Raw genomic sequence first — 57,671 nt, forward strand, 5'->3', positions numbered from 1 at the left:
AGCCCGTGCGCATATTAAAAAGCAGATTAAAGACCCGGTTCTGCAGCAGAAAGTCACGCCGGATTTTACCATCGGCTGTAAGCGCGTCATTTTATCCGACACCCTGTACCCGGCTTATTGCCGCGACAACGTTACCCTGCACGATAAAACCGATGGCATTGGTGAAATTAATGAGAGCGGCATTAAAACCAGCCATGGCGATCAGGTGGATCTGGATCTGATTATTTATTCCACCGGTTATGACGCCACCGATGGCGTAATCTCTTATCCGGTTATCGGCCGTAACCAGCAGACGCTGGCGGATGTCTGGGCGGATTTTCCGCGCGCCTATTTAGGTACGTCGGCACCGGGTTTCCCTAACCTGTTTATTGTTACCGGCCCGAATACCGGTATTGGTCATACCTCGGCGATTTTTATTATCGAAGCGCAGATGAATTACATCATGAAGGCGATCGAGGAAGTCGGCCGCCGGCAGAAAAATCTGATCGAAGTAAAAGCCAGTGCCGAAGACAGCTACACCCGCCATATTCATGCCGAGATGGCCAAAACCGTCTGGCAGCAGGGCGGCTGTAACAGCTGGTATAAGAGCAAAAGCGGTAAGGTGATTGCGATGTTTCCGGGCTTCAGTTTTACCTTCCGTCGCTGGACTAAAAACTTCCGCGTCAAAGATCACGACTTTGCCTGATCGAACCTGTTAAGTGCAGGGCTGTGCGGGTATAAAAACGCGATAACAATAAAATAGACAAGGTAAGGTTATGAAAAAAATCAGTCTGTTAATTCTGCCGCTGGTGCTGGCTCTGGTGGTCGGTATGCTTAACGGTGCCTACGGCCGGGTCGGCCACTGGCTGTATGCTAACGTCACCGATCTCGAAGCCTCTGCTTATGGTTTTGAGCAAAGCGCGGTGGATATCGGCGATATGGAACTGGCACTGTACAGCAACAGCAATCCGGGCAAACCGGTGATCGTGATGCTGCACGGTTACAGTGCCGATAAAGACGTATGGCCACGTTTTGCCAAGCATTTTGTCGACGACTATCGGGTGATTATTCCGGATATGGCCGGTCATGGTGATACCGGTTTTGATGCCAGCTGGGATTACAGCATGCCGGCTCAGGCGAAACGTCTGGCGGCGTTGCTGGATAAACTGGATATCGCTCAGGCACATGTTATCGGTAATTCGATGGGGGGCTTTTTAACCGCCACCTTCGCCATTGCTTATCCGGAACGGACGCTGTCGGCCACTATGGTTGACCCGGCCGGGGTGATGTCGCCGGAGCCGAGCGATATGTTCAAAATGCTGAATCAGGGCCACAACCCTTTCCTGATTCATAACCGTGCGGAGTTCGACAGCTTCTATGCCATGACCATGGCGCAGCCGCCATTCCTGCCGGGAATGGTGCTGGAAGCCATGTCGGATAAATACATTGAGCGCCGCAGCGAGCTGGAAAAAATCTTCGCCGATTTCCATTCCAGCGATTACCTCGAAGAAAAACTGGCTGACCTGAAAGCACCGGCCATGCTCTGGTGGGGTGATAAAGACCGCTTACTGCATGTGAGCTCGGTATCGGTGTGGGAAGCGGGCGTTCCTCAGCTGAAGACACATATCTTTAATGGCATCGGTCATATGCCGATGGTGGAAGTCGCGTCTGAAGCCGCGGATCTGTACCGTGACTTCCTGCAGCAGGTGCCGGCTCAGATCGCTGCCGAATAAGGCTCCCGAATAAGCCCTGCTGTTCAAACACAAAGCGCCGCCCGGTTTCCGGACGGCGTTTTTTTTGCCTTGTTACAAGGCAGTGCTGTAGCTGCGTGCGCCCTGAATTGGTGCGTCAGGGGCCTAGCTCCCGCCTGTTCTGCAGCGTCGTTTCCCGCCAATTGGTCTTACCCTGAGACAATGCGCCCGTCCGACGGATTACATACCTGCAGCGTTGTTGTCACACGTTTTTGCACCAATTCGTGACTCAAAGTGGACTTTCCGGTCAGAAATTGGCGCTAAGCTTGCGTGAAGGTTGTCTTCATCCTGCCAATGTGTAATGTTCGCGCCCTTGTCCGTTTGTGCGCGCCAAGCCCTATATATGAAGAACTCCAACGCTGCTCTTGAGCTGATCAACATCCACAAATGCTACGGTAATCTTGAAGTGCTGAAAGGCGTCAGCCTGACCGCGCAGAAGGGTGACGTTATCTCGATTCTCGGCTCCAGTGGCTCCGGTAAAAGCACGCTGCTGCGCTGCATTAACCTGCTGGAACGCCCGAATCAGGGCGAGATCATTATCGGTAATGAACAGCTGGCACTGATTCCGGACAAAAACGGTGAACTGAAAGCGCAGGACAAGCGCCAGCTCGAACGCCTGCGTTCGCGCCTGGGCTTTGTTTTCCAGCAGTTCAACCTCTGGCCACATATGACCATCCTGCAGAACCTGATCGAAGCACCGGTGCACGTATTAAAGGTGCCCCGTGATGTTGCCGTTGCACGGGCACAGGAATTGCTGCGCAAGGTCGGTCTGGCTGACAAACAGGACGCCTATCCGGGACATCTTTCCGGTGGGCAGCAACAACGTGTGGCCATTGCCCGCACACTGGCAATGGATCCGCAGGTATTGCTGTTTGATGAGCCGACATCTGCCCTGGACCCTGAGCTGGTCAACGAGGTGCTGGCGGTGATGCGCGAACTGGCCGAAGAAGGCCGGACGATGCTGATCGTGACGCACGAAATGCGCTTTGCGCGTGAAGTGTCCAGCTCTGTGGTTTTCCTGCATCAGGGACAGATTGAAGAAACAGGCTCGCCGGAAAAGGTATTCGATAACCCCGAATCCCAGCGCGTACGCGATTTTATGGCGAGTCATCAGGCCTGATTGGTCTGCTTTATTATCTATTGCTGAGGATTAACACCATGCAAAAATTCGTTGCCACTCTGTGCCTGGCGGCCAGCGTTATGCTGTCGCCATTCGCCTCTGCCGAAAAAATCCGCATCGCTTCTGAAGGGGCTTACGCACCGTTCAATATGATCGATGCCAATGGCAATCTGGTCGGTTTTGATATCGATATCGCCAAAGCCCTGTGTGCCGAAATGAAAGCCGAGTGCGAAATCGTGGCGCAGGACTGGGATGGCATTATTCCGGGTCTGATGGCACGTAAATACGATGCCATTATTGCCTCTATGTCGATCACCAAAGAACGTCTGCGCGTGGTGAATTTTACCAATAAGTATTACACCAACAGCCTGGCGTTTGTGGCTGCCAAAGGCAAAGCTCTGGACACCAGCATGGACGGTCTGAAAGGCCTCAGCGTTGGAGCACAGCGCGCGACGATTTCCGGCCAGACGCTGGAAGATAAATACAGCGACGTGGTGAATGTAAAACTGTACGACACTCAGGATAACGCTTACCTCGATCTGGCTGCTGGCCGTATCGACGCCATCCTGTCGGATAAATTCCCGGCCTATGACTGGCTGCAAAGCAAAGACGGCGCGAATTTCGAATTTAAAGGTGCCGATCTGGATATCGATGACAAAATCGGTATCGCGGTGCGTAAAGGCGACAAACTGCAGGAACGTCTGAATAAAGCGCTGGATGCCATTGTTGCCAACGGCACCTACAAAGAAATTAACGCTAAATATTTCCCGTTTGATATTTACTGAGCGAACGCTGCTCAGAGGTAAGCCGATGAATTATATGACACACCAGGACGACGCTGCATGCTGATGGATTTACAGGGCTTTGGCCATCTGTTACTCAGCGGAGCGCTGATGACCATTCAGCTGGCGCTGGCCAGCTTAGCCATCGGACTGGTGATCGGCTTACTGGGGGCGGCAGCCAAGCTGTCGCCTTCACCGTTTCTGCGTATTCCGGCCACGCTGTACACCACACTGGTGCGCGGCGTGCCGGAATTATTGCTGGTATTAACCCTGTATTACGGCGGCGCTCAGCTGCTGATGTGGGGCGCCAGCTTTTTTGGTTATGACGAATACATCGAAGTAGGCGCTTTTGCCGCCGGTGTTGCAGCTCTGGCCATTGCCTTTGGTGCTTACGCCACGGAAGTATTCCGTATGGCGATGCTGGAAGTACCCAAGGGGCAGTGGGAGTCGGCACAGTCGATGGGCATGAGCCGCGGGCAAACCTTCTTCCGCATTATTTTTCCGCAGGTGTGGCGTCTGGCCATTCCCGGACTGGGCAATTTATTTCAGGTACTGCTGAAAGATACCGCACTGGTATCGGTGATTGGTCTGAATGAATTAATGCGTCAGGCCAGTGTGGGTTCTGCGGCAACCAAACATCCTTTTGATTTTTATCTGGCAGCCGCCATTCTGTATCTGGCGCTGACCCTGTTGGCGACGCTGGTGACCGAAATTCTTGAGCGTCTGAGTAAACCTGAATTACGTGGACGACGGGCATGAACTGGGACTGGTCTGTAATCTGGGATTATTTCCCACGCCTGCTGGAAGGCGCCTGGCTGACATTAGAGCTGGTCGGTTTATCCGGCCTGTTCGGTATTCTGATGGCGGTGCCTCTGGCATTAATGCGCGCTTCAACGCAGCCGCTGCTTAAAGGTCTGGCCTATGGCTATATCTTTTTCTTCCGTGGCACGCCACTGCTGGTACAGATATTTCTGATTTATTACGGTGCTTCGCAGTTTGATGCGGTGAAAGACTCGTTCCTCTGGCCGATTCTGAAAGAACCTTACTGGTGCGCCATTATTGCTTTCACCATGAATACTTCGGCTTACAGCGCAGAATTAATCCGTGGTGCCATTCAGGCAATTCCCCATGGCGAAATTGAAGTCGCCGACGCGCTGGGCATGAACCGGCTGACCAAAATCCGCCGTATTATTCTGCCAAGAGCGCTGGGTATTGTACTGCCGGCCTACAGCAACGAATTTCTGTTAATGCTGAAAAGCAGTGCGCTTGCCTCGACCATTACCCTGCTGGATATTACCGGTATGGCGCGCACGATTATTGCCCGTACTTATACGCCGCTGGAGATTTTCTTCGCCGCCGGCATGATGTACCTGGTGATGTCGGCCGTGCTGATCGGCTTATTCCGGTTGATGGAGTTAAGGGTTAACCGGCATAAATACATCAGCCGGGAAGGCTGATAAATACCCATAAAAAAACCTGCTTTGTCACACTACTGTCCCACAGTTTTTAATCAGCACCGCAGCTGACAAAAACAGCATTTTTTAACTTCAAGGCCTGCTGCCTCCCAAGGGAACTTATCCTCTTGCCGGCGGGCTTTATACCTGACCGCCATGGATGGCGGAAATGCATGTTTTGCAGGAGCAAAAACAGGCCCAGCTTCGCGCTTTTTGAAACCTTGATATTTACTGGCCGCGTGCCTCATCGGCCATCCATGGCCGGAGCCACTTGTCCGCATCCCTGCGGACAGACCAGACATATCAGCAGTTTCTGCGGCGGCCCCAGAGGCGCAGAAAACCGTCACCGCAATGCCGCGTTTCAGATCAAACGTTTTCTTTTAAATATCATGTCTCAAGCACGGTTTCTGTTGAAATACGGCTGAGCGGATTACTGTAACCGGCGATCGTGCGGCGCCAGTCAACCAGATGATTCTGCGGCCTTCAGAGCAAAACCCTGCCCCGGAACGATACAAATTTTTGCTGTTTTAAAGCGTCGTTCCGGGGCGGGCTAAATGGCAGGAGCCATTTCAACAGCCGCAGGCTGGCCCGAAGGGTGGAGGGCATGGATGCCCGTAATCATTGTTTTGCGTGCCGCATAATCATTGCAGTTGGCTGGATGAAGTCGGACGCGCCGAAAAGAGAGGATCGTAAGGAGATACCTCTCCTTACAGGGGGGCCAGGGGCTTGCCCCGGAAAGGCGTTTCAGATTGGAAAACAGTAGTCGATGAATGCTGCCGTTTGGAGTGACACAATGTCACTCCAAACTGTGGGACAGCAGTGGCTTTGGCAGTTTTTTTTATCTTCGCTATCCGGGAGCGATTAATTCTTAGCCTCCATCATCGCGATTCTGACTCCGGTCGCAATCAGGGTTAAACCTGCGGTTTTATTAATCGCATTAACCACCCGTGCTTTCAGTTGTTTGCGTGCCAGATGATTCCCCATATAGCTGAATGTGCTGTACACCAGCAGGTCGGCGAGCAGGCAGGAAGCCCCCATAATCAATAGCTGCAGCAGCACAGGTTCCGCCGGATCAATAAACTGCGGCAGCAGAGCAGAAAAATAGAGCAGTGCCTTGGGGTTGGCGAGCTGTACGATTAATCCCTGATAAAACAGCTTGCCGGGTTTGCTCACCTTTTGCTTACGGCTGAGATTAATGGGCCCGGCGTCGCTGAATATGGCACTCAGTCCCAGATAGAACAGGTAGGCAACGCCAACCCATTTAATCAGGGCGAACAGTGTGGCCGAGGCAATAATTAACGAGGCAATACCGGTGGCAGACAGCGAAAAATACAACACATCAGCGCAGGCGATGCCCAGCACGCCAAAAAAGGCTTTGCCTTGCGGGTGGCTGGCACCCTGACTGGCTGCGGTGATGGCAGAAGGGCCGGGCACCATGATTAACATAACCGTGGTTGCCAGAAAAATCAGGTAGAGTCCGCTGTCCAAAATTGTATTCCTGCCGGTTACTGTGTTGTCAGAGTTTTGTGGCTTTTGGCTGCAGGCTGTGACAGTCACGCCAGTTCAGCCCAGCCTGTTGCTGCAGGGTCTGCAGTGCGGCTAAATTGGCCAGCGCCCGCGGGTGGATATCGTGGTAAAGAATAATACCGCGACGCCATAACAGCATCAGGGTAATCACCCGGTCTTCAACGTCTTTATCGCTTAATTTTCGGTTCCAGTCCTGACTGTCGATATTCCACAGCATAACGCCTTCACCAGTCTGTTGCAGTGCGGTGGTCAGGACTTCGCTGCGCTGACCGTAAGGCGGGCGGAACCAGTATGGGCCCGGCTGGTAATCATTCAGACGGGTACGCGTGGTGTTAATGGAATCGGCCCAGCCGTCCCATTTCTGGTGGCTTTTGTGTACCTCGCCGTGGGAACCCAGACACTGACTGGCGTAAAAATCTTCAGGTGCTTTCTGCTGTTTAATGCGTTCGCCCAGTGCGAAAAACTGTGCACGCATACCGGCACTTTCCAGTGCTTTAACCAGCTGCTCAGTGCCGTTTACTTTTACACCCTCTTTTAAGCGGTCGGGTGCCGGGCCGTCATCATAGCTCAGCAGAAACTGACGGTCGGGTAATTCAAAACCATCCACCTCGTGCTGATTAAAGGTGTGAATTTCACTGGTAATGTGCGGGAATAATGCCGCCAGACGCACCTGTTCATACAGGTAACGTAAGTGAAATGCTTCACTGGCTTTGGCCCAATTCTGATAACCGTCGGCAGCGGGCTGTTGGCTGGCGGTTATTAATGCCGCCCAGCTGGCGGACGCGGCACACTGACCACAGGCTTGTGCGTAGTTAGCCTGCAGCCGCTGCCGGGTTTTCTCCAGCCAGCGCTGCACGCTGGCTGCATCGGGTTTATCGACGGCGGTGAAGGCTTTGATGTCGGCTTCGTTGCTCAGCGGCGTGGCTTCCAGCAGACGAGCAAAGGTCAGAATTTCGGCGGCGGAAGCGCGGTCAAACGCTGCGGCACTGGTTAACGGTTGTGGCCACAGGTTGCGCTCCAGCGTGGCGACTTTAGCGGGGCCGGCGGCCTGAGTGAGCGGGCTGATGATCAGGCCCAGTAGCAGTGGGAAAATAAAACGCATGGAATATCCTTTGACGATGCGGAGTAACGTTGGATAAAGGGAATAAAAAACCCCGCAGGCGCGGGGTTTTAAGTGCTCAGCATTACTGCTGATTCAGTTTTTCCTCCATCCGTGTGATGCCACTGTCGTAAGCGCTGTGCTCGCGCAGAGATTTGGCTTTGCGGAAGTTATCCAGCGCATCCTGCCAGCGGCCACTGGCTTCATAAATACGGGCAATGTTGTAGTAGCTGCTGGCCTGAACCCGCGCCTTGCTGTTACCGGACGCCAGTTCGATCGCTTTGCGGTTAGCCCACAGCGCTTCGGCGGTACGGTTCAGTTTCTGATAAGTCAGACCCAGGTTGCTGTAGGCCTGACCAAAGCTTGGGTAAAGGTTAATGGCGTCCTGGAAGGCGTACATAGCTTCTTCCAGTTTCTTCTCGCCATAGAGTTTTTCACCACGGGTATTAATCCGCTTGGCTTCTTTCTTGATGGCGTCGGTGATCAGTGAGTGGCTCTCGAAGGATTCCGCGCTGATCAGGCTGTTCAGGTGCGAGGCCAGGCCTTCACGGTTCAGGCTCAGGTACTGATCAATATCGTGGAAGGCGCCGTTTTCATCGATGCCGAACACCACCCAGCTGGAGGCGGTCTGCTGCGGTTTTACGTTATAGGTACGGATCAGCGTTTGGCCAACATAAACCTGCACGCGGGCGCTGCTGTTACCCAGAGCTTTGGAGGTTTTGCTGCTGTGGTTGCTGTAATCGTGCACGGCGTAAACGTAGCGTTCGCCGTCGTGCTTCTGTTCGATGGTGATGGTTTCCGGGCCATAGCTGTTGGTGTCATCCACATCCAGATTGGCATCACGGCCCTGTTTTTTCACGTAGAACACGTGGTTCGCCGGGTAGGTCAGGTGAGAGTCCAGATCGGATGGTGTGCTACCCCAGGTCAGTACCACGCGCAGACCATCGAGGTTTTGCATTACCGGTGACAGGGCGTAGGTAAAGCCATCACACGGGCACTTCACAACCAGGGTGGAGTAACCGGCTTTGTCGATAATCATGGTGGTATCGTTATCGTCGGCCAGGGTGCTGCTGGCGCTGGCGACACCGTTGGCAGTCGATGTGGCGCTTACAGAGCTTTCACCGTTGCGCTGCCAGGTGATTTTGGCATCGGCGATTTTTTCGTCTTTAACCACGGCGCTCAGCACTTTGACTTCCAGTGCAGCAGCAGGCAAAGCCAGTGAGGTTGCCAGCAGCAGGCTGCTGAGGCGTAAGCAGGATTTGAACATGGGGTCTTCCTTTATTAACAGTCCTGGAATTGTCACTTCGGCTCGCTCCGGGTTGAGCCGAATGAAGACCGCAGATTCTAGCTGCAACCTCTATCAATAACTACCTTGACGATAAGGACCCGTTCACACTATCTGAATCCGGCTTGCTGAAAGTCTGTTTTTCAGGACTGGCCCCGGAAGCTTCATGCTCCTGTCTCAGAGGACTTTGCACCCATCAGCTCCCTCTGTGGGCATAACCAGATGCCGCGCGTGCAGGACTAGGGCCGGCGGGCGCTTGCTGCTATAATCGCGCCCCAAATTTTTTTATCGCCAGCAGAGCCGGTTCAGCGCGTAAGCCTTACACGCTGAACCGGCACCGCGGGCGCATCAGCTACTGGATATTGTGAGTGGGGTTATCATGACTGTATTGAAAATGGCCGATCTGGATCTGAGCGGTAAGCGCGTTCTGATCCGTGAAGACCTGAACGTTCCGGTAAAGAACGGCAAGGTCACATCCGATGCGCGTATCCGTGCGTCGCTGCCAACCATTCAGCTGGCTCTGGATGCCGGTGCCAAGGTGATTGTTATGTCCCACCTGGGTCGTCCGGAAGAAGGCGTGTACGACGAAGAATCGTCCATCAAGCCGGTTGCTGCCCACCTGGCCGGCCTGCTCGGCCGTGACGTTAAGGTTATCAAAGATTTTCGCGAAGGCGTTGAAGTCGCCGCTGGCGAAGTGGTGCTGCTGGAAAACGTGCGCTTTAACAAAGGCGAGAAAAAAGACGCCGATGAACTGGCGCAGGCGTATGCCGCACTGTGCGACGTATTCGTGATGGATGCCTTTGGTACCGCTCACCGCGCTCAGGCGTCTACCCATGGTGTGGCCAAGTTTGCCCCGGTTGCCTGTGCCGGCCCATTGCTGGCGGCTGAACTGGACGCACTGGGCAAAGCCCTGGCGACTCCGGCCCGTCCGCTGGTGGCCATCGTTGGTGGTTCAAAAGTGTCGACCAAACTGGAAGTGTTGGAAAGCCTGTCCGATATCTGTGATCAGATCATCGTCGGTGGCGGTATTGCCAATACTTTCCTCGCTGCAGCTGGCAAGCCGGTGGGCAAATCCCTGTGTGAAGAAGACCTGATCCCGGCAGCGAAAAAGCTGATGGAAAAAGTCTCTATCCCGCTGCCAACCGACGTTGTATGCGGTAAAGAATTCTCCGAATCAGCAGCAGCGACACTGAAAAGCGCCGATGCGGTAGAAGCCGACGATATGATCTTCGATATCGGCCCGGATTCCGCCAAAGCACTGGCCGAACAGCTGAAGAGCGCCAAAACCATTATCTGGAACGGCCCGGTGGGCGTGTTCGAATTCGACCAGTTCGGTGAAGGCACCAAAGCCCTGTCACTGGCGATTGCCGAATCCGACGCTTTCTCTATTGCCGGCGGTGGCGATACTCTGGCCGCTGTTGATAAATATGAAATTGCCGATAAAGTGTCGTACATCTCGACCGGTGGCGGCGCTTTCCTGGAGTTCGTAGAAGGCAAAGTACTGCCTGCGGTTGCGATTCTGGAAGAACGCGCCAAGTAAGTCAGATCAGGGCTGCCATAGGCAGCCCTGTTTCATTTTCACATTCATATATTCAGGGAAGAGTATGCGCAGCATTCTTTTATGCCTCTTATTGGTTATGGGCGCTGGTGTTGTGGCCGGCTGTGCCCAGCAACCTGCCAAAAAAGTAACCAGCGAGGCTGGTAACAACCTTCATCAGGCGGTTTTGTCTGATTCAAAAGCCATTTTCTCAGCCTTAATCGATGGTGCTGATGAAACCCGTCTCAGCCGTCGGCCGATTGCCTGTCCTAATGGCCGGGATCGCGCGGCCGCTGGTGTTACCGCCCGCGATCTGGCAAAAATCTGTGCACTTAATTATGCCCTGGAAGCCTTCGCGGTTTACGACCTGGACGTACTGAGCTGGCAGGCTGTACGCAGCATCAATGAGGTGGATAATTACCAGACCTTTCTCCGCGCAGAGCCGGAAAATATTTTCCGCAATAAAGCACAGCAGGCTCTGGCAGAACGCCTGCAGCAGATACGGGCAGAGTTACAGGCCAGCAGTCAGTGTGCACTGCAGGAGCCGGACTGGTTCTGGATGAGCGGTGAGTGTCCGCAGGGCGTGGCACAGGGTGAGGGTATTGCCCGGCACACTGAAGGTCATGAATTTCGCGGACGTGTAACGGATGGTCGTTTTGTACAGGGAAAATGGCTGGAAAATAACCGCATTGTTTACGATGGCAGCTTTGCTGAAGGTCTGCGTCATGGTGACGGTATCTGCTTACATGAAGGTGCTTATGAACCCTGTCGTTATTACCGCAATGACCGGGTGGATGACGTATTTGTGCAGCGCCGCCTGATGGCCCGCCATCTGGAATATCTGCGCACTGTGCGTGGCAGCGGTGGTCAGCCGGGTTCCTGGTCGCAGCAAATATCGGCCGAAGAAAAAAATATGCTGCGTAATCTGGATCGCAGCAGTGGTTATCACAGCGCCGATACCGGCGAGTAACGGCAACGTCACTAATTAACGGAGTCCAGGGATGAACCCGCTTGAGCAGATTGCTGAATTATTCAGCACGGTAGCGCCGGAACATTTTGCTAATTTATCGCTGGATGAACTGATGTCCGGTGAGTACCAGGTGGGCTTTGCCAGTCTGGACTTCTTTTCCTTAGAGCCCTTTGTGCAGTATCTGCAGCAGTTGCCGCCTGCGCGCTGTACGATTTATCCGTCGGTCGATGAGATGGATACCACGGCTGACGGCATTATTGTTGTCGCGCTGCAGGGCCGGCAACTGCATGCGACCAAATATCTGATTGGCGACGACGTCAGTTATGACACGGCGTTTTATTCGTTCGGCGACTGGTCCTGCCGCCAGCAGATTTACCGCAATGGCGCCGAAGTAAAACCCATTGTTATCGAGTTTCTGAGAAAAGATGCCGAAGGCTACCCTGTCACTTTTATCACTGCCCGTGAATACGGTTTAAAGGTTGGTGATTATGAGTGGAGTGAGGCCGGTGTACGCATTATTGAGCGTTCTGCCCGTATGCCAGAGGTCGGTGTTGCACCAGAGCTGACGCCCTATATGGAAAGCCTGGTTGAGTTCAGCAGCACGGGCGAGGTTGAGATCATCCGCAACCTGACGCAGAACAGCATTGTCTATGACCGCTCGCACGAAGCGCTGTCACTGGCGAACATGCTGGAGCAGGCCAGTTCAGTCCTGCACGATAAAATTCTGGCGGATCTGCAGGCGGCGCCGGTTGCCAATACCGTTGGCTGTTTCCTGTTTGAATACTCAGACCAGGGGCCGTTACCGCCCACCATCGCGCTGATTCAGCCGCATGAAATCACGCAGGAAGAGGATGACTATCCGCTGTTATGGCTGAATGCTCCGGATTGCGAACTCTTTACCGAAGATGATTTTGACGGCATCCGCCTGCATGGTGAGCATGATGCGTTGTTTGACCGCATCAATGCCCAAATCGAGGAGCTGGATTACGAACAGGCCGATCAGCTTATCGTCGCTTTCTATCTGACCCTGTGCCGCCGTCTGCAGGATTCTCTTCTCTCTTCTTCGCTGCTGCAGACCACGGAGGATTTCTTTGTCACCGCGCGGGAGTTTTCCGCCTGTAACGAAGCTGTTTTTCTGCAGCAACTCTGGCCAGAAGAGCGCTGGCAACCACTGGCGGCGGCGCTGGAGCAGTTTGCCGCAGCTCAGGCTGAGCGTGAACTGGCGATGATCCGCAGGCTGGAGGCGGGAGATTGGCAGGATGACGAGGCCTGATCCGCGCGACACTGCAGACAGCAGCCAATAGCCGTTTCTATCCATAACATAAGCCGTTAGAATAGCGGCCAGCCAATTTTCACAGTTAAGGTATTTTGACATGGCATTAATCAGCATGCGTCAGATGCTGGATCACGCCGCCGAATTCGGCTACGGCGTACCGGCATTTAATGTGAACAACCTGGAACAGATGCGCGCCATTATGGAAGCCGCCGACAAGACCGACTCTCCGGTGATTGTTCAGGCGTCTGCCGGTGCCCGCAAATACGCAGGCGCTCCTTTCCTGCGTCACCTGATTCTGGCCGCGATTGAAGAGTTTCCGCACATTCCTGTGTGTATGCATCAGGATCACGGTACCTCTCCGGACGTGTGTCAGCGTTCTATCCAGCTGGGCTTCAGCTCAGTGATGATGGACGGTTCTCTGGGTGAAGACGGTAAAACCCCGACTTCTTACGAATACAACGTTGACGTGACCAAGCGCACCGTCGATATGGCGCACGCCTGTGGTGTATCGGTAGAAGGCGAGCTGGGTTGTCTGGGTTCTCTGGAAACCGGTATGGCCGGTGAAGAAGACGGCATCGGTGCCGAAGGCGTACTGGATCACAGCCAGATGCTGACCGATCCGGAAGAAGCCGCTGACTTTGTGAAGCGTACCCAGGTCGATGCTCTGGCAATTGCCATCGGTACCAGCCACGGCGCCTACAAGTTCACCAAGCCACCAACAGGGGATATCCTGGCGATTGACCGCATCAAGGAAATCCACAAGCGTATTCCGAATACTCACCTGGTTATGCACGGTTCTTCTTCTGTGCCGCAGGAGTGGCTGGCGATCATCAACCAGTACGGTGGCGACATTAAAGAAACCTACGGTGTACCGGTTGAAGAAATCGTGGAAGGCATCAAGTACGGTGTGCGTAAAGTAAACATCGATACCGATCTGCGTCTGGCCTCTACCGGTGCTATGCGCCGCATGATGGCTGAGCATCCGAGTGAGTTCGATCCGCGTAAATTCTTCGCTCAGACTGTGACCGCAATGCGCGATATCTGTATCGCCCGTTACGAAGCCTTCGGTACTGCTGGTAATGCTTCCAAGATCAAACCGATCTCTCTGGACAACATGTTCCAGCGTTACGCCAGTGGCGAGCTGAACGCCAAGGTAAACTAAGCGTTTAACGCGTTTAGTTACCGGCTTAATAAAAAAACCCGCGCAAGCGGGTTTTTTTATGTCCGCCGTCCGTGGCGGCCACCCTTCGGGCCGCGCGGCAGCGCGTTAAGCGTCGTTCCCGACTAGCGCTTTGCTAGGCTGAATATTTACATTCGTAGTCCAGATCACATCCACTGGTTCACGTCATTGCATTTAGCGGTATTTTTAAACTGCTTGCTCAGCGTTGTCTGATAGGCCTCACCAGCACACTGGCCAACCTGTGTTCCCCAGTAAGAGCCATCGGCCGGTTGCTGAAATACCTGTGGGAACTGCGCTGAAAACTGCTGCAGACACTGACGGGTGGTTTGTGTCGCCGTTTCCATACACTGCGCTTCGCTGATATCAAAACACTGACGGAAGAACTGTTGCGGCTGGCAAAACGCATTGGGCAGTGCTGTGGTCATGGCGTTGGTCCATTCATCGCGGCCAACCTCAAAGGCACTGCTGAACGAGCTCAGCGCGGTCAGAAAGATAAAACTTAGGGGTAATTTCATAGTGGCATCCTGCAGGTAATTGGCTGGCGTTCTGTCTTTGGGGCTGTGAATTCGGGGCGGTAAAGCAACAGGCACATCGTACCGGGAATACTATCAGCATGAGGAAACTATAGAAATTCCATCGCTGGGTATTGATTCACTTGTCATTTTACATCGGTAGCGGTTGTTTATTGGTGGTGGGGAGGAATCTGTACGACCGTTTTAAAAGTGGTAAATCAGGAAAAACTGAGCACCGATTAAGACAAAAGTACAAAAAAACTGTCTCCATTTGTGCCAAAAACTACTTGGTATATTGCTTGGTAGGAAATTGCTTGTTTATGGTTCGGCCGCTGTTCAGGCGAAGCCTGTTTGTCATCTGCTGCGCTCATCCTGAGTCAGGAGACAGATATGCCTGAGCGGCTTAACAATAATCATCATAAATGAGGAAGAATCATGAAACCGGTTTTACTGACCACCCTGGGGGTGGCTCTGTTGGGTTCGTCGCTGAATGCTGCGGCCTTCTCCCAGCCAACCCATAAGCGCATTGTGCAGGACGCCGTCAGCTATATGGCAGCTCATGCGGATACTACGGAATACAACAAGCTGGCGGCGGCGGCTCAGGCTGCGGGTTACACCATGGCGCAGTTTGCGGAAGTGCTGGGTCAGGGCGCCTACGATGTCGATGACTTTGCCGATACGTTTATCTGTGGCGCCGTGAGTGGTGACTGTGTTGAGGCGCCGGTCTGGGGGGCGGGTTCATCCATCGCCAAGTACACCTCCTACTGGCACTTTCAGAACCACACCCGTGGTGCAGATGCCCATGGCAACGATCTGGGTGGCTATAACTACGATCTGCTGACCGTATGGGGCGATGTCGACAATATGGCCGCAACCTGGCTGAAAGGCGATCATCTGGATGATGGTCCGGGCGGCATGACCGGCTGGTGCTACTGGTGGAGCTGTAACGAAGATTCTGAATACAACACCTATGGTGTAACCGAAGCGAATTACCGTCAGGGCAGCAGCTCCAGCAAGAGCATGTACGAAGATTTCGAAACCATGCCATTCCAGCCGATCGATAACCTGGGTCAGCACTGGTACAACGAATTCTGGAATCAGCCAACGGTGCAGACGCTGGGTTTTGTGCTGCACACTACCGATCTGCTGCAGCCACATCATACCTGGACAACCTCCAGCCTGAATCATGCCGGCTGGGAAACCTGGGTGGAAGATAATTACAGTGCTCTGCAACTGAATAATGATGCACTTGTCAGTGCCGCGCTGAACAGCTTCACACCGGTTGCTGCCGGACAGCATGATATTCGTGCCTTACTCACTCAGGGTGGAGCTGTTTCTTATGGTCAGGGTGGTATTGTGCTGAGCAGTACAGCCGATGCTGACCGTGAGCAAATTGCAGAAATTGTTATCCCGCATGCGATTGCGATGACAGTGCATATTCTGAATCACGCAGCTAACCGTTTCTGAGGCGTTAATTATTTCCGCAAGCCGGGTAATCCTGTGATTATCCGGTTTTTTTTGCCTTTAAATAAGGTCAGACCAATCACCATAATATCGCTCTAATTAATATTTTAATTATTAGTGATGGTCCAAAAAAGTCGCCGTATTCACCGTTTGGGACAGTTTAAAATTAATCTGTGCTTATTCAGGCCAAGTGCCTGCCGGCGTATTGTCGGCGACCATTCTCAGTTATTAGTCTTAGCTGCATCACGGTCGTCGTGACGGTTTTAAAAAAATAAAAACACACTCGTTATTCATTGTTCTGACTCAGAGTCGTCACCGCAGCGCAACGCGGTATTCACAATGCTGTGCGAGTTTAGTAAGACCAAAAACACACAGGCGAATCCACTATGAAACACACTCTGGCCCTTTCTGTCAGCGCAGCCCTGACCATCGGCGCAATGAATGCTGAAGCATTTACCCAGCCGACCCATAAACGCATTGTTAAAGATGCTATCAGTTACATGGCGGCGCATCCGGATACCACCGAATACAACAAGCTGGCTGCCGCAGCACAGGCTGCCGGTTACAGCATGGAACAGTTTGCTGAAGTTCTGGGGCAGGGTGCCTACGATGTGGATGATTTTGCTGACACCTTTATCTGTGGTGCGGTAACCGGTGATTGTGTTGAAGCTCCGGTATGGGGCGCAGGTGCCTCTATCGTGAAATACACCTCTTACTGGCACTTCCAGAACCACACCCGCGGTGGTGATGCTCATGGTAATGACCTGGGTGGTTATAACTACGATCTGCTGACCGTCTGGGGTGCTGTGGATAATCTGGCCGCGACCTGGCTGGTGGGCGATCACCTGGATGACGGCAAAGGCGGTATGACCGGCTGGTGCTTCTTCTGGTCCTGCTCTGAAGATTCTGAATACAACAGCTACGGTATTACCGAAGCCAACTACCGTCAGGGCAGCAGTTCCAATAAAGGCATGTATGCCGACTTCGAAAAAATCCCGTTCCAGCCGATCGATAACCTCGGCCAGCACTGGTACAACGAATTCTGGAAAAACCCAACGGCACAGATGCTGGGCTTTACCCTGCACACAACTGACCTGCTGCAGCCGCACCACACCTGGACCACATCTGACCTGAACCACTCCGGTTGGGAAGGCTGGGTAGAAGACAACTACACAGCACTGGATCTGAATAATGATGCGCTGGTGACCTCAGCGATGAATGATTTCACTCCGGTTCCGGCTAACCAGAAAGATATTCGTCCTCTGCTGACTCAGGGTGGTGCGATCTCTTACAGCCAGGGCGGTATTGTACTGAGCAGCACCTCTTCGGCAGACCGCACTCAGGTTGCCAAGGTTGTGATTCCACATGCCATCGCCATGACCGTGCATGTACTGAACCACGCTGCGAATCGTTTTTAAAGGATAGCGGCAGCGACGCCTGATCAGGGTGTTGCTGTCCAAGGTCACAAAGGCTGCTCAGGCATGGATTGTCAGAGCAGTCGTTGTGAAGGCCCCACTCTGAAATTTTGTTTCAGGTGTTTGCAGGATGATTTGCGTGAGGATCATCCTGCTTTTTTTTGCCCGGAAAAAGACTTTGTCATTCATACCGGTCATTATTCCAGTTAACACCGCCACCGGATCTATAACGAAGCCATGAAAAAATACGCCGTATTCTTTGCCGTTATGCTGTCTTTTCTGTTGCCTGCCCAGGCCTTGGCAGGCATTCAGTACAGTCTGGAAGATGAAGAGCAGATTGCCCGTGTCGGAGATCTGACCCTGAGCCGTACCCTGCTGGATATTTTTCTGCATAAACAGCAGAAAGCCGCGCAGGCCAGCGGTAAAACCCTGACCCTGCAAACCATTCTGCAACAGTTACTCGACGACGCCTTAATGGCGGAATACGCCCGCACGCATCTGACAGCCGGGCAGCTGAATCCGGAAAACCGCGTGGCTTTTGCTGCTGCCGTTGAGCGTCATAACCGTCTGGTTGCTTTATTGCGTGGCTATTTCAATGAGCAGATTGTCGCCAGTGTGAACGCCTTGCCGGGGAAAAATTTTTCCAGTCTGGTGCAGTGGAATCCTGAACTGAATGTGGAACGCCTGAATGCGCTGATTAAATTACAGCCAGGGCTGACCATTGATCTGACCCCGGAACAGAAAACCGCAGCTGCAGATTTTGCCGTGCTGAATACGGAACTGGCAGAAGGTGGCAAAGTCAGTCTGCTGGATATTTATCAGCGTCAGAATGTGCAGGGCCGTCTGGCGCTGCAGAGTGGTAATCTCGATTATTTACAGCAGCAGACACGGTTATATGTCGGTGGTCTGTATGTTCTGAACCGAGCGAAAAAGCAGCTCAGTGAGGCAGACTGGCAGGCGCTGCAACAGGTGATTCTGAATCAGGAACAGCGTCAGCGCTTACTGGCCAGCATGGGTATTAATATGGATATTCATGATGATAATCCGGCCCTGCGAGCACGTGCGGCCAGAATTACCGAGGCCGAATTGCAGGCTGGTTATAACGAGCATAAAGACGATTTTCGCGTGGTCGAGCGTGCCAAAGTGCGGCATATCCGCGTGGCTGATCAGGCGCAGGCAGATGCCATCGTCGCCGAAATCCGCGGCGGTTTATCTTTTGCTGATGCAGTAAAGCGCTATTCCATTGCCGCTGATAAAGATAAAGGCGGCGAGCTGGGCTGGCTTAAACGCGGTGAAAAAGACCGCACCTGGCTGCACTCGGTGGCCTTTGTGCAACCTGCCGGGCAAGTGTCACCTGCATTCCGCAGTCCGCAGAACGAAGGCGATGTTGTGTACGAAATTCTCTGGGTGGATGAGCGGGTGGATGGTTATTTACCGCTGAGTGATGAAGGCGTGCGGTATGAGCTTTCGCATGAACTGGCGCGGGCAGCCTTACAGCGGGAGCTGCAGGCGCTGCAGAAAAAATTGCGCAACGATGCCGATATTCACCTTAATCGTCGTCTGCAACCACAGAGCTGAAACCACCGATGAAGGCCAAAATCATAACCCTATTGCTGCTGGGAACAGGTGCTGGTCTGATTGCGGCTTTATTGTGGCTGCGTCAGGTGGATGTACTGGTGGGTGAGAACAGTGCTTCGCCGCAGACAGAGGAGCCAGCTTACACACCAACCGTTGTTCCACCACGGCAGGCACCGGCTGCACCGGATTCTGCCAGTGCAAAAAATGCAGACAACGCCATCCATGATCTGGATAACAGCGAGCTGGATGCCTGGCTGCCACGGCTGAACAGTGATGCCATTGCCAGTATGCAGGCTGCGCGTATTAACGGTGATCCGCGTGCGCCGAAACTGTCACCTTCGCGCCCGCGGGAAATGCCGACGGCCGAAGAACTGGCCGATGAAGAGCAGTACCTGGCTTACGAGCAGCGTCAGGAAAAGCGTATGTTCCGCGCCTTTGTTGAGGCCAGCAAACAGAAAACCGCCCTGATTCAGCAGTATATTGATCAGGCTGAGGCTGGCGGTATCAGTGAAGAAGAAGTCGCTTTTGCGCGGGAAAAAATCCGCAAAATTGAAGAAATGGCCCTCAAACTGCAGCAAGAACATCCGGACATTATGCAGGACACCTTTAAACCAGAAGATAACTGGTTGCCGGCGGCTGATTAACGCAGCAGCTTTTAGTAACAAAACAGGAAAGAGGCAAGAGACGCAGAAAAAACGGAACAAAGGCGCTGCCAGCCGGGCTGAACAGCACCTTTGCCAAAGAGTGGACTTGTCAGACTATCTGACCCATTTTGTCGTAGCAATACGAAATTAAGATTAGAATCAGTCCACATTAAACACTAACAGTGCCTGTCGCTGTTGTTCTGCCAGGCCAGCCAGTTCATGACTGAGCTGCTTCGTCTCGCTGGCTTTTTCTTCGGTACGGCGCGACTGCTCTGTCACCTCTGTACCGCGGCTCTGAATACTCTGACTTAACTCCAACTGTTCACCGCTGAGGCGCGATACGCTCTCGCTGGTGTGGCGCATGGCTTCGACCGATTGCTGAATAGCATTCAGGGCCGTCCCGGCATGCTGCGCATGATTCACCATATCTTCACTCAGACGGTTTACGGCATTCAGCCCGCTGGCCGTGTTGTTAGCGCCCTGTTGCAGGTCGTCTACCAGTTGCTGAATCTCGCGGGTAGAGGCCGAGGTGCGGCTGGCCAGCGTGCGTACTTCATCGGCGACCACGGCAAAACCACGCCCCTGTTCACCGGCACGGGCCGCCTCAATCGCGGCGTTCAGCGCCAGCAGATTGGTCTGCTCAGCAATGCTGTTGATCACATCCAGCACGCTGCCAATATTTTCCGAATGACGACGCAGGGACTCGGCGTTATCAGCGGCCTGCCGTATCTGTTCGCTGGAGCGGCCAATAGTGCTGACCAGCTGCTGTACCGTATTGCTGCCTTCGTCAACTCTGGACGCGGCTTCCAGCGTGGCCTGTTCCGCGCTTTGCGCGACATTGCGTACTTCTTCGGCTGCTGCCGCCACCCGTGCGATCTGCTGACCATTGATGGCGGCTTCCTGTGTCTGCTGCTGCGCAACCTCGCCGGTTTCCTGCGCCAGCTGCAGCAGGGTTCCGGCAGCACGGCTTAGGTGCTGACCGTTGCTGTGCATACCACCCAGGGTTGATGCCATAGTGCTCAGCATTTTATCGAAGGCGGCGGCCAGTTCGCCCAGCTCGTCTTGGCTGTTAATGCCGGTGCGGCGGCTCAGGTCTTTACTCTGTTCGATACCAATCACATGGTTACGGATGGTCCGTAACGGATTAAGAATGCGGCGGTAACCAAACCAGCCCAGTGCCAGCATTGCGCTGATGGTTACCACTGCCATCAGCGCAATGGTGCGGATGGTGGCGCGGGTGTCGCTCAGCGCCTGTTGCTGTCCTGCTGCGGCCAGCCCGCTTTGCAGGCTGATCAGTTGATCGGTCAGCTGCAGCATGGGCGCCAGTTGTGGGTACATATCCATATCGATATAACCCCCCATACTGTACGACTCGCGTTCGGCCACAAACTGCTGCAGCCGGGTAATCACCGCCAGTGCTTTGTCGTAAGCACCGGCTTGCTGGTTGATGGCTTCCTGTTCGGTATTGGTCAGGCCGCTGGCCAGATATTGCTGCCAGTTGTTTTCAATCTGCTCACGTGCCTGCTGCAGCCGCTGGCCTGCGTCATCCCATAACAGCATCTGTGCCCGGCTCTGATGAGCAACATCCACCACATTAGCGGCATAAGCGCGGCTGATACCACTTAACAGCCAGACCGGCTGCATACGTTGTTCAAATAAACGGGTGGCGTTATTCACCACCACTGGCATCTGCATCCAGACGTAAAAAAACATAATACTGGCCAGCAAAGCCGGCAGTGCAGCCATCAGAATCAAACGGTGGCGGATTCGCATGTAGGTACCCGTATTTAAAAGAGTTCAGAAAGTCTGAGGAAAGAATAGAGGTTACGGATGCAGCTTTTAGGCGGGAAATATGAAGGTTTTATGACAATCGGCAGTGCGGCTACAAAGGCGTAACAAGTTTCCTGTTTTTTTATCGCGGCTGTTACCGGAGGTTACCGGGCACAACCTGTGGTTACGCAAAGTTGTTGATAAAGGCCAGCGAAAATAAATGAAAATTAAAGCTGGTTATGGGGTGTTTTTTACGGATTTTTTTCAGACAAACCGCAGGTAATTAATGGAAAAATAAAAGGAGGCCAAGCCTCCTTTTATTTCGGTAATTATTCTCAGTAAGCAACACCAATCCGCTGTTTGGGATGAGCATTATTTTCGGCTTCATCAATCATTGCCACGGCATAATCCTGTACTGAAATACGGCTGTTACCTTCAGCATCGCTGACCAGGCTGTCACCGCCGGTGCGGTAGTTGCCGCTGCGCTCACCGGGGAAAATTTCTGCCGCCGGGCTGATAAAGGTCCAGTTCACGGCGCTGTGGCTGTTGCGGAATACCGCCAGCGCTTCACCCTGAGCTGTAGCTTCATCTTTATACGCTTGTGGGAATTCCGGCAGCGATAACAGAGTGACGCCCGGCGCAACTTCCAGACTGCCGGCACCGCCGACCCAGAGCAGACGATTAACCCCGGCTGCCGGTAATTCATTGAGCAGGCGCTGAGCTGACGCCGCAACAATCTCATGGTTACCGGCGGCACGGCCGCCGATGCTGGCGATGACCAGATCGGCACCGGCAACAGCCGCAGCGATGCTGGCGCTGTCGCCGGCTGTCAGGTCGAGGCTGCGTTTTTCCACCGCGCTGGCCGCGATCTTGTCGCTGTCACGGGCAATGGCGATGACGTCGTGGCCGCGGCTTTGTGCCTCTGCTACCAGAGTTGAACCAATCCAGCCGGTCGCACCAATAATGGCAAGTTTCATAATCTGTCCTCTTGTGTTTGAAAGTGGTTATCTGTGTTTGAATGCGACCAGTCTATTGGTTCGGTGTGTGGCGATAAATATTCGTATATGATCGTGTTTGTATCTGATACTGATCAAATAAGGGGCGGCTGTGGATAAACTCAATGCCATGCGCAGTTTTGTTGAAGTCGCCGCCTGCGGCAGTTTTACCGCAGCGGCTGAGCAGCTTGGCCAGAGCCGGCTGCGTGTCAGCCGCGATGTACAGGAGCTGGAAGACTGGCTGCAACTGCGCCTGCTGCACCGCACCACGCGCAGGGTCAGTCTGACTGGTGCCGGCGAAGAAGCCTTGCGTTACTGCGAGCGCATTCTCAGCGAAGCCGCCGAACTGGAGAGCCGCGCGCGCCTGCATACGGCCGAGCTGGTGGGCGATATCCGCATAGCCAGCCCGATTGGTCTGGGTCAGAACCTGCTGCTTGATCTGATCGAACGCTTCAGCGCCCAGCATCCGCAGGTGCGTTTTCACCTGTTGCTGTCGGATAAAAATGCCCAGCTGGTGGACGAGCGGGTCGATATTGCCCTGCGTTACACGGTACAGCCGGATGACAGCCTGATTGCCCGGCGGCTGATGGCGGTGGATTCCATGCTCTGTGCCAGCCCGGACTATCTGGCCCGTTACGGCAAGCCGGTAACACCGGCGGATCTGGCCAGCCACAACTGTCTGATTCATCTGGTGCAGCAGCGCTGGCAGTTTCTGCATAACGGTCAGCTGCTGGAGCAGGAGGTGAACGGCAGCCTGTTCGCCAATGATATGGGCGTGCTGGTGCGTGCCGCCTGCAAGGGTATGGGCATTGCCCGGCTGCCCTGTGATCTCGGCAATCCGTTGCTGGTCAGTGGGGCATTAGAACCGTTGCTGGAAGATTATCCGCTGCCGCAACATGCCTTGTGGGCGGTGTATTTATCGCGCAGTTATCAGCAGCCGGTTATCCGTGCCTTTATTGATTTTGCCGCAGAGCATTGGCAACAGGATGTGCTGCGGCCCTGATTGTTTTGTGGGGCTGATTGTGCTGTGGGACTGATTGTTCTGTGGGTATGGCAACGCGGCTCAGCGTTATTCTTATCGGGCTGATAACCAATCAGTATTGGCCGAACAGGCTCTGCTTCTTTATGGTCAAAGGATACAGACCGTATTAATGACAGAGGAATACAGCATGAGTGACTTCCGCAGCGAACGCGACAGCATGGGCGAGTTACAGGTACCGGCTGATGCTCTCTACGGTGCCCAGACCCAGCGGGCGATCAATAATTTTCCGGTCAGTGGTCAGACTCTGCCCGAGCCATTTATCCGTGCACTGTTACTGGTAAAAGCCGCCGCTGCGCGCGCCAACAGTAAGCTGGGCGAACTGGATCAGGATATCGCCGTCGCCATTGAACAGGCGGTGCAGTCGTTGCTGCAGAGTCCTGACATGATGCAGCACTTTCCGCTGGACGTATTTCAGACCGGTTCCGGCACCAGCTCCAATATGAATGCCAACGAAGTGCTGGCCACGCTGGCTGCACGCACTCTGCAGAAAACGGTCAGTCCGAACGATCACGTTAATGCCGGACAGAGCAGTAACGACAGCATTCCCTCGGCGATTCATATCAGTGCCGCTTTATTGTTGCAGCAGCAATTATTACCGGCGCTGGAGCATCTGCAGCAAAGTATCGAACGCAAAGCCGTGAGTCTTGCGCATATTGTTAAAACCGGTCGCACCCATTTAATGGATGCCATGCCGTTGCGTATGGATCAGAGCCTGAACAGCTGGGCTACACAGATTGCGCAGAATATTCATGCCTTAAAAATGCAGCAGCCGGCGATTCAGTCACTGGCACAGGGCGGTACCGCCATCGGTACCGGGGTGAATGCCCATGCACAGTTTGCCGGTGCGTTCTGTGCCGAATTATCGGTATTAACCGGTACGATTTTTACTCCGGCAGAGAATCCCTTTACTCATATTGCGACCCAGGATATTGCCGTGGCCTTGTCGGGCCAGTTAAAAACCTGTGCGGTTTCATTAATGAAAGTCGCCAATGATTTACGCTGGATGAATTCCGGGCCATTAGCCGGATTGGGAGAAATTGAATTACCGGCACTGCAACCCGGCTCGTCTATTATGCCGGGCAAGGTAAACCCGGTGATTCCGGAAGCGGTGGCGATGGTCTGTGCGCAGGTAATCGGTAACGACAGCGCGATTACCATTGCCGGTCAGTCCGGTAATTTCGAGTTAAATGTCATGCTGCCGCTGGTGGCGCGTAATCTGTGTGAAAGTCTGAGCCTGCTGGCCAACGTCAGCCGTTTATTGGCTGATAACGCCATCAGCGGTTTTAAGGTAAATGAAGATAATCTGAATAAAGCGCTGGCACGCAATCCGATTCTGGTTACGGCGCTGAATCCGGTGATCGGTTATTTAAAAGCCGCTGAAATCGCCAAACAGGCGTATAAAGAAAACCGCCCGGTGATTGATGTGGCACTGGAACATACCGATTTAAGCCGGGAAGAGCTGGAGCGTCTGCTCGATCCGACATTGTTAACAGGTAAGTAATTATCCAGGGTTTTCATGCTGGCGCGACAGGTTGCGACCCCGTTTATTTGTCAGAGCTTTACGCTTGCTGAAAACCATAAAAACTTCCCAGTCCGAGCATCTGCGTCAGCTCGTCCAGAGCATTCTGTGATTCATCAAACAGGGCCGGGTCTGCCAGATCCGCAGGCACTAATTCGTCGCGGTAATGGCGTTTTACCCAATCCTGTAAGCTATTGATTTTTTCGTTGCTGAGCATAAAGGCCGGATTTACCGCCGCCCGTTCGCGGGCCGTTAATATCACCCGCAGACGTAAACAGGCCGGACCGCCACCGTTGCTCATGCTCTGGCGTACATCAACAAACTGCACCTGACGGATAGGCTGGCTGTGATCGGTCAGCAGTTCATTCAGATAGGTTTTTACGGCCTGATTATCGGCGCATTCTGAAGGGGCAATTAAACACATGTTGTTCATATCGGCGCTGCCGTCAGTGTTAATGGCGGCCAGCAGCTGGCTGTTAAATAAATAACTGCTGATGGCGTCACTGAGGCTGACTTTGCTGGCCGGTACGCACAGGCTTTGCAGTGGCAGCCACTGATTTAATTCACCGAAGGCGCGGTCGCGTGCTTTGTCTTCGTAAGCCTGCTCATGAAAAAACAGCAGCGGCCCATTCCCCACAGCCACTACATCGTTATGAAACGCACCGGCATTAATCGCATGACGGCTCTGTTGTAAAAAAACGGCATGGCGCAATCCGTGCTGGCGGGCGATGGCTTCGCAGGCTTCACGGCTTTGTCGTGCCGGAAACGTCAGGGCGGCGAGATCGGTATTGGTATCGCGGCCATAAACAAATAAGCCCACCCCGGGGCTCTGATAATCGGCACTCAGGCGGGTGTGGTTGGCCGCACCTTCGTCGGCAAAGCGGTGAATCGCCGGTAACGCCGGATGCACGGCAAAGCGTTCTTTATCAGGGAACATGGCATTTAAAGTAATGAAGGTCTGTTCATGTTCGATGGCGCGGTGGGCGGTGGTGAGCAGGTTGGCCGGGGTAAAGTGCACCCGGCCGTCGTTGCTGTCGGCGGACGGTGTGACGGTAGCAGCATTGGCGGCCCACATGGAGGAGGCGGAGTACACCATCGACAACAGCGCCGGAGCTTCTTTCGCAGCGCGGTTCAGCAGCTGGTGATCGCTGCCACTGAAGCCAAGGCGGCGCAGCACGCTCAGGTCGGGGCGCATCTGCGGTGGCATAAAGCCCTGTGGATAACCCATGTTCAGCAGCGTGCGCATTTTCTCCAGCCCCTGCAATGCCGCCTGTTTCGGACTGGAGCGGCTCAGGGCATTGCGGCTGGAGGCCAGATTACCGCTGGCAAGACCGCCGTAATGGTGAGTCGGGCCGATCAGCCCGTCAAAGTTAACTTCCTGTACGCTCTGTTGAGCCTGTTGTTCCTGTTGTTCCTGTTGTTCCTGTTGTTCCTGTTGTTCCTGGGCAGTCTGGGTGTTCATGGACGGAAACCTGTACCTGAAGGGGAAACGTAATCGTGGGTTAACGGGCCTGTGCTGATGGCCTGTGGCCAGGCGCAGTAATCGGCGGCATAGAAGGCGCTGGGGCGGTGGTTGCCACTGGCACCGATACCGCCGAACGGTAGCGCGCTGGAAGCTCCGGCGGTCGGTGCGTTGATGCTGATCACCCCGGCGCGGATCTGCGCGCGGAACTGTTGTTGCTGTTGTGGATCATCGCTGATTAAACCAGCGGCCAGACCAAAGCGGCTGTTGTTGGCCAGTCTGATGGCGTCGTCAAAACTGGTCGTGCGGTACAGCTGCAGCAGCGGGCCGAACCATTCTTCATCCGGCGCGGGCTGGGCGCCGGTCATATCGATCAGTCCCGGCGACAGTAAAAAACCGGCGCTGCCAATGGCGCTCATACTCAGTAATGTTTTACCGCCGAGGCTGATTAACTGTTGTTGCGCGGCCAGTAATTGCTGTTGTGCACGGGCGCTGATTAGCGGCCCGTAAAACGCCTGCTCATCACCTTGGGGTTGCAGAATCAGCCGCGCACAGAGTGCCTGCAGTGCCTGAACTATGGCGTCAGTTTGTGCTTCTGTCCCCGTCAGAATCAGGCGCCGGGCGCAGGTGCAGCGTTGTCCGGCGCTGATAAAGGCGCTGCGCACAATCAGCTCGGCGGCGTGTTGCGCATGCACGTTGCCATCGACAATTAACGGATTGTTGCCACCCATCTCCAGCGCCAGTAAGACTTCCGGACGGCCGCCAAACTGCTGGTGCAGCAGGCGCCCGGTATTGGAGGAGCCGGTAAACAGCAGGCCATCAATCGGCTGCTGCGCCAGAGCTTCGCCAACCTCACGCCCGCCCTGCAGCAGATTCAGTACGCCGGCCGGAAGACCGGCGTGCTGCCACAGTTCTGCGGTTTTTTCGGCGCATAACGGCGTCTCTTCGCTGGGTTTAAAGACCAGGGTATTGCCGGCCAGCAGCGCCGGAACAATATGGCCATTGGGCAGGTGGCCGGGAAAATTATAAGGGCCGAATACGGCCATGACGCCGTGGGCATGATGCTGCAGACCGGGCTGGTCGTTGCCGGTGCGCTGCTGATAGGCGCGGATGCTGATATCAACCTTGTTGATCATGGCGCTGACTTCGGTCAGGGCTTCCCAGTGCGGTTTGCCGGTTTCCTGGCTGATGGTGCCGGCCAAAGTCTCCTGCTGTTGCTGTAGCTGTGTGGCAAAGGCCTGCAGTATCTGCAGGCGCGACTCAAAACCCAGAGCGGCCCAGGCCGGTTGGGCGGCGCGGGCGGCGGCAACGGCAGCAGCAACCTGAGCGGCGCTGGCGCTGGCCTTACGCCAGACCGGTGTAGCGTCGGCCGGGTTTAAGGACTCAAACTCCGGGCCTTCGCCCGCAATCCACTGGCCATTGATTAACAGGCTCATCATGCCCCCAGTTGTTCCGGGATAAAGGCCAGTGGCTGGCCGGGTTGTACGCCCAGATGACCCAGAGCGCTGGCACTCAGTGCCAGCCGCTGCTGGCCGTTTTGTGCTATCAGTTGCGCTTCGGTACAGATCACGCGGAACTGCTGCCAGCTAGGGTTGGCGATGATCAGCAACTGGCTGTCATCGGCATCTTCATCGTCGGTGGTGTCGGCGCAGAGCGCACTGCTCAGCTGGCGGATAGCGCGCACGCTGCGGATATTGCTCAGCTCGGCCCGCATCAATGGCCCGGCGTCGAAGATATCCACCACCCGGTCGTAGCTGAAACCTTCCAGCTCCAGCAGTTGTTTGGCGCGCCGGCCGGCGTCGGCGGGCTTGCCGATAACGGCCTGAGCCGCTTCCGGCAGCAGGCTGGTATAGATCGGGTATTTGGGCATCAGCTCGGTAATAAACTGATTGGAGCCGATACCGCACAGGGTGTCGGCCTCATCGAATTCCATCTGAAAAAAGTGGCGGCCGATGGCATCCCAGAACGGGCTGTTGCCCTGTTCGTCGGTCCAGCCGCGCAGCTCGGCGATAACCGATTCGGCGAAGCGTCCGGCAAACAGCCCCATCAGCAGATAACGCGAGCGTGCCAGCCAGTGGCCGTTGCCACGGTAGGCGGGGTCAAGAAACAGTGCGCCGACTTCGGAGCAGTCGGTGTAGTCGTTGGTCAGGTGCAGCAGCTGGCTGCGGACCTGCTTATTCAGCGAGTGGGAATGGTGGGTCAGGCTCATCAGACGGTAGGCATAGAACGCCTGACGCGCACCGGTCATGGCGTGTACGCCGGCGGTGCCGACCACCTTGTTGTGGCGGCTGTCTTCCATCACCAGAAAGAAGAAGTCGTCGCGGTGTTTGTCCTGACGTTCGAAGCTGTCACAGGACAGCTGAATCCGGTCGAGCAGGGCGCCTTCGTCCTGCGGCAGAGAAGTCATACCTTCACCGGCTTTTTCTGCCAGCTCCAGCAGGTCGTGTACATCAGCGGCGATGGCCGGCCGGACAATCAGCATAAGGCGGGGTTCTCCTTGTCAGGGGTAGACAGCTTCCGTTGAATCAGCTTTTCGATAAAGACCACCGTCAGCGCCGCGCGTTCGGCAAAGCTGTCGGTGCAGGCGTATTCCTGTTCGGTATGAATATTGGCACCGCGCACCCCGAGGGTATCGATATTAGCGAGACCGGCGGCGGCGAGATTATTGCCTTCGCAGCAACCGCCGGTGGCGACCCAGCGGATATCCAGCCCCAGCTCAGCACCGCATTCATGCAGTAGGCTGAACAGCGCCTGCTGGCGTTCGTTCATCGGCTTGGGCGGGCGGTTAAAGTGGCCGTGCAGGGTCAGTTCGCAGCCACTGCTGGCCTGCACCTTGTGCACGATCTGCTGCATCTGTTGTTCAAGCACGGCCATCTGTGAGGCTTCATCCATGCGGACGTTAAAACGGCAGATGCACTGATCCGGTACCACATTCACCGCACCGCCACCGCTGATCTGGCCAATGTTGACGGTGATGCCCTGTTGCTGATCGCTGAGCTGTGCCAGCAGCCGTGCGGCGTCGGCAATGGCCAGCACGGCATTGCGGCCGGAAAAGAAATCGCGTCCGGCATGGGTGCTGTGGCCACGAGCGCTGAGGGTAAAGTTGCCGCTGCCTTTGCGCGCTCCGGCCAGCGTGCCGTCTTCCAGCGCCGGTTCGTAGGTCATACCGACATGGGCCTGCGTGGCCAGTTCGGCCAATACCGGCGCAGAGGAAGGTGAGCCGATTTCTTCGTCGGGGGAGATGGCGAGGGTAAAACCAAAATGTTCTTTTAATGGCGACTGCTGCAGCCAGTGCAGGGCTTCGGCCAGCATGACCAGTCCGCCTTTCATATCGGCGGTACCGGGGCCATGCAGGCGGTCAGCGCGGATTTCGCATTGGTTAAACGCGCTGTTGGCCGGAAAGACGGTGTCGCTGTGGCCGGTAAACAGAATCTGCAGCGCGGCGTCGGGGCGGGCGCGGAAAATCTGCATTGGTGCACAGGGGGATTCGAGCAGGCTGCCGTTATCGGCAATCTGGCTGAGGGGCGCCAGTTCACGGTATTCCACCGTATCGGATAGCGGCGCAAACAGCTGATGCAGGCCAGCCTGCACCTGGCGGATGCCGCTCAGATGCCGACTGCCGGAGTTGATTTCACATAACGCCCGCAGAGTATCAATCATACTGCCGGTACGGGCTTCCAGTGCGGCCAGCAGCGCCTGCCGCTCAGCATTGCCTGTGAGGGGCATATACGCCTCCTTCATTCGTCCTGTGACAGGTATAGCATTAACGCATCGGCAATGACCATTACCGCAATCCGTTTACTTTCTCAGAAGCGGATTACACTGAAAATACAGCCTGACCGGTTTGTCTGTTTTTATGCGCTTTAAAAATTAAAGGAGTGCCTTATGGACGATTCTGACCTGAAAAAGCTGATCGCTGAAGATGCGGACGTCATATTGCACCCGGCCTCATCCATCAGCGCATTGCTCAGCAATGGCCCGCAGATGATCTGCGCCGCCGATGGCTGCATGATTGAAGACGCGCAGGGGCGGCGATATCTGGATGCGGTGGGCGGACTCTGGTGTGTGAATGCGGGCTATGGCCGTGCCGAGCTGGCGCAGGCGATGAAAGAGGCCGCAGAAAAACTCAGCTATTACCACACCTTCAGCAATGCCTCGAACCCCTGGCAGGTGCAACTGGCGGAAAAACTGCTGAGTATCGCGCCGGCTGGCCTGGGCAAAGTATTTTTTGGCAGTGGCGGCAGCGATGCCAACGACACGCTGATTAAAATCGCCTGGCATTATCATGCGCTGCGCGGCCAGCATAAAAAAATTAAAGTCATCGCCCGTCAGCAGGCGTATCACGGTACCTCGGTCAGCACCGCCAGCCTGACAGGGCTGGGTGGTTTCCATAAAGAATTTCCGCTGCCGCTGGATTTTGTGTTGCGGGTCGAGTGTCCGCATTTTTACACCCGCGCTTTGCCCGGTGAAGACGAAGCGCAATTCTGTGAGCGTTTAATCGACGAAGTACGGCAGTTAATCAACACCACCGGGGCTGAGAATATCGCTGCCTTTTTTGCCGAGCCCATACATGCCGCCGGTGGCATTATCGAGCCGCCCGCCGGTTATTACCAAAAGCTTAAAGCGCTGCTGGCTGAGCACGATATTTTACTGGTTGCCGATGAAGTGGTGTGCGGTTATGGCCGGCTGGGCAGCTGGTTTGGTTCACCCCAGCTGGGGCTGGAGCCGGATATGATGGCCACGGCCAAAGGTCTGACCAGTGGCTATTTTCCGATGTCGGCGGCCTTTATTACCAATGATATCTGGCAGGTACTGAAACAGGGCTCGGAAAAGCTGGGTGCTTTTTCCCATGGCTATACCTACTCCGGCCATCCGGTCGGCGCGGCGGTAGCATTGGCGAATATTGAGTTGCTGGAGCGCGAAGGGTTGGTGGAGAAAGCGCGGGAAAACGGTGCTTATCTGCATCAGCGTTTACATGCGGTGTTAGACAGCAACCCTTATGTCGGTGAAATCCGCGGTCGTGGTTTACTCGCCGGGGTGCAGCTGGTGGCCGATAAAGCGCAGAAAATATTGCCGGATGCCGGTGAAAAATGGCCGCTTAAGGTCAGTAATGCCGTACGCGAACGGGGCGTGATTGTGCGGCCCTTGCCCAGCGTGGCAACCCTGGCAATCTCGCCGCCCTTAACCATTTCGCGCGAACAGATTGATACCCTGGTGATGGCCTTGCAGGAGGCTGTTAATGAGCAGCTGCCGGCTTAACAGCGAACGGATTAGGCCGGGTGAGGCTCCTTTTCCGGGTGATTAATTTCGCCTATAGCCTGTATCGGTAATTGTTATTGGTGCGGATCGGGAGGGATGAAGAAAATAGTCTGACATTTTTTTGTGGGACAGTTGTATGTTGATCCGACTTGTATATGCCAGCCACGCATCTTTCTCTGTTGGTAACGACCGGATTGATCCCCGTCTGGGGCGGATTCTGACGCAATCGCGCAGTAATAACGCGCGGCGCGAGATCGGAGGCGTTCTGTACCTTGGCGATGGCTTTTTTCTGCAGTGCCTGGAAGGGGAGGCTGATGCTGTTGATGCTTTGTATCAGTGTATCTGTGAAGACAGTCGTCATCATAATCAGGTTATTCTCAGCCGTAGCACTATTGAAAAGCGCTTATTCCGCAACTGGTCGATGAAATATATTCCGGCTGAAAAAAGTGTACGCACTTTCCTGCGCTCCCGTGGCTACGACTACTTCAATCCGTTTGAATTAAGTCAGGATGATCTTGATCTGTTGGTGCAGTTTTTCCATCAGCTGCAGGTTCGCAGCGGCAGTGACAGCGAGGATAAACAGACTCAACCGGGTTCAGCGCAACCTGTCTGGCGCCGCTGGTTACAACAGTTGTTTGGTTCTGCGGAACGTACGGCATCCCGCTGAGTAATCAGTGAAGATGCAGGTGGTAGAGTAATAACGCCTGCAGTTTTTCAGCATCAATCGGTTTGGCAATATGGGCCTGCATACCGGCGTCCAGACAGTCAGTCACATCGTTTTCCATGGCATTGGCGGTCATCGCGATGATAGGAATATGGGAATACTGTGGGTGCTGACGGATGGTGCGGCTGGTTTGCAGTCCATCCATAACCGGCATCTGAATATCCATCAGAATCAGATCAGGGTTCAGTTCCTGCTGCAGAAGGTCCAGTGCTTCCTGGCCATGGTTGGCAATGGTTACCCGGGCACCAAAGCTTTCAAGCAGCTCCTGCGCCAGTAACTGATTCATCAGGGCATCTTCTGCCAACAGGATATGCTTACCCTGCAGAGGCAGATTCAGGGCAGATTCAGCCGGAACATCTGCCGGAACTTCTGCCGGAACTTCTGCCGGGTCGGCTGGTTCGGAGTTATTGCTTTCTGTACATGGAAAAATTCCGCTACTGAGCAGCGCCCCTTCGGGTTGTGCCGGCGGTAATTGCAACCACAGATGAAATTCGCTGCCAACACTTTCCTGACTGCTGATGGTGATATCCCCACCCATCTGTACAGCGAGTTCTTTGCTGATGCTCAGTCCTAAGCCGGTGCCGCCAAAACGGCGGCTGGTTGACGCGTCAGCCTGGCGGAAAGCCTCAAATAAAAACTTTATCTGATTGGCGCTGATGCCTATGCCGGTATCACTGACTCTGGCATGCAGGCACTGCTTCCTGTCATCGTAATTCAGGCGTAAACAGATATTGCCTGCGGATGTAAATTTGAATGCGTTACTGAGTAAGTTTATTAATATCTGTTCAACCCGCAGGGCGTCTCCCATAAAAAAGGCCGGAATGTCTGTTTCCAGAATGATACTGAATTCCAGATTTTTATCTCTGGTTGGCAATAAAAACAGTGCACCGATTTTTTTCAGGATATTTTCCAGTGAAAATCTGGCGTTATCCAGCTCCATTCTTCCGGACTCTATCTTGGCATAATCCAGGGATTGATTAATCAGAGCCAATAATGTTTGAGAAGACAACTGTACCTTTGTCAGATAGTCTTTCTGTTTATCGTTTAACAGGGTTTTCAGACATAACTGAGTAAAGCCAATGATGGCATTTAACGGTGTGCGGAATTCATGGCTCATGTTGGCCAGAAATTGTGACTTTGCTTTGTTAGCGGCGTTGGCCTTTTGCATGGCGATGGTCAGATCTTCGGTTTTTATCCGTACCTGATCCCTGATGTATTCCAGCGACCCCGTAACGACCAGAATAAACATTTGCATAATAGCAGCCAGCAAAAAACCGCCGGTTAAAATAACCCAGCTGGCCCAGTCTTTGTCATCGATAACGTAGTCTTTGTTGGCATATATCTGTATGTGGTAAGTACGTCCGGAAAAATAATTGAGGTAACTCTTCTCCTGATAACCTGGCAATGGTTCAGTATTGGCGGTAAAAAGTTCCTGTGGTCTTTCTTTGTCAGTGACGTCGGTTATCTGAATCGATAAGCCAAGTCGCAGGGCTTCCTGCCAGATGTTTTCCAGCAACCCATGAATCTTCAGTACTCCGCTGGCAAAACCAATAAATTCAGAATAATTCTCTTTTTTGCTATCGCGCAGCGCTGCTGTTGTATCGAATATCGGCATGTAAATAATGGTGGCTTTTTTCTCTCCTGATTCCTGCGCCAGAACAATAGGGGCTGTAGCAACAGGATGGCGCAGCTTGCGGGCGTTCATCAAAGCTTCCCGCCGCTCCGGATTCGCAGCGAGATTAAGGCCAAATGCCCGGCGGTTTTGCTCCAGCGGATAGAGGTAATACACAGGGTAATACTCGTCACGGTCTGCAGCTTTTGCTAATGATCCATCGGCTTTGAACTCAGTCAGTTCAAAATCAGGGTACCCTTGCTGACGCATGTCGTTAACCAGCTCCTGGCGCTCTGTCTGTGCCACAACGGGTGTCCAGCCGACACCATAGAACACCGGGTCATCATCCAGAATGACTTTAGAAAAAGCGTTGAATTCAGTGAAAGAGACATGTTCAGATGCATTGAACAGGGCTGCATAAGCAACGAGCTTATGCTCCGCGGTGGTCAGGAGAGCATCAAGCTCGCGGGCGATGTTGTCTGATTTTCCGGAAATAACTTGCTGATTTTCATAGTGCCGGTGCCCAATCGAAATATAAAAAATTCCCCATACCAGAAGAAAAATCACTGTGGTTGGCACCGTACTTTGCAACAGGCGACTGCGTGTCAGCTGCTTACGGTAATAAAAAATATTGAGCAGCAGCGGGGTAAACAGCAATACACCGATGGCGTCGCCAATCCACCAGGTTAACCAGGTGAAAAAATACTGGTCGGCAGTAATGATGCCATTAAAGAACAGCGTTGTTACACCAATAGTGCTGGCAATCAGGCAGCCACCGAGTGCGATGATCAGGGTAAATAACAGAATGGTGCGGGGCGATTCCAGCAGTCGGGCTTTACCAATAAAACGATTCTGTAACAGATAACCGCCAGCCGCCTGTGACATTGCACCACTGGCAATGCATAACGGTGCAATAAGGGCTGTGGCTGTCAGGTTGTGGTAATCACCGCTGATGATTGCCAGATTAATCAGAAATGAACCGCAGCCAATGCCCAGCAATGCAGGCCAAAGGCGCAGGGCTGTTACTGCTGCCAGAGCAATGCCGGCCGCCGGCCAGACGGCAGAGGCAAAGCCTGGCGGAATTGCCAGTGCCAGACCAAAGCGGGCGGCAATGGCATAGCTCAGAGCTGCGATCAAAAAATGAATAATGGAATGGCGCATGGGTCCCTCTCCCGCCTGAGTGTCCGAAGTATAGACGTGGATTGGCGTCAGGGCGGATCAGAGGCTGGGCAGGTCAGGGCCGGAACAGATTACAGAGAGTAGCGCTGGTGGCAGTAGGCTACGCCAGAGACGATGGGGTAATCCTGGCAGTAGCGCAGGTTGCAATGAAACTCTTCGAGGCGCGCCTCTGCGGGCAACAGCACTTCGGGCTCGCCAACATAGCCTGCGCTGCAGAGTTCGGTCGCGCGGCGGCGCCAGTGTTGTTTAAACGTCGTGATGGTGTCGTCGTAATTCAGAATAAACTGATAACCGCCGATCTGGCGCACTTCAATCACATAGACGCCAGGAGCAATTTCTTTATCCAGATAACCATTCTGCTGTTCCACACCATCGTTCAGTACCGGCTTATAAGCGACAGGACTGCAGGCAGCCAACAGTGCGGTCAGGCTTAAGGCGATGACTGAGCGCAGGGCTGTGACTGGATGTAAAACGGAGTGGTTCGGCTCGTTCATGCTGGCTGGTCTGTGATTGGCTGATCTGTGGTTGGTGGTCAGGGTGCTTTAGTCTGGTGCTATCCGGCCTGTTGGCCGCAAGGGGAGGAATTCTGCACAGCCTTGCCGCTCACGTCCAGCGGCCCGCGACAAAAGTTCTGCCATAAACGTGCAAAGCTGTGTTGCAGTCGACAGAATAACAGTGGCAGTGGCCCTGCTGGCCGGGAGGGATCACCGCCAGCACCTGATGTGCGCTGGCGATATGTTGAGGGGAGGTCGTCAGTTGCTGGTTATTAGTCGCTGGCAGCGGCTATTCGCTGGTAATAGGAGCGAAGACTGCGCGCGTGAGCTTTGCCAGATCTTCCGGAGCCAGTTCAATTTCCAGACCACGACGACCGGCGCTGACGTTGAGCCTTGATAAGGCTTCTGCGCTGCTGTCGATCACCGTTGGCAGGGCTTTCTTCTGACCGATAGGGCTGATGCCGCCGACAATATAGCCGGTGGTGCGTTCAGCCAGTTTAGGGTCGGCCATTTCGGCTTTTTTGGCGCCCAGTGCTTTGGCAATGGCTTTCAGGCTGAGCATATGGGTTACCGGCAGCACCGCGACGGCCAGCGTACTTTTATGGCCGGTTAAGCTGACCAGCAGGGTTTTGAATACCAGTGAAGGATCAAGCCCCAGCGCTTCGGCGGCTTCTTCGCCGTAGGATTCCGCCGCGGGGTCGTGCTGATATTCATGCACATTAAAAGTAATACCGGCTTTTTTGGCGCAATTAATCGCGGGTGTCATCAGCAGGCCTCCGGGCTGATCAGCTGAAAACGAGGCTGGAGTACGCCGTTGTGCTCTATGTTTTCAACAAACATCGCATACGGCCGCACCCAGCTGGAAAAATCGCCATACAGCGTTTTGTACAGCACCAGCCACTCTTCATTTTCACTGTGGCGCACCAGTCCCAGCACCTGATAATCGTTACCTTTGTAATGGCGGTAAATTCCCGGAGTAATCTGCGGGGCTGCGGCTTGTGCGCTCATTGGTATCCCTTGTAAATAATTATTTCAGTTCAAAGCGTACGCCGGCACTGGCGTTAATGCTTTGCTTCTGGATCAGCATCGGAGCAGGCGCTGAATCCGATTTAGCCATACTCATAGCGCGCATTTCAAACATTGGCTGGCCACCGCCACCCTGTTCTTCGATGTGCAGGACTTTACCCAGTTTATTATCCAGAGCTTTGGCCATGCTGCTGGCTTTATTGCGGGCGTTGGTCAGTGCCAGCGTCATCGCCTGCTGTTCCAGAGCGGCACGGTCGTTAAAGCGCAGTTCGGTGTTATGGAGTTTTACCAGCGAATTCTGCAGCAGCTCATGTACCAGTACACCGTATTGCTCCATATCACGCAGCGTCAGGCTGACATTACGGCTGACCTGTTCACCTTTATATTCACGCTTATTCCGGCCAATGCTGTAGTCGTACTCAAATACCGGCTGGTTGCTGATGTGTGCGGCGTCGATATCCTCTTTTTTAATACCGAGCTTTTTGCTGATGGCGAGTACATTGTTCATCGCCGTATCTACTTTGGCCTTGGCCGCTTTAGCAGTCGGCTGGGTATCACTGACGGTCAGATTAAGCTGCAGATAATCGGGGTAAGCTGCCACTTCGCCCTGACCGGTAACATCGATATAGCGGTCGTCACCGGCAAGTGCAGGCTGAGTGCTGAATAAAGCACAGACAGAAAACAGTAAAGCGGCAGAAGCGGTGTTCAGTTTCATGGTTATTTCCTGAAGGACGGTTTATTAGGCGTATTCGATACAGCATATTGCCAGCGGTTCGGTAGATGGCGGGTCTTTGCCTGATCTTTACGCCGCAGTGTTACAGGATAAGGTACAGGGGAAACATTATGACTTGTTTTCCTGGCCGGCATTAAAGGCTGCTAATTGTTCGGCTGTCGCTTCCTGCTGGTACTTTTCTTTCCACTCGCTGTAAGGCATGCCATAAATTTTTTCCCGGGCGGCGTCATAATCCATCTCTGCTCCCTGCTCAGCCGCGGCACTGACGGTCCATTTGGCGAGACAGTTACGGCAAAAACCGGCGAGGTTCATTAAGTCGATATTCTGTACATCCTTACGCTCGTCCAGATGCTTAAGCAGGCGGCGCAGCACGGCAGCTTCAATGGCGGTTTGCTGGTCGGGTGTCATAAATGTCTCCATAACGATGGCAAAGCACTCAGTGTAAACGATGTCGCAGGCTTGTTGCGTTGTTTATTACGTAATATAGTGAACCACCTTTTTTAACCGTCAGGAGAATATTTGATGATTGTCGTAACTTCTGACCGGGCCTGTATTGCAGCTTAATCCGCACAATCTGATGCTTCGCATCAACGCTGTTTTCTGCTTTCCCCGCCCGGTTTACTGAACTTTTAAACCGGGGCAAAAATGCCCCCCTGTATTTTTTACATGCTTCTCTGCAAGGCTTTTTGCTGCCTGTTATCCGGCGCAGACCTGCAGAGCATGATGACGCCTGGCGTCAGGGGTTCATATGACATCTCAACCTTCTCTTGCCGGTCTTGGCTGGCAGGCATTTTTTCAACAACAACTCAGCCTCGAAGAATGGCAGCATGGCCATCCGGTGCGGGTGCTGGAGCAACATAAAACATTGCTGGAAGTCAGTGGCGGGCAGGGCATTGTTCGTCTGCCTTATACACCCGCGGCGTTCAGTCAGCATGGCGCTGTGTGTGTCGGTGACTGGTTGCTGCTGGATAACAGTGAGCAACCACAGATTATCCGCCGGCTTGAACGGCTCAGTTGCTTTCAGCGCCGTGCAGCAGGCATTAAAGCCGGAATGCAGTTAATTGCCGCCAATGTGGATACGGCGTTTATCGTCTGCTCATTAAATGATGATTTTAATCTGAACCGTATTGAACGTTACCTCAGCATTGTCCACGAAAGTGGTGCAGAAGCCGTGGTGGTGCTCAGCAAGGCAGACCTGTGTGAGCAGGCAGAAGACTATCGTCAGCAGGTACAAAAGCTTGACCCTCTTCTGGCGGTGGTCAGTGTCAGTGCGTTTGCGCAGGACAGTATTCAGCAATTAATGCCCTGGTGTGGGTGTGGTAAAACCGTTGCTTTACTGGGCTCATCCGGTGCCGGTAAATCGACCCTCAGTAATCAGTTATTGGGGCAGGAGATACAGGCTACTGCGGCTATCCGCGAGGACGACAGTAAGGGTCGCCATACCACGACCCGGCGTTCATTACTGAGTATGCCAGGTGGTGCGATGATTCTGGATACACCGGGCATGCGTGAGCTGCAGCTGGCTGATTGCGCCGATGGTCTGGCACAGACCTTCGCCGATATCGAAGAACTGGCCGGACAATGCCGTTTTGCCGACTGTGGACACAGCAATGAACCCGGTTGTGCGGTACGTCAGGCGCTGCACAATGGCATGCTGGATGAACGGCGTTTACGCCATTATGAAAAACTGCAGCGTGAGCAGCAGCTGAACAGTGCGACTCTGGCACAACGCCGTGCCGGTGAGCGGGAAACAGGTAAGCTGCATAAGCGCATTCTTAATGAGCGTAAACGGCAGAAACATCCGGATCATTAATGGTTTGATCATAATAAAAAGCCCGGATTTTTCCGGGCTTTTTACTATGTAGCAAAACTCTGAAATTACAGTTCGGTCGCATTGTTATACATTGCGATTATGGTCCGGCTGGCGACTGAGTGGTCAAGATGGCGACTTTTTATTGCCAGATACTCGGGGTCAGCAAAAAAAGCTTCCATAGTTTTCTGGTCGGGAAATTCAATGGTAAAAACCCGGTTGATATGATTGGCTGTTTTCGTTTTCAGTACTTCAGCGATACGGAAGTCGTAGCCAAAAGAACCGCCGTAGGCCGTCAGGATCGGCAGCATGGCATCGCGGTATTGCTGATAGCCCACGTCGTCAGTAACGTGAAGTCCCATTACGCGTTCATAACCCATAAAAATTCCCTTTCGTGCTTATCAGGATCAGAAATGTTGAAAACCGGCGTGCTCCGGCAGCGTTAATATATGATCATTTTCCTGCACCAGTACATCCTCTCCGTTATGGGTAATGACTTTACCTATACGGGCAATACCGGAAAATTCTTCGCGCAAAGCTTCTGCTTCTTTGCGTCGTGCTGCCGGTATGGTGAATAACAACTGGTAATCATCGCCACCGGTAATGCACTGCAGCCAGCGGCTGTCAGTGCGTTCGGCAATGGTCGGAATGGCAGCGGCATCTAATTCCAGGGTGACGCCGGAAGCGCGGGCAATATGCCCGGCGTCTTGTAATAAACCGTCGGAAATATCCATGCAGCTGGTCGCCAGATCACGCAATTGAATGCCCAGCGGCGTCTGCACCTGCGGAAAATAATAATGCCGTGCCAGGCCACTGAATTGCGCCGGATTTTCCAGCACCTGTGGCAGGGCCAGTGCACCACGGCCAATGGTATCGGACACCCAGATATCATCACCTGCCTGTGCACCTGCGCGTGTAAGTGCGGAGCCTGCCGGTACCCAGCCCTGAACCTGAATGCTGATAACAAGACAGGGGCCGGAGGTGGTGTCACCACCGAGTAAATCGAGATCCAGCTCATGGGCAGCATCGCGCAAACCGCTGGCAAAATCAGCCAGCCATTCATGCTCTGCATTAGGTAAGGTGAGCGCCAGATGAAAGCCCTGCGGCTCAGCACCCATGGCGGCCAGATCCGAGGCGGCACAACGCAGCGCGCGCTGGGCAATTAAATGGGCAGGAGCGGTCGCCGGAAAATGCACATCGGCCACCTGGGTGTCGATGCTTTGCAGCAGGTCACAACCGGCGGGCGGCGTAACGATGGAGGCATCGTCACCCACGCCCAGACGGGTGTATTGATTGCGCGGAAAACCGGAGGCAAAAAATTCGCGGATAAGCGCGAATTCACCGGAGCCAGTTGCTTTGCTCATGGCAGCCTCCGTTTAGCGATCAGTCGCGGGCAGCGCGTGGTCCGCGGATTTCAACGCTGCGTTCACGCTGGGCCAGTTTATCCAGAACACCGTTGATAAACTTATGACCGTCGGTGGCACCGAAGGTTTTGGCCAGTTCAATCGCTTCGTTAATCACGACTTTATACGGCACGTCGATGCGGCGCAGCATTTCGAAAGCACCAAGGCGCACAATCGCCAGTTCGACCGGTGTCATTTCGTCCATGCGGCGGTCGAGCAGCGGTGCTACTTTTTCGTCGAGCAGGGTTTTCTCGCGGGGCACTCCGTGCAGAATGTCGTGGAAATATTCCAGATCCACCTTGCTCATGTCGTTATCGGTGCGGAATTCAGCCTCAATCTGAGACAGATCCGCGCCTGCCAGTTGCCACTGGTACAGAGCCTGAACAGCGTAATGGCGAGCCTTGCGACGGGCTGCCGGGCTGGCTTTCTGATTGCCGGAAGTGCGGGACATGAAAATCAGGCCTCCATGGCTTTCAGCAGGGCAACCATTTCGAAGGCAGACATGGCTGCTTCTTCGCCCTTGTTACCGGCTTTGGTACCGGAACGTTCGATCGCCTGTTCGATGGTATCGACGGTCAGCACACCGAAGGAAACCGGAATACCGAATTCCAGAGAGACAGAGCTCAGACCCTTCACACATTCACCGGCCACGTATTCGAAATGCGGTGTACCGCCACGGATAACCGCACCCAGTGCGATGATGGCGTCGAATTTATCGGTCGCTGCGGTTTTCTGCACAACCAGTGGAATCTCGAAAGCACCCGGTGCGCGGATGATGGTGATGTTTTCTTCGTCCACGCCGTGACGCAGCAGCGAATCCACCGCACCTTCCAGCAGGCTTTCAACAACAAAGGCATTCCAGCGGCCAACTACGATGGCGTATTTGCCGTCGTTCGGGGTCAGGTTCCCCTCAATGGTATTAATGTGTTTCATGGTCTTTATCCATTCATTCGTTAAAAGGGATGTACTCGACAATTTCCAGATCGAAACCGGAAATGCCGCTGTATTTCATTTCGGAGCTGAGCAGGCGCATTTTCTGCACGCCCAGTTCACGCAGAATCTGCGAGCCGGTACCAATGGTTAAAAAGGCGCCGGAGCTGTCTTTATTCGGGCTGCGCAGCGGACGCGCACGGCCGAAGAAATCATCCAGACTGTCGCTCACGCATTCGCTCTGACCGGCGGACAACAGCACCAGCGCACCTTTGCCTTCTTCGGCAATACGGCTCAGTGCCTGGGTCGATGACCAGCTGTCGGATTCCGGTTTGCGCAGACCGAGTACGTCGCGCAGCATATTGTTGGTCTGCACGCGGATCAGGGTGGGCTCATCAGCGCGGATATCGCCCATGGTCAGTGCCAGGTGCGTTTCGTTCTGAATAGTGTCGCGGAAGGTGTGCAGGGTGAATTCACCGAACTCGGTGTGCACGCTGTCACGGCTGATCACTTCCACGGTTTTTTCGTTGGCGATGCGGTAGTGAATCAGATCGGCGATGGTGCCGATTTTCAGGTTATGTTTGGCGGCAAACACTTCCAGATCCGGACGGCGGGCCATGGTGCCGTCGGCATTCATCACTTCGACGATGGCGGCGGCCGGAATCAGGCCCGCCAGACGCGCCAGATCGCAACCGGCTTCGGTATGACCGGCACGGCTTAATACACCGCCGGGACGGGCGCGCAGCGGGAATATATGGCCAGGCTGCACGATGTCTTCCGGCTTGGTGTAGGAGTCAACGGCGACACGGATAGTATGCGCACGGTCAGCCGCGGAAATACCGGTGGTCACACCTTCGGCCGCTTCAATAGAGACGGTAAAAGGCGTGGAAAATTTTGCACCGTTACCGGTTACCATGGCCGGCAGGCCGAGGTAATCACAACGCTCACCGGTTAAGGTCAGGCAGATTAAACCGCGCGCTTCGCTGGCCATAAAGTTGATGATTTCCGGCGTCACTTTTTCTGCGGCAACAATAATGTCGCCTTCGTTTTCGCGGTCTTCATCATCCATCAGGATGACCATTTTGCCCTGGCGGATATCGGCGATAATGTCTTCGATTTTATTCAGTGCCATGTGTTCAGCCTGTTATTTCCAGAATCCGTTTTGCGCCAGAAACGCCTGGCTGATGCCAGTGTCCGGTGCCTGTTCGGCGCTGTTGTCCGGGCGCAGTAACTGCTCCAGATAACGCGCAATAATGTCGACTTCCAGGTGTACCTCACTGCCCGGTTGCAGACCGATTAACGTGGTCTGCTGGGCGGTGTGCGGCACGATATTCAGCTCAAAGCCGTCGGCGCTTAATGCATTGGCGGTGAGGCTGACGCCATCAACCGTGACCGAGCCTTTGGCAGCGATGTATTTACGCAATGCCGCCGGAGCTTCAATGGTAAAGCGGATCGAGCGTGCATCGGCGCTGCGTTTTTTCACGATGCCGACGCCGTCAACATGGCCGGTAACCAGATGGCCACCCATGCGCGTGGTCGGCAGCATGGCTTTTTCCAGATTGACTTTGGTGCCTGCGCTCCAGCGCTCGATGTGGGTGTGCGCCAGTGATTCGCGTGACACATCGGCAATAAAGCCATTACCGGGCAGACCAACCACGGTCAGACAGACGCCGTTGGTGGCAATGCTGTCGCCGAGTTTTACATCGGCCAGATCGAGTGCGCCGCTGTTGATCTGCAGCGTCAGGTCGCCCTGTTGGTTTTTAACCGCGGCTACGGTGCCGATGGCTTCAATAATTCCGGTAAACATGGACTTTCCGTCACTCTCTTAATGCGCTGCCGGCTCGCGGCAGGGCTCTGTTATGCGTCTGGTGTCAGTACCAGTTTTAAATCGCCGCCGACCATGCGTACATCCTGCCAGCGCCAGCGCAGCTGCTGCTCCATACGCTCAAGCCCTAAGGATAGCAGCGGTCGCGCCTCACTCCCGAGGATAGTCGGTGCGCAGTAGAGCACCAGCTCGTTGATCAGTCCGGCGGCGGCAAAGGCCCCGGCCAGCTGGGCGCCGCTTTCCAGTAATACTTCGTTGCAGCCACGTTCGCCCAGTTCCGCCAGCAGCGCCGGCAGATCGACTTTATTCGCCACGGTCAGCGGTGCCTGCCAGATGCTGAGTGTGCCCAGCGACTCATCGCGGCGCACCTTACAGCTCGCAGCATTGCTGACAGCCAGCAGGATATCGCCGGGCAGGGAGAATATCTGTTCGTTGCCGCTCAGCCGTTGCTGTCCGTCAATGATCACCCGTAATGGCTGACGCCACAGGCGTTGTTCCTGTTCGATGCCGGTCTCGGCCGGGCGTACGGTCATCGACGGGTTATCGGTTAATACGGAACCTGCGCCGGTAATTACCGCGCAGCTTTGCGCGCGCAGGCGCTGGACATCGGCACGGGCTGCAGCGCCTGTGATCCACTGGCTTTCACCACTGGCCATGGCGGTACGGCCATCCAGACTTTGCGCTAATTTGGCGCGAACCCAGGGCATACCGCTGCGCATACGCTGCATAAAACCTTTGTTCAGGTCGATGGCCTGAGCTTCAAGGCAGGGAGTAATCACCTCGATACCGGCATCGCGCAGCAGGTTGTAGCCACGTCCGGCAACCAGCGGGTTAGGGTCGGAACAGGCACCGACTACCCGTGCCACACCGGCCTTAATCAGGCCTTCGGCGCAGGGCGGGGTGCGGCCATGGTGGCTGCAGGGTTCGAGGGTAACGTAAGCCGTGGCACCGCGGGCGTTATCGCCGGCCATGCGCAGGGCATGCACTTCGGCATGGGGCTCGCCGGCTTTCTGATGCCAGCCTTCACCGACGATTTCGCCGTTATTCACAATCACGCAGCCGACGCGCGGATTCGGGCTGGTGGAGTAACGCCCGAGTTCGGCCAGCTGCAGAGCACGGGCCATATAAAATTCGTGGTTCATGCTTCTTCTTCCTTACTGTCAGCGAGAGGGCTTAACGGTGAGGAGATGCGCTCGATTTCGGCGCGGAATTCATCCAGATCCTGGAAGCTGCGATAGACCGAGGCAAAGCGTACATAGGCCACCTGATCGAGCTGACGCAGTTCGGCCATCACGCATTCGCCCAGAATACGGCTGGGGACTTCGCGTTCGCCGGTGGCGCGCAGTTTTTGTTTGATACGGACGATGGCGGCTTCAACGTCTTCGACACTGACCGGGCGCTTTTCCAGCGCGCGGTGGATACCGGAACGGAGTTTGTCTTCGTTGAAGGGTTCGCGTGTACCGTCTTGTTTGATGATGCGTGGCATCACCAGTTCGGCACTTTCGAAGGTGGTAAAGCGTTCGCCACAGCTGATGCATTCCCGTCGGCGTCGGATTTGCTCACCATCGGCAACCAGGCGTGAATCAATAACTTTGGTTTCCGGGTGAGTACAGAACGGGCAATACATAACTGGTAAAGAGCGACTCAGGTGAGCTTAAAGAGGGCGGATTCTAAAGGATTTGCGCTGGCGGCGCCAGAGGCCGGGCGCTTTCCGGATACACAGACAGCCACCGGGTTAACGGCGGCTGTCTGTGCGCAACGCTTAAGGCAGGGCTTAAGCGCGCTGTGGGTTTTTGATCTGATCGGCGAGCATGCCGTCTTTACCCAGCAGTTTCTCGCGCCAGTCGTCCAGCAGCTGCACGGTATCGTGGTCATTCGGATGGAAGCCTGGCTTAAAGAAGTCCAGATACTGCGGCAGCAGTTTCGGGAACAGGCCTTTCGGGCTCCACAGATACCAGAAACCTTTCAGGTTGTTCCAGACATCAAACAGCTTGCGGTCGGCCCAGAGCATACGGATATGGCCGATGCCCACCACGGTAAAGAAGAAGAAGGTAACAATCAGCATGGTCAGTACGCGGGTGAAGTAGCCGCCACCAACCAGGTTGTACACATCGTAGGCCACGATTTTGTGTTCGTTTTCTTCCAGCGCGTGCCACATCCACAGCTTCAGGGCTTCCGGGTCCTGAATGTTGGCCTGATGCGATGGGTCACGCAGCAGCTGTTCAGCCAGAATCGCGGTGTAGTGCTCCAGCGCCACGGTAATGGCCAGCTGGATTTTCTTTGGCAGGGTTTTACGCGCAAAGCGCAGCAGAATACCGAGATCGCGGTCGAGATTGTTGGCCGGGAAACCGTGTTTTTCGGCCAGATCGTTAAAGGCTTTGTGTTCTTTGCTGTGCATCGCTTCCTGACCGATAAAGCCGGATACCTGGGCTTTCAGCAGCGGGTCGGTGATGTCTTTGCGGTAGTTGCGCACAGAGTCAACGAAGAAGGTTTCACCTTCCGGAAACAGGGTCGACAGGGTTGACCAGAAGGTGGTCAGAAACGGGCTGTCTTTGTACCAGTAGCGTTTGGTGTCATCTGCGAATTCGAAGTCCATACGACGTGGCGGGATGTTAGCCTTGGCTCCGGCAGTCTGACGGACAGTGCCAGCATCGGCAGTGCTTGCATGAGTCATAACTGATTCCTTTGATACTTTTATTGTTGTTCGGATGTTCGGGCCTGTCGGCAGGCCCTGATCAATGTCAGCGTATTAAACGCTTGCGGGTCGGAGGGTTGAAGGTAGCAATCGGTCAATATTTAACAGGGGGGGCTGGTGCGGGTCAGACAGGATATTTGGCTGTTCTGGCAGAAAATCACCCTGAGTTGTCCGGGCTGTGGATGAACGGCGCAGAACGGCTCTTTTCAGCGTTATTTACACCATCTTCTGGTACAGCTGTCTGGATTGTTCCCGGGTTCAAATCAGCCAATGACGGTTTTGACTGAGATACGGCACAAACGCCCCGCTTCCTGTTTTATCAGTTAGCGGCGGAGGTCAGGTCGGGATGGCTCTGAAACAGGCGTTCCAGATGGACGTCCAGAGCGTCGGTATGGGTCTGGTAGTCTTCGATATGGCCCCAGCTCATAAAAATACTGGAGTTAAAGCCCTGACTGATGTCGTTGAAATAGACACAGGTTTTGCCAAACACCGCCACCACCCAGAAACCACAGCCTTCATCGCCCCAGGGATGCTGTTGCCAGAGTTCCGGTAATGGCAGCCGGATCAGTTGCCAGATCTGGTGCAGGGCGGGGTCCATCTGTTGCTCGGCATGACGAAGCATGGCGGCCAGGTGCCGTTCGGTTACCGGAGTCCAGTGCTTGCTCATGATATGGCATCTCTCTGTGGATAACGGATACAGCAAGGTGCTGCCTGCTTATGTAGCACCCTATGACAAAGCTGTGACAGACAGATGACAGTGTTATGTGCTTAATCGGTATCCAGCGGAGGTAACTGCAGCAGGGCATCATTGATTTGCCGGGCCAGCGCCGGTTGCTCCTGCAACAGGGTATAGGCGATATACAGACCGAAAGGCTGTACCAATTCGGGCTGCTCCGTAAACAGCGTGACCGGCAGCCCCTGGCGGCGGATTTCTTCCAGCATCACCCGGCGCGCAACAAAGGCGGCACTGACGCGCCCGTCAGTAAGCAGGCTGATCAGGTCAGCGGCCTGATGCACGGTATGCAGCGGACCGCATCCCTGCTGTTCCAGCCAATACTGGGTGTTGGTATTAATGATGGTCGCTGTCGGGCTTTGGCACAGTCCGGGCTTTTTGCCGGCAAAGTAAAACCAGCTCCAGCGGTTGAGCATCAATGGTCCGAAAAAGTGTGCGTGTTCGCTGCGCTTATTGTTTGGCGAGGCGAGAAAAAAACCGTCGACATCACCAGCCTCCAGCTCCGCCAGCGCACGGCCGTAATTGGGAACGGGCACAATGCGAAATTCTACTCCGGCGCGGGTCAGCAGCTGTTGCAGGCGGGCAAGCGCTATGCCGTCAGCCTGGCCCTCAGCATTGATGTAGGTATAGGGAGGGAAGTGCGGCATCGCCAGGGTTAACGGACGGGCCTGCGCCGGATGACCACAGAGCAACAGCAGCAACAGGCAGGGGATCAGAGCCGGTAGTGGCATGGCATGGATGTCTCGTAATCTGAATTCGTACTTTAAGCTTAGGTCAGGCTGCTACCCGTGCCGTTTCTGTTGTCGGTAAAGAGCGGTTTTGTTTTATAAAAGTCACATATGGCACCCCGCACTCAGGGCAGAAGAGGCATAACAGCAGAATAAAAAAAAACCGCCGGGTGCAGGCACCGGGCGGTTTGTTTACAGCGGAAGTATCAGTCGGGGCTTATTTGTAAACCGGGAACTGTTCGCACAGGGCAACAACCTTGGCTTTTACTTCGGCTTCAACGGCGTCGGAGTTGCCGTTTTCCAGACCGTTCAGTACATCACAGATCCAGCCAGCCAGTTCCGTTGCCTGAGCTTCTTTGAAGCCGCGGCTGGTGATGGCCGGAGAACCGATACGCAGACCAGAGGTTACGAACGGAGAGCGTGGGTCGTTAGGTACTGAGTTTTTGTTCACAGTGATGTTGGCGCGACCCAGAGCGGCGTCAGCGTCTTTACCTGTGTACTCTTTACCGATCAGGTCAACCAGGAACAGGTGGTCATCGGTGCCACCGGATACCACATTGATACCGCGTTCGATAAAGGTTTTGGCCATGGCCTGAGCGTTCTTAACTACCTGCGCCTGATAGGCTTTGTACTCGTCAGACATCGCTTCTTTGAAGCATACGGCTTTGGCTGCGATAACGTGCATCAGCGGGCCGCCCTGGGATTCAGGGAATACCGCGAAGTTCAGCTTCTTGTTCAGCTCTTCGTCTTCGTTGGCCAGAATCAGACCACCACGCGGACCGCGCAGGGTTTTGTGAGTGGTGGTGGTTACCACGTCGGCAATGCCAACCGGAGACGGGTAAACGCCAGCGGCGATCAGACCGGCAACGTGGGCCATATCAACGAACAGGTAAGCGCCCACTTCGTCGGCGATGGTGCGGAAACGCGCCCAGTCAACCACGCGGCTGTAAGCCGAGAAACCAGCGACGATCATTTTTGGCTTGTGTTCACGCGCCAGACGCTCAACTTCGGCGTAATCGATTTCGCCGGTTTCCGGGTTCAGACCGTACTGAACAGCGTTATAAACGCGGCCTGAGAAAGATACCGATGCACCGTGAGTCAGGTGACCACCGTGTGCCAGGCTCATACCCAGAATGGTATCGCCAGGCTGACACAGGGCGAAGTAAACCGCCGCGTTGGCCTGAGAACCGGAGTGTGGCTGTACGTTAGCGTAGCCTGCACCGAACAGTTCTTTGGCGCGGTCGATGGCCAGCTGTTCGATCACATCAACGTGCTCACAACCACCGTAGTAACGCTTGCCCGGATAACCTTCGGCGTACTTGTTGGTCAGCTGGGAGCCCTGAGCTTCCATTACCCGTGGGCTGGTGTAGTTTTCGGAGGCGATCAGCTCAATGTGATGCTCCTGACGGGCATCTTCGGCTTTCATCGCTGACCACAGTTCCGGGTCAAAATCCGCTATGTTCATATCACGGCTAAACATCAGAGCTTCCTCACACAGGGTGGTAGAAAAGGGGGTTAAAATCAGAAGGGCGGCATTCTAGCGCAAACTGCGCCGTCTGGCACTTGAGAAGGTGTCATTATCGGCGTGAACTGCGCTCATCTGAGGAAGGAAAAATGTGACCATATGGTCAGAAAAACGCCCTAACAACGCGGTTATAACAACTTATTACATCGTTTAACGGAAAAGCCCTGCGGCTGTTCCATACTCAAGGCTTCACTGATCATGGTACATCTCTGATGCGTGCTGGTTTCCCCCTGATTCTGCTTTGTTGGCTGCTGAGCGCCTGCTCCGGTCCCGGTAATGAATACGCCGGCGAACTGGTCAGCGACAGCAATCCACAGAACAATACCCCGGATAAAACTCCGACAGATGGTAATGGGGCTGCGGCCTGTGCGGCGGAGCTGGAACGTTTCAATACTGAATTATGGGCGCCGGTACTGGCGCCATCCTGTATGCAGTGCCACCAGAGCGGTGGCATTGCGGCTGAGTCCGGACTGGTGCTGAAGCCCGCCTCCGTGAGCTCTTATCTGGCTGATAATCTCAGCGCAGTAAATACTTACATCGCCTCTGAGTCTGGTCTGGCCAATATAGAAGCCAAGCCGCTGGCGCAGGTCGTGCACGGTGGCGGGCGTGTGTTTGCTGCGGGTTCTGCGGCTCATCAGGCGCTGCAGGGCTGGCTTGCCGGCCCGGTTGCCAGCTGCAGTGACGGTGATGGCAGCGATGGCAGTGTCAGTCTGTCGGCGTTCTGGGACGAGGCCGTCTTGCTGGATAACAACGCCACGTTGCGTAAGGCGGCACTGCTGTTTGCCGGACGCCTGCCAACAGCCGCAGAGCAGGCTTCGATTGCTGATGGTACCGAAGTCAGCCTGCGCAATGCGATCCGCCATTTAATGAGCGGCGAGCACTTCAGTGATTTCCTGATGGAAAGCGCGAATGACCGCTTACTCACCAATAAATTCGCCAACAACCGCACGCCGGGGCTGGATCTGCTGTATGAAGGTGGACGCTTCACCTATATCGAATCCCGTCTGGCACCGCTGCAGCAGGCGATCAACGATGCCACCACTGATGAACAGCGTCAGGCCGCCAATGAAGCCTTTGGTTTTGCCTGGGCCAATACCAACAGGGCCGTGGCCTCCGCACCGCTACAGCTGATTAATTATGTCGTCACCCACGACCGCCCCTACAGCGAAGTGCTAACCGCCACCTATCTGATGGTGAACCCATTTTCCAACGACGTGTATCACACCGGTATCAGTTTCCCGGATGCCAATGATCCGGACGACTGGCGGCCGGCACAGATTATCGATGGCTATGCCGGTGGGCCATTGCCCCAGGCCGGTTTGCTCAGCTCACAGATGTTTCTGGCGCGTTATCCCTCAACCGATACCAACCGCAACCGCGCGCGGGCCCGTTGGGCGTATTACTTTTTCCTGAATGTGGATATTGAAGGGCTGGCGCTGCGCTCTATGGACCCGGCTGATCTGGCCGATACCAACAACCCGACGCTGAATAATCCATCCTGCGCGGTCTGCCACGAAATGATGGACCCGGTGGCCGGCGCCTTTCAGAACTATGGCGACAACGGCCATTACCGTGATGCCTGGGATGGTGATGACTCACTGCCGGACACCTACAAAGCCGGCAGTCTCTATCAGCAGGGTGATCTCTGGTATCGCGATATGCGCGCACCGGGCTTTGCCGGGCAGATACTGCCGGCTGCCAATAATGACAACAGCCTGCAGTGGCTGGCGCAGCAGATGGTGGCCGATGAGCGCTTTGCTTCAGGTACGGTCGCCTTCTGGTGGCCGGCGGTCTTTGGGCGTGAGTTGTTGCCACAACCAACCGAGCCGAGCGACGTTGATTACGCCGACAAGCTGGCCCGTTACAGCGAACAGCAGCGCATGGTCGGTGAGCTGGCGACTGCTTTCCGCAGCGGTGGCTATCAGCTGAAAGATCTGCTGGCCGATATGGCAATGAGCCCGGTGTTCCGCGCTTCGCATGCACCGGCAACGGCGTATTACGGTGATATGGGCGCCGGTCAGCTGCTCAGCGCCGAGCAGCTGAGCCGTAAGATTCAGGCGGTGAGTGGTGGCCTCTGGCATCACACCTGGGATGAAAACTATGACCTGCTGGCGCGGGATTATTATGGCCTGTATGGCGGTATCGACAGCGATACCGTGGTGCAGCGCGGGCAAAGCCTGAACACCCTGATGTATGCCGTGGCCGGTCGTATGTCGCAGGAAATGGTGTGCCAGCGGGTGGTGGCCGAATTTGAATTACCTAAAGCACAGCGCACGCTGTTTACCCTGGTGGAGATGACCGATACCCCGGCCAACGCTCCGGTACAGGTACAGGCGCAGGTTAACCGGCTGATTGAGGTGATCTGGGGCGATCCGCTGACCGATCTGGTGGTGGAGCAGAACAGTACCTACAACCTGTTTAACGAGGTCTGGAGTGAGCGTGTGGCCAATGCGCCCAGCGACTGGCTTTACCACAACGACACCAGCGATGATCAGCAGGACGAGTTCTGTCTGCTTGACTGGGACAACGATGCGGCCCTGAAACAGGACCCGAACCACACCCTGCGCAGCTGGATGGCTGTGCTGACGTATCTGCTCAGTGACTTCAGGATGCTTTATGAATAATGGGATGAATCGCCGCCGTTTCCTGCAGTTGCTGGTTGCTTCCGGTCTGGCCGCCGGTCTTCCGGTGTCACTGCGCGCGCGTGCGGCAGAGGGGAATTTCACGCCTTACAGCGGCCCGTTTTTTGTCAGTATTGAGGCTGGCGGCGGCTGGGATGTCACCAGTTTCTGCGATCCGAAAGCCAATCCGGCGATCAATCACTGGGCCAGTACTCAGGGCGTGCAAACCATCAGCGGCAGCTCTGTTACCTACGCGCCCTTTGCCCACAATCAGCGCTTCTTCAGCAACCTGCATCCGCATATGCTGGTGGTCAACGGCATTGATGCCCAGACCAACGCGCATCAGGCCGGCCAGCGTTACAACTGGAGTGGCCGGCTGGCAGAAGGCTATCCGTCGTTTGCGGCGCTGGCAGCGGCGGTGTATGGCGCCGGACTGCCACTGGCATATCTCAGTAATGGGGGTTACAACCAGACGGCAGGAGTCATCAACTACACCCTGATGCAGGACCCCGGTGCGCTTAATAAGCTGGTGTATCAGGATCAGTTTCTCGACGGCGGCAGCGGTTGGGATGCGGCAAAGTATTTTCATCGTCAGAGCACACGCGACATCATCAACCGCCACCGTGCAGAACGTCTGGCGCGGTTGCAGGCCGCACAGCCGCATATGGCGTCGCGAATGCAGGCGGCGCTGAATCAGTTTGCGGCGGCCAAAGATGGTCAGCAATTGCTGGAGTTGCTGGCGCAGTATGTCCCCCAGACGCTGGTCGATTACACCGATGCCGATGGTTACTGGAACCCCTTGTTACGCCAGGCGCAGATTGCACTGGCAGCGTATCAGTCGGGGTTATGTGTCAGCACCGATCTGGTGGCCTGGGGGTTTGATACTCACGCTAATCATGATGCTGATCATGCGGCGGCACTGATGCGTCTGCAGAACGGTGTGGAATACCTCTGGGCGGAAGCCGGGCGACTGGGGATCGACGATAAGCTGGTGGTGATGATCAGCTCTGACTTTGCCCGTACACCGGGCTATAACGACGGTAATGGTAAAGACCACTGGCCAATCGGCAGCACGATTTTTATGAGTAAGAACGCCAGCTGGGCAAACCGCAGTGTCGGCTTAACCACTGCGGCGCATGAAGCTCAGACCGTTAATGCCCAAACACTGGCTCCGGACAGCAACGGCATTTTGCTGCAGCCCAAGCATATACAGCAGGCAATGCGTGAACTGGCGGGAATTGCCGGGCACGAGCTGAGTCAGCGTTTTCCGTTGAATGCGGAGTCGGTCAATCTGTTTGGTCAGCTCTGACGACGGCAGGTTTAACCGACAGCTGGCCAGGGGGCGGCTGCCTCGCAGCAGTTACGACCGTGGGCTTTGGCGCGGTATAAGGCTTCGTCGGCGCGGCTCAGTAAGGTCTGAACCGAATCACCACTACCTTCAAACTGACTGATACCGGCCGAGACTGTGATGCGCAGCTGCTGCTCTTCCGGCATGGTGTAAATGCTTTGCCGGGTCAGCTGTTCGCGCAGGCGGTTTCCCAGATTCATGGCGTCGGGCAGGCGGGTTTCCGGCAGCAGAACTACAAACTCCTCACCGCCCAGCCGGGCAAAAAAGTCGATTTTACGCAGGCCGCTTTCATAGAAACGGGCAAAAAACTGCAGCACCTGATCGCCGGCGTGATGGCCAAACTGGTCGTTTACCTGTTTGAAGTAGTCAATATCGAGCAACATCAGGCACAGCGGATGCTGATAGCGCTGGGCGCGCGCTAGCTCTTCTCCGGCGCGGGCAAAAAAGTGGCGACGGTTGGCGACGCTGGTCAGCACATCGGTATTGGCGACGTCGTTGAGTTCTTCCAGTGCGGTGCGCAGGCGCGCTTCGGTATCTTTCAGCTCGGTGATATTGGTGCCGATAAGGACCAGATGATCATCGATGGTGACCTGGGTAATTTTCAGCCACTCACCGTTAAACAGGTCGGATTCAAAAGTGCGAACCGGGTCCAGACGCTGGCGGCTTTCCACATCGCTGATCCACTGTTCGAAGTCTTCGCTGTCTGTACGGACGCCAAGGCCGTTGTTGTAGGCATTACGCATCAGCTCCCGGTGCGTCAGCCCGGTGGCCTGCTGACGGCTGAGACCGAACACATTAGCCATATTGGCGTTGCAGTAGAGCAGTTGATTGTTGCTGTCGAAGACACCAAAAGCGTTGGGTGTTTCATCCAGCAGGCGGTAAAGAAGGTCGTTGATCTGGCTGTTCATAGAGCAGACCTCTGCGTGTTTGCAGGCGCTGGAGAGCAGTATAGACAACGGCTGACAGCCAGTAATGTCTGGCGTTTATTTGTTCCGTGACAGATGTAGCAGGCCAGGGTACTTAGCTCTAGTAACGGTAAAGAATACCGGCGCTGAGCAACTGATAATTCACCAATGCCGGTGCTTCAGGCGCTTTGCTGCCATCCCGTCCCCAGGATTCACGGCTGCGGTAATTCTGTCCGCTGATGCTGAATTGCAGTGCCTGAGACCAGAGCAGGTCTACACCCAGTTCAAGGGTTATGGCGCCGTAAGCGGATAAACGCGCATCATTACTTTGCGCATTGCCACTGGCGGTACTGGCCAGAGAGTAGAAGTCAGCGGCCTGCTGGCGGTAAAGGCGGCTGCCCAGCGTGGCGCGCCAATAGCGTCCGAGGTTCTGATACCAGCGCAGCTCCAGCGTGTGGGAATCCACGCCCCAGCTGTCGTGATAAAAGCGGTAATTCCAGTGAGCCGCACCATCCCAGGGCTTCATAAAAAACCGGTACATCAGGCTCAGGGTCTGGGCATCGCGGTTATCCGGGCGCAGATCGATATTGCGGTATGGGTCGGATAAATAGCCGCTGCTCTGACTGTAGCCCAGGGTCAGTTGCAGCAGTTCGTATTTATTCAGAATCTGGCTGATACCCAGATAACCTTCCTGACGCTTTCGGCTCTGGTCATCCGCCAGTTGGCGGTTGACCGAGAGGCTGCTGTCGCTGGGGTTCAGGCGGTCGTCAGACTGGCTGATACCGGCATTGAGGGTCGTCATTCCTGACCAGAGCTCAAGGCTGCCGGCCAGATTCCAGGCCAGCGCCTGATAGTCATTTTCGCCGGAGTAATACAGCCCGCCACCGAGCGTGCTGTTGCTGAAATAACGGGTCAGCTGCAGTTGTGCATCCTGTCTGCTTTCGTCGATGGAGGCGCCGCTCATGATCACTTCGCTCTGACCGCTGCTGTTTTCAAAGGTCTGCAGAGGTGAGGCACCGCTCAGCGTTTCGTAGCTGCCCTGCATATTCAGCAGCCACTGGCCGGCGACGGGGGTTTGCCATTGCAGTTGCTGCACAGAAATCTGATAGCGTTCTGTGGAACCGCTGGCCACCCGGTTAGCAGGCATATCGTTTTCCTGATACTGGCTCACGCGGTATTGCAGCTGTGCTTCCTGTGGTGGTGCAAGTGCATGAACAGGTGCCACTGCGGCCAGAGCCAGAAGTGCGCTTTTAGCTCTGGGTTTCATAAGGTTGCAGTAGTTGCAGGAATTGTTGTTGGGGAAGCGGTTTACTGAACAGGAAACCCTGAACCTCTTCACAGCGGGCAGAAATTAAAAAATCCAGTTGCTCACGGGTTTCTACCCCTTCGGCAATAATGCCCATACCCAGGTTGTGCGCCATGGCAATAATAGTGCGGGTAATCTGAGCATCATCGGAGTTGTCGGGTAAATTCTGAATAAAACTGCGGTCAATTTTCAGGGTATCGACCGGGAACTGCTTCAGGTAATTTAGTGAAGAATAGCCGGTACCGAAATCGTCGATAGCTGTGCGTACGCCGAGTTTGCGTAAACCATCGAGTGCTTCCAGCGTGTGTTCAATATCATCGATCAGGATACTTTCGGTCAGCTCCAGTTCCAGCTGGTCGGGGCGTATACCGGCTTTGAAAATTGCATCTTTCACAATCTGCAGGAAATCGTCCTGTTTAAACTGGCGGGCGGAAACGTTGACGGCGATGCGTTGCAGTTCCAGTCCGTTTTTCTGCCAGTCTGAGAAATGCTGACAAGCCTGTTCCAGCACCCACTGGCCGATAGGAACAATCAGGCCGGTATCTTCAATAATGGGAATAAATAATCCGGGGGATATAAGCCCCTTGGTCGGATGGTTCCAGCGTAATAAAGCTTCGGCAGCGACGGCAGTTCCTGTGCCCGACTGGTATTGCGGCTGGTAATAAAGCTCCAGTTCGTTGCGGTTTAAGGCATGGCGCAGATCGTTTTCCAGCTCCAGCAACTCCACCGCTTTCTGATTCATTTTTTCGTTAAAGAACTGCACGTTGTCACGTCCCAGATCTTTGGCGTGATACATCGCCATATCAGAGTTTTTCAGCAGTTCAATAACACTGACGCCATCATGCGGATAAATAGAAATACCAATGCTGGCGCTGATAAAGACTTCGCGCTGACCAAGAATATAAGGACGGTTTAATGCATGCAGAATGCGCTCGGCCACTTTAACGGCGGTATCTGCTGCTTTTTCGTTATCCGTCTGCTCGCCAAGGGCAACCGTAAATTCATCCCCACCGATGCGGCAGACCAGATCCTGCTTCTTGGTGCAGTTCCGCAGGCGTTGAGCGACCTGTTTTAATACCTGATCACCGGCCGGGTGTCCCATAGAATCATTAATCGGTTTAAAACGGTCGAGGTCGATAAATAACAGTGCAACACACTGATCATGGCGTGCGGCGGTTTTCAGTAATACGTCCAGACGTTCGTGCATCTGGCTGCGGTTGGGCAGGCCGGTGAGCGGATCGAAATAAGCTAGCTTATGGATGCGTTCTTCAATCACCTTACGTTCGGTGATGTCAGACATAATAATAATCAGACTCTGAACTTCATGGTCGTGGTCGCGGATCGCACTGACGCCGGCCCAGCCGGTGCGTATTTCTCCGCTGGCTCGCTGATAAAAAATCTCGCCCTGCCAGTAGCCTTCAGTAACCAGAGCTTCGCCGATTTCTTCAAAGAAGGTGATGCCATGGCGTTCCGGTGAAATAAGAAAATCCGGTGTACGGCCGATGACTTCTTCATTTTTGTAACCGGTAATGGAACTGAAAGCGCGGTTGATATTGGCAATGTTCAGCGTGCGGTCGGTAATTAAGATGGCTTCGTTACTGTTGGCAAATACTTCCCCCGCTAACTGTAATTCGCGCTCGATTTTGCGTGCTTCACCGACATCACGCGAGATGCCGAGCATGCCCTGCAGTTCACCTTTATCATTCCATAACGGGCTGGCCTGCAGCTCGAGTAAAATCTCTTTACCATTTTTACTGGTAGCGACCGCGTCTTTACGGATCATCACATTACGCGATTGGGCATTGGCCGGATCGAGCAGTGCCTGTTGTATCTCGTGGTGCATGGCCCGGAACAGGGTACGGATATCCCGGCGTTTAAAAATAGCACCGACACCTTCACGCAATAATTCATCCGGTTTATAACCGAGAATACGTTCCACCGACGAGCTGACGAAATTAAAATTCAGATCAATATCGGTGGCCCAGATAACGTCGCTCATATTTTCTGCCAGCAGGCGGTAGCGGCGTTCGGATTCGACAATGCGTTCCTGTTTCTCAATATCGCCGGTTACGTCGCGGGCGGTACCGATATAGCGTACAACTTTACCGTTTTTATCCAGTGCGAACGGGGTATCACGGAATTTGAGAATTCGCAGGCTGCCGTCGTAGTGGCGGAAACGGGCGGTAGCTTCGCGCGTAGTGCCCATTTCCAGCGTGCGGTTTTTATTCAGAGCAATCGCCAGCTGGCTTTCTTCTTCCGGTTCGGCATAGCGAATCCAGTCGTCAGCTTCAAGTTGCAGATCGGGCGGATAACCCAGCACTTCACCGATTGTACGGTTGTGGTAAATGACTTTATGAGTAAGTTCCGGGGTCAGCTCAACGACGTAAACCAGATCCGGCATGGCGGCCATCACCTTTGACCAGAAGGCTTCACGCTCACGGGTTTTTTCGTTGG

At 54.6% G+C, this 57,671-nt stretch carries 53 protein-coding genes (2 of these 53 only partly in view); 22 read left to right on the plus strand and 31 right to left on the minus strand.

The annotated features are described in order from the left end of the window. The 6 genes from MT343_RS03015 to MT343_RS03040 form a co-directional block, all read left to right on the plus strand. Nucleotides 1-685 carry the 3' portion of a flavin-containing monooxygenase gene (locus tag MT343_RS03015; protein ID WP_145469947.1) on the plus strand. Its footprint begins 773 nt before the window's first position, so the window shows 685 of its 1,458 coding nt (coding positions 774-1,458); its start codon lies off the left edge, out of view; its stop codon occupies nt 683-685. A 70-nt stretch (nt 686-755) separates the two neighbouring features. Next, on the plus strand, nt 756-1,712 hold the full coding sequence (locus MT343_RS03020) for an alpha/beta fold hydrolase (RefSeq protein WP_222428587.1): 957 nt from the start codon (nt 756-758) through the stop codon (nt 1,710-1,712). A 361-nt stretch (nt 1,713-2,073) separates the two neighbouring features. Then, on the plus strand, nt 2,074-2,850 hold the full coding sequence (locus tag MT343_RS03025; RefSeq protein ID WP_145469946.1) for an ABC transporter ATP-binding protein: 777 nt from the start codon (nt 2,074-2,076) through the stop codon (nt 2,848-2,850). 38 nt (nt 2,851-2,888) lie between these two features. Next, nucleotides 2,889-3,635, plus strand: a complete 747-nt coding sequence (locus MT343_RS03030) for an ABC transporter substrate-binding protein (RefSeq protein WP_145469945.1) — start codon at nt 2,889-2,891, stop codon at nt 3,633-3,635. Between the two features lie 57 nt (nt 3,636-3,692). Continuing rightward, nucleotides 3,693-4,391, plus strand: a complete 699-nt coding sequence (locus MT343_RS03035) for an ABC transporter permease (protein ID WP_225692059.1) — start codon at nt 3,693-3,695, stop codon at nt 4,389-4,391. Next, complete coding sequence (locus MT343_RS03040) at nt 4,388-5,089, plus strand: ABC transporter permease (protein ID WP_145469944.1); 702 nt, start codon at nt 4,388-4,390, stop codon at nt 5,087-5,089. Before MT343_RS03035 ends, MT343_RS03040 begins: the two co-directional genes overlap by 4 nt. Nucleotides 5,090-5,947: 858 nt before the next feature. Here MT343_RS03040 and MT343_RS03045 read toward each other — a convergent pair. The 3 genes from MT343_RS03045 to MT343_RS03055 form a co-directional block, all read right to left on the minus strand. Beyond that, entirely contained in the window at nt 5,948-6,574 is a 627-nt protein-coding gene (locus MT343_RS03045; protein WP_145469943.1) for a LysE family translocator, read from the minus strand. A gap of 28 nt (nt 6,575-6,602) precedes the next feature. Next, nucleotides 6,603-7,715, minus strand: a complete 1,113-nt coding sequence (locus MT343_RS03050) for a polysaccharide deacetylase family protein (protein WP_145469942.1) — start codon at nt 7,713-7,715, stop codon at nt 6,603-6,605. Between the two features lie 82 nt (nt 7,716-7,797). Then, entirely contained in the window at nt 7,798-8,979 is a 1,182-nt protein-coding gene (locus tag MT343_RS03055) for a YfaP family protein (protein ID WP_145469941.1), read from the minus strand. Between the two features lie 397 nt (nt 8,980-9,376). Between MT343_RS03055 and MT343_RS03060 the strand changes: the two genes are divergently transcribed. The 4 genes from MT343_RS03060 to fba all read left to right on the plus strand — a co-directional run bounded on the left by MT343_RS03060 (nt 9,377) and on the right by fba (nt 13,942). Continuing rightward, on the plus strand, nt 9,377-10,537 hold the full coding sequence (locus MT343_RS03060) for a phosphoglycerate kinase (protein ID WP_145469940.1): 1,161 nt from the start codon (nt 9,377-9,379) through the stop codon (nt 10,535-10,537). 64 nt (nt 10,538-10,601) lie between these two features. Then, nucleotides 10,602-11,504 carry a hypothetical protein gene (locus MT343_RS03065; RefSeq protein WP_145469939.1) on the plus strand — a complete coding sequence of 301 codons (903 nt, stop codon included), beginning with the start codon at nt 10,602-10,604 and terminating at the stop codon, nt 11,502-11,504. A gap of 31 nt (nt 11,505-11,535) precedes the next feature. Continuing rightward, a complete protein-coding gene (locus tag MT343_RS03070; RefSeq protein WP_145469938.1) occupies nt 11,536-12,777 on the plus strand; it encodes a hypothetical protein in 1,242 nt (413 codons plus the stop codon). A 100-nt stretch (nt 12,778-12,877) separates the two neighbouring features. Then, the gene (gene fba / locus MT343_RS03075; protein ID WP_145469937.1) at nt 12,878-13,942 is read left to right on the plus strand and encodes a class II fructose-bisphosphate aldolase; all 1,065 of its coding nucleotides are present in this window, start codon (nt 12,878-12,880) and stop codon (nt 13,940-13,942) included. Between the two features lie 164 nt (nt 13,943-14,106). Here the strand turns inward: fba and MT343_RS03080 are convergent, their stop codons facing one another. Then, nucleotides 14,107-14,475 carry a hypothetical protein gene (locus tag MT343_RS03080; RefSeq protein WP_145469936.1) on the minus strand — a complete coding sequence of 123 codons (369 nt, stop codon included), beginning with the start codon at nt 14,473-14,475 and terminating at the stop codon, nt 14,107-14,109. Nucleotides 14,476-14,907: 432 nt separating this feature from the next. Between MT343_RS03080 and MT343_RS03085 the strand changes: the two genes are divergently transcribed. From MT343_RS03085 to MT343_RS03100, 4 genes are all read left to right on the plus strand, one after another. Continuing rightward, nucleotides 14,908-15,939, plus strand: coding sequence for a phospholipase (locus MT343_RS03085; protein WP_145469935.1), 1,032 nt, complete (start codon nt 14,908-14,910; stop codon nt 15,937-15,939). A gap of 383 nt (nt 15,940-16,322) precedes the next feature. Further along, nucleotides 16,323-17,354: a phospholipase gene (locus tag MT343_RS03090; protein ID WP_145469934.1), complete on the plus strand. Its 1,032-nt coding sequence runs from the start codon at nt 16,323-16,325 to the stop codon at nt 17,352-17,354. Between the two features lie 234 nt (nt 17,355-17,588). Next, nucleotides 17,589-18,929: a peptidylprolyl isomerase gene (locus MT343_RS03095; RefSeq protein WP_145469933.1), complete on the plus strand. Its 1,341-nt coding sequence runs from the start codon at nt 17,589-17,591 to the stop codon at nt 18,927-18,929. An 8-nt stretch (nt 18,930-18,937) separates the two neighbouring features. Further along, nucleotides 18,938-19,573: a hypothetical protein gene (locus MT343_RS03100; protein ID WP_145469932.1), complete on the plus strand. Its 636-nt coding sequence runs from the start codon at nt 18,938-18,940 to the stop codon at nt 19,571-19,573. A gap of 159 nt (nt 19,574-19,732) precedes the next feature. On the opposite strand, the gene MT343_RS03105 is transcribed toward MT343_RS03100, so the two are convergent. Both MT343_RS03105 and MT343_RS03110 read right to left on the minus strand, forming a co-directional pair. Beyond that, complete coding sequence (locus MT343_RS03105) at nt 19,733-21,346, minus strand: methyl-accepting chemotaxis protein (protein WP_145469931.1); 1,614 nt, start codon at nt 21,344-21,346, stop codon at nt 19,733-19,735. Between the two features lie 332 nt (nt 21,347-21,678). Next, complete coding sequence (locus MT343_RS03110; protein ID WP_145469930.1) at nt 21,679-22,320, minus strand: NAD(P)-dependent oxidoreductase; 642 nt, start codon at nt 22,318-22,320, stop codon at nt 21,679-21,681. A gap of 130 nt (nt 22,321-22,450) precedes the next feature. On the opposite strand from MT343_RS03110, the gene MT343_RS03115 reads away from it, so the two are divergent. Next, the gene (locus tag MT343_RS03115; RefSeq protein WP_145469929.1) at nt 22,451-23,341 is read left to right on the plus strand and encodes a LysR family transcriptional regulator; all 891 of its coding nucleotides are present in this window, start codon (nt 22,451-22,453) and stop codon (nt 23,339-23,341) included. 166 nt (nt 23,342-23,507) lie between these two features. Further along, the gene (locus MT343_RS03120; RefSeq protein WP_145469928.1) at nt 23,508-24,881 is read left to right on the plus strand and encodes a class II fumarate hydratase; all 1,374 of its coding nucleotides are present in this window, start codon (nt 23,508-23,510) and stop codon (nt 24,879-24,881) included. A gap of 58 nt (nt 24,882-24,939) precedes the next feature. Here the strand turns inward: MT343_RS03120 and astB are convergent, their stop codons facing one another. The 4 genes from astB to MT343_RS03140 are packed head-to-tail and all read right to left on the minus strand — an operon-like array spanning nt 24,940 to nt 30,087. Beyond that, nucleotides 24,940-26,361 (minus strand): N-succinylarginine dihydrolase, encoded by a 1,422-nt coding sequence (gene astB / locus MT343_RS03125; protein WP_243989458.1) that lies wholly within the window; start codon nt 26,359-26,361, stop codon nt 24,940-24,942. After that, the gene (gene astD / locus MT343_RS03130) at nt 26,358-27,800 is read right to left on the minus strand and encodes a succinylglutamate-semialdehyde dehydrogenase (RefSeq protein ID WP_222428586.1); all 1,443 of its coding nucleotides are present in this window, start codon (nt 27,798-27,800) and stop codon (nt 26,358-26,360) included. The genes astB and astD overlap by 4 nt, the downstream gene beginning before the upstream one ends. After that, nucleotides 27,797-28,843 (minus strand): arginine N-succinyltransferase, encoded by a 1,047-nt coding sequence (locus tag MT343_RS03135; protein ID WP_145469926.1) that lies wholly within the window; start codon nt 28,841-28,843, stop codon nt 27,797-27,799. The genes astD and MT343_RS03135 overlap by 4 nt, the downstream gene beginning before the upstream one ends. Continuing rightward, the gene (locus tag MT343_RS03140) at nt 28,837-30,087 is read right to left on the minus strand and encodes a hydrolase (protein WP_186435980.1); all 1,251 of its coding nucleotides are present in this window, start codon (nt 30,085-30,087) and stop codon (nt 28,837-28,839) included. The genes MT343_RS03135 and MT343_RS03140 overlap by 7 nt, the downstream gene beginning before the upstream one ends. Before the next feature lie 159 nt (nt 30,088-30,246). Between MT343_RS03140 and MT343_RS03145 the strand changes: the two genes are divergently transcribed. Then, nucleotides 30,247-31,620 (plus strand): aminotransferase family protein, encoded by a 1,374-nt coding sequence (locus tag MT343_RS03145; protein WP_145469924.1) that lies wholly within the window; start codon nt 30,247-30,249, stop codon nt 31,618-31,620. 136 nt (nt 31,621-31,756) lie between these two features. After that, a complete protein-coding gene (locus MT343_RS03150; protein WP_145469923.1) occupies nt 31,757-32,287 on the plus strand; it encodes a BLUF domain-containing protein in 531 nt (176 codons plus the stop codon). Between the two features lie 4 nt (nt 32,288-32,291). Here the strand turns inward: MT343_RS03150 and MT343_RS03155 are convergent, their stop codons facing one another. The 6 genes from MT343_RS03155 to MT343_RS03180 form a co-directional block, all read right to left on the minus strand. Further along, nucleotides 32,292-35,117 (minus strand): CHASE domain-containing protein, encoded by a 2,826-nt coding sequence (locus MT343_RS03155; protein WP_145469922.1) that lies wholly within the window; start codon nt 35,115-35,117, stop codon nt 32,292-32,294. Between the two features lie 89 nt (nt 35,118-35,206). Then, nucleotides 35,207-35,629 (minus strand): hypothetical protein, encoded by a 423-nt coding sequence (locus MT343_RS03160; protein WP_145469921.1) that lies wholly within the window; start codon nt 35,627-35,629, stop codon nt 35,207-35,209. Between the two features lie 289 nt (nt 35,630-35,918). Beyond that, entirely contained in the window at nt 35,919-36,395 is a 477-nt protein-coding gene (gene ybaK / locus MT343_RS03165) for a Cys-tRNA(Pro) deacylase (RefSeq protein WP_145469920.1), read from the minus strand. Next, nucleotides 36,395-36,637 (minus strand): DUF1653 domain-containing protein, encoded by a 243-nt coding sequence (locus MT343_RS03170; RefSeq protein WP_145469919.1) that lies wholly within the window; start codon nt 36,635-36,637, stop codon nt 36,395-36,397. Before MT343_RS03170 ends, ybaK begins: the two co-directional genes overlap by 1 nt. Nucleotides 36,638-36,656: 19 nt before the next feature. Then, nucleotides 36,657-37,370: an SIMPL domain-containing protein gene (locus MT343_RS03175; RefSeq protein ID WP_145469918.1), complete on the minus strand. Its 714-nt coding sequence runs from the start codon at nt 37,368-37,370 to the stop codon at nt 36,657-36,659. Between the two features lie 126 nt (nt 37,371-37,496). Continuing rightward, nucleotides 37,497-37,796 carry a DUF1244 domain-containing protein gene (locus MT343_RS03180; RefSeq protein WP_145469917.1) on the minus strand — a complete coding sequence of 100 codons (300 nt, stop codon included), beginning with the start codon at nt 37,794-37,796 and terminating at the stop codon, nt 37,497-37,499. 340 nt (nt 37,797-38,136) lie between these two features. Here MT343_RS03180 and rsgA point away from each other — a divergent pair, with 340 nt between their 5' ends. Continuing rightward, a complete protein-coding gene (gene rsgA / locus MT343_RS03185) occupies nt 38,137-39,201 on the plus strand; it encodes a ribosome small subunit-dependent GTPase A (RefSeq protein ID WP_145469916.1) in 1,065 nt (354 codons plus the stop codon). Nucleotides 39,202-39,266: 65 nt separating this feature from the next. On the opposite strand, the gene MT343_RS03190 is transcribed toward rsgA, so the two are convergent. The 9 genes from MT343_RS03190 to MT343_RS03230 all read right to left on the minus strand — a co-directional run bounded on the left by MT343_RS03190 (nt 39,267) and on the right by MT343_RS03230 (nt 46,030). Continuing rightward, nucleotides 39,267-39,578, minus strand: a complete 312-nt coding sequence (locus MT343_RS03190; RefSeq protein WP_145469915.1) for a DUF1330 domain-containing protein — start codon at nt 39,576-39,578, stop codon at nt 39,267-39,269. Between the two features lie 27 nt (nt 39,579-39,605). Continuing rightward, nucleotides 39,606-40,562 (minus strand): thiamine-phosphate kinase, encoded by a 957-nt coding sequence (gene thiL, locus MT343_RS03195; protein ID WP_145469914.1) that lies wholly within the window; start codon nt 40,560-40,562, stop codon nt 39,606-39,608. Between the two features lie 19 nt (nt 40,563-40,581). Then, complete coding sequence (nusB, locus tag MT343_RS03200; protein ID WP_145469913.1) at nt 40,582-41,052, minus strand: transcription antitermination factor NusB; 471 nt, start codon at nt 41,050-41,052, stop codon at nt 40,582-40,584. A 5-nt stretch (nt 41,053-41,057) separates the two neighbouring features. Next, entirely contained in the window at nt 41,058-41,534 is a 477-nt protein-coding gene (ribH, locus tag MT343_RS03205) for a 6,7-dimethyl-8-ribityllumazine synthase (protein ID WP_145469912.1), read from the minus strand. Between the two features lie 13 nt (nt 41,535-41,547). Next, a complete protein-coding gene (ribBA, locus tag MT343_RS03210) occupies nt 41,548-42,663 on the minus strand; it encodes a bifunctional 3,4-dihydroxy-2-butanone-4-phosphate synthase/GTP cyclohydrolase II (RefSeq protein ID WP_145469911.1) in 1,116 nt (371 codons plus the stop codon). 12 nt (nt 42,664-42,675) lie between these two features. Beyond that, nucleotides 42,676-43,338 carry a riboflavin synthase gene (locus tag MT343_RS03215; RefSeq protein ID WP_145469910.1) on the minus strand — a complete coding sequence of 221 codons (663 nt, stop codon included), beginning with the start codon at nt 43,336-43,338 and terminating at the stop codon, nt 42,676-42,678. A gap of 50 nt (nt 43,339-43,388) precedes the next feature. Beyond that, complete coding sequence (ribD, locus tag MT343_RS03220) at nt 43,389-44,498, minus strand: bifunctional diaminohydroxyphosphoribosylaminopyrimidine deaminase/5-amino-6-(5-phosphoribosylamino)uracil reductase RibD (RefSeq protein ID WP_145469909.1); 1,110 nt, start codon at nt 44,496-44,498, stop codon at nt 43,389-43,391. Beyond that, complete coding sequence (gene nrdR, locus MT343_RS03225; RefSeq protein ID WP_145469908.1) at nt 44,495-44,983, minus strand: transcriptional regulator NrdR; 489 nt, start codon at nt 44,981-44,983, stop codon at nt 44,495-44,497. Before nrdR ends, ribD begins: the two co-directional genes overlap by 4 nt. Before the next feature lie 147 nt (nt 44,984-45,130). Further along, nucleotides 45,131-46,030 carry a metal-dependent hydrolase gene (locus tag MT343_RS03230; protein WP_145469907.1) on the minus strand — a complete coding sequence of 300 codons (900 nt, stop codon included), beginning with the start codon at nt 46,028-46,030 and terminating at the stop codon, nt 45,131-45,133. A 98-nt stretch (nt 46,031-46,128) separates the two neighbouring features. Between MT343_RS03230 and MT343_RS03235 the strand changes: the two genes are divergently transcribed. Then, the gene (locus tag MT343_RS03235; RefSeq protein WP_145469906.1) at nt 46,129-46,338 is read left to right on the plus strand and encodes a hypothetical protein; all 210 of its coding nucleotides are present in this window, start codon (nt 46,129-46,131) and stop codon (nt 46,336-46,338) included. Between the two features lie 32 nt (nt 46,339-46,370). Here the strand turns inward: MT343_RS03235 and MT343_RS03240 are convergent, their stop codons facing one another. The 3 genes from MT343_RS03240 to glyA form a co-directional block, all read right to left on the minus strand. Beyond that, a complete protein-coding gene (locus MT343_RS03240) occupies nt 46,371-46,718 on the minus strand; it encodes a hypothetical protein (protein WP_145469905.1) in 348 nt (115 codons plus the stop codon). A gap of 101 nt (nt 46,719-46,819) precedes the next feature. Next, the gene (locus MT343_RS03245) at nt 46,820-47,515 is read right to left on the minus strand and encodes a substrate-binding periplasmic protein (RefSeq protein WP_145469904.1); all 696 of its coding nucleotides are present in this window, start codon (nt 47,513-47,515) and stop codon (nt 46,820-46,822) included. 214 nt (nt 47,516-47,729) lie between these two features. Further along, the gene (gene glyA, locus MT343_RS03250) at nt 47,730-48,992 is read right to left on the minus strand and encodes a serine hydroxymethyltransferase (RefSeq protein WP_145469903.1); all 1,263 of its coding nucleotides are present in this window, start codon (nt 48,990-48,992) and stop codon (nt 47,730-47,732) included. 257 nt (nt 48,993-49,249) lie between these two features. Between glyA and MT343_RS03255 the strand changes: the two genes are divergently transcribed. Then, nucleotides 49,250-51,661, plus strand: coding sequence for a DUF1588 domain-containing protein (locus tag MT343_RS03255; protein WP_145469902.1), 2,412 nt, complete (start codon nt 49,250-49,252; stop codon nt 51,659-51,661). Further along, entirely contained in the window at nt 51,654-52,967 is a 1,314-nt protein-coding gene (locus tag MT343_RS03260; RefSeq protein WP_145469901.1) for a DUF1501 domain-containing protein, read from the plus strand. Before MT343_RS03255 ends, MT343_RS03260 begins: the two co-directional genes overlap by 8 nt. 11 nt (nt 52,968-52,978) lie before the next feature. Here the strand turns inward: MT343_RS03260 and MT343_RS03265 are convergent, their stop codons facing one another. From MT343_RS03265 to MT343_RS03275, 3 genes are all read right to left on the minus strand, one after another. Then, nucleotides 52,979-53,914, minus strand: a complete 936-nt coding sequence (locus MT343_RS03265; RefSeq protein WP_145469900.1) for a sensor domain-containing diguanylate cyclase — start codon at nt 53,912-53,914, stop codon at nt 52,979-52,981. A 118-nt stretch (nt 53,915-54,032) separates the two neighbouring features. After that, nucleotides 54,033-55,178, minus strand: coding sequence for a DUF3570 domain-containing protein (locus MT343_RS03270; protein ID WP_145469899.1), 1,146 nt, complete (start codon nt 55,176-55,178; stop codon nt 54,033-54,035). Further along, nucleotides 55,162-57,671, minus strand: the 3' portion of a protein-coding gene (locus MT343_RS03275; protein ID WP_145469898.1) for a sensor domain-containing protein. The gene runs 1,663 nt beyond the window's last position; 2,510 of the gene's 4,173 nt are visible here — the last part of the coding sequence; the start codon falls outside the window, past its right edge; its stop codon occupies nt 55,162-55,164. The genes MT343_RS03270 and MT343_RS03275 overlap by 17 nt, the downstream gene beginning before the upstream one ends.

Source organism: Venatorbacter sp. C2-1, from assembly GCF_022832715.1.
Classification (GTDB): domain Bacteria; phylum Pseudomonadota; class Gammaproteobacteria; order Pseudomonadales; family Oceanobacteraceae; genus Venatoribacter; species Venatoribacter alkanivorans.

Bases quoted from the DNA above. Each gene is read 5' to 3' on its own strand.
- MT343_RS03095 (WP_145469933.1), top strand. From the start codon at position 17,589: ATGAAAAAATACGCCGTATTCTTTGCCGTTATGCTGTCTTTTCTGTTG.
- MT343_RS03240 (WP_145469905.1), bottom strand. From the start codon at position 46,718: ATGAGCAAGCACTGGACTCCGGTAACCGAACGGCACCTGGCCGCCATG.
- ybaK (WP_145469920.1), bottom strand. From the start codon at position 36,395: ATGACACCCGCGATTAATTGCGCCAAAAAAGCCGGTATTACTTTTAAT.
- MT343_RS03030 (WP_145469945.1), top strand. From the start codon at position 2,889: ATGCAAAAATTCGTTGCCACTCTGTGCCTGGCGGCCAGCGTTATGCTG.
- MT343_RS03265 (WP_145469900.1), bottom strand. From the start codon at position 53,914: ATGAACAGCCAGATCAACGACCTTCTTTACCGCCTGCTGGATGAAACA.
- MT343_RS03035 (WP_225692059.1), top strand. From the start codon at position 3,693: ATGCTGATGGATTTACAGGGCTTTGGCCATCTGTTACTCAGCGGAGCG.
- MT343_RS03055 (WP_145469941.1), bottom strand. From the start codon at position 8,979: ATGTTCAAATCCTGCTTACGCCTCAGCAGCCTGCTGCTGGCAACCTCA.
- nusB (WP_145469913.1), bottom strand. From the start codon at position 41,052: ATGTCCCGCACTTCCGGCAATCAGAAAGCCAGCCCGGCAGCCCGTCGC.
- MT343_RS03270 (WP_145469899.1), bottom strand. From the start codon at position 55,178: ATGAAACCCAGAGCTAAAAGCGCACTTCTGGCTCTGGCCGCAGTGGCA.
- MT343_RS03085 (WP_145469935.1), top strand. From the start codon at position 14,908: ATGAAACCGGTTTTACTGACCACCCTGGGGGTGGCTCTGTTGGGTTCG.
- MT343_RS03190 (WP_145469915.1), bottom strand. From the start codon at position 39,578: ATGGGTTATGAACGCGTAATGGGACTTCACGTTACTGACGACGTGGGC.
- MT343_RS03020 (WP_222428587.1), top strand. From the start codon at position 756: ATGAAAAAAATCAGTCTGTTAATTCTGCCGCTGGTGCTGGCTCTGGTG.
- MT343_RS03040 (WP_145469944.1), top strand. From the start codon at position 4,388: ATGAACTGGGACTGGTCTGTAATCTGGGATTATTTCCCACGCCTGCTG.
- MT343_RS03255 (WP_145469902.1), top strand. From the start codon at position 49,250: ATGCGTGCTGGTTTCCCCCTGATTCTGCTTTGTTGGCTGCTGAGCGCC.
- MT343_RS03170 (WP_145469919.1), bottom strand. From the start codon at position 36,637: ATGAGCGCACAAGCCGCAGCCCCGCAGATTACTCCGGGAATTTACCGC.
- MT343_RS03245 (WP_145469904.1), bottom strand. From the start codon at position 47,515: ATGCCACTACCGGCTCTGATCCCCTGCCTGTTGCTGCTGTTGCTCTGT.
- ribH (WP_145469912.1), bottom strand. From the start codon at position 41,534: ATGAAACACATTAATACCATTGAGGGGAACCTGACCCCGAACGACGGC.
- MT343_RS03100 (WP_145469932.1), top strand. From the start codon at position 18,938: ATGAAGGCCAAAATCATAACCCTATTGCTGCTGGGAACAGGTGCTGGT.
- rsgA (WP_145469916.1), top strand. From the start codon at position 38,137: ATGACATCTCAACCTTCTCTTGCCGGTCTTGGCTGGCAGGCATTTTTT.
- nrdR (WP_145469908.1), bottom strand. From the start codon at position 44,983: ATGTATTGCCCGTTCTGTACTCACCCGGAAACCAAAGTTATTGATTCA.
- MT343_RS03155 (WP_145469922.1), bottom strand. From the start codon at position 35,117: ATGCGCCATTCCATTATTCATTTTTTGATCGCAGCTCTGAGCTATGCC.
- MT343_RS03160 (WP_145469921.1), bottom strand. From the start codon at position 35,629: ATGAACGAGCCGAACCACTCCGTTTTACATCCAGTCACAGCCCTGCGC.
- MT343_RS03145 (WP_145469924.1), top strand. From the start codon at position 30,247: ATGGACGATTCTGACCTGAAAAAGCTGATCGCTGAAGATGCGGACGTC.
- MT343_RS03120 (WP_145469928.1), top strand. From the start codon at position 23,508: ATGAGTGACTTCCGCAGCGAACGCGACAGCATGGGCGAGTTACAGGTA.
- astD (WP_222428586.1), bottom strand. From the start codon at position 27,800: ATGATGAGCCTGTTAATCAATGGCCAGTGGATTGCGGGCGAAGGCCCG.
- MT343_RS03025 (WP_145469946.1), top strand. From the start codon at position 2,074: ATGAAGAACTCCAACGCTGCTCTTGAGCTGATCAACATCCACAAATGC.
- astB (WP_243989458.1), bottom strand. From the start codon at position 26,361: ATGAACACCCAGACTGCCCAGGAACAACAGGAACAACAGGAACAACAG.
- glyA (WP_145469903.1), bottom strand. From the start codon at position 48,992: ATGTTTAGCCGTGATATGAACATAGCGGATTTTGACCCGGAACTGTGG.
- MT343_RS03105 (WP_145469931.1), bottom strand. From the start codon at position 21,346: ATGCGAATCCGCCACCGTTTGATTCTGATGGCTGCACTGCCGGCTTTG.
- fba (WP_145469937.1), top strand. From the start codon at position 12,878: ATGGCATTAATCAGCATGCGTCAGATGCTGGATCACGCCGCCGAATTC.
- thiL (WP_145469914.1), bottom strand. From the start codon at position 40,562: ATGAGCAAAGCAACTGGCTCCGGTGAATTCGCGCTTATCCGCGAATTT.
- MT343_RS03090 (WP_145469934.1), top strand. From the start codon at position 16,323: ATGAAACACACTCTGGCCCTTTCTGTCAGCGCAGCCCTGACCATCGGC.
- MT343_RS03150 (WP_145469923.1), top strand. From the start codon at position 31,757: ATGTTGATCCGACTTGTATATGCCAGCCACGCATCTTTCTCTGTTGGT.
- ribD (WP_145469909.1), bottom strand. From the start codon at position 44,498: ATGAACCACGAATTTTATATGGCCCGTGCTCTGCAGCTGGCCGAACTC.
- MT343_RS03180 (WP_145469917.1), bottom strand. From the start codon at position 37,796: ATGACACCCGACCAGCAAACCGCCATTGAAGCTGCCGTGCTGCGCCGC.
- MT343_RS03050 (WP_145469942.1), bottom strand. From the start codon at position 7,715: ATGCGTTTTATTTTCCCACTGCTACTGGGCCTGATCATCAGCCCGCTC.
- MT343_RS03230 (WP_145469907.1), bottom strand. From the start codon at position 46,030: ATGACTCATGCAAGCACTGCCGATGCTGGCACTGTCCGTCAGACTGCC.
- MT343_RS03080 (WP_145469936.1), bottom strand. From the start codon at position 14,475: ATGAAATTACCCCTAAGTTTTATCTTTCTGACCGCGCTGAGCTCGTTC.
- ribBA (WP_145469911.1), bottom strand. From the start codon at position 42,663: ATGGCACTGAATAAAATCGAAGACATTATCGCCGATATCCGCCAGGGC.
- MT343_RS03065 (WP_145469939.1), top strand. From the start codon at position 10,602: ATGCGCAGCATTCTTTTATGCCTCTTATTGGTTATGGGCGCTGGTGTT.
- MT343_RS03070 (WP_145469938.1), top strand. From the start codon at position 11,536: ATGAACCCGCTTGAGCAGATTGCTGAATTATTCAGCACGGTAGCGCCG.
- MT343_RS03215 (WP_145469910.1), bottom strand. From the start codon at position 43,338: ATGTTTACCGGAATTATTGAAGCCATCGGCACCGTAGCCGCGGTTAAA.
- MT343_RS03060 (WP_145469940.1), top strand. From the start codon at position 9,377: ATGACTGTATTGAAAATGGCCGATCTGGATCTGAGCGGTAAGCGCGTT.
- MT343_RS03260 (WP_145469901.1), top strand. From the start codon at position 51,654: ATGAATAATGGGATGAATCGCCGCCGTTTCCTGCAGTTGCTGGTTGCT.
- MT343_RS03175 (WP_145469918.1), bottom strand. From the start codon at position 37,370: ATGAAACTGAACACCGCTTCTGCCGCTTTACTGTTTTCTGTCTGTGCT.
- MT343_RS03140 (WP_186435980.1), bottom strand. From the start codon at position 30,087: ATGCCCCTCACAGGCAATGCTGAGCGGCAGGCGCTGCTGGCCGCACTG.
- MT343_RS03110 (WP_145469930.1), bottom strand. From the start codon at position 22,320: ATGAAACTTGCCATTATTGGTGCGACCGGCTGGATTGGTTCAACTCTG.
- MT343_RS03135 (WP_145469926.1), bottom strand. From the start codon at position 28,843: ATGCTGATTGTCCGGCCGGCCATCGCCGCTGATGTACACGACCTGCTG.